The following is a 56,868-nucleotide window of genomic DNA, read 5'->3' as shown; positions in this document are numbered from 1 at the left end:
CACCGGGGGCCGGACGAGAGCGACACGTGGCAGGGCGGTGAGGTCGTCCTCGGCTTCAACCGGCTGTCCATCATCGACCTTGAGCACTCCCACCAGCCGTTGACCTGGGGCCCGCCGGAGAACCCGCGGCGCTACACCATCACGTTCAACGGTGAGATCTACAACTACCTGGAGCTGCGCGCCGAGCTCATCGAGCAGTACGGCGCCCGGTTCGCCACCGACGGGGACACCGAGGTCATCGTCGCCGCCTACCACTACATGGGCCCGCGGTCGGTCGGTCGGCTGCGCGGCATGTTCGCGTTCATGATCTGGGACAGCGAGCGCAGGGTAGTCTACGGCGCGCGCGACCCGTTCGGCATCAAGCCGCTGTTCTACGCCACCGGCCCCGGCGGCACTGCCTTCGCCAGTGAGAAGAAGAGCCTGCTCAGCCTGGCCAACACGCTCAAGATCGGCGAGGAGCTCGATCACAAGGCGCTGCAGCACTACTTCGTCCTCCAGTACGTGCCGGAGCCCGAGTCGCTGCACCGGCAGATCCGCCGGATCGAGTCGGGCACCTCGTTCACCGTCTCGCCCGGCGGGCAGCTGGTGACCGAGCGGTACTTCCAGCCGAACTTCCGGCCGCGCCCGGCCAACACCGACGCCGACGTGCGGCGGCTGCAGAACGAGATCGTCGATGTGATGCGCGACTCGGTCGCCAAGCACATGCGCGCGGACGTGACGGTCGGCTCGTTCCTGTCGGGCGGCATCGACTCCACCGCGATCGCGGCGCTGGCCAAGGAGCACAACCCGAACCTGATCACCTTCACCACCGGTTTCGAGCGGCAGGGCTACTCGGAGGTGGACGTGGCCGCCGAGTCGGCCGCGGCGATCGGCGTCAAGCACGTGGTCCGCACCGTCTCCGCCGAGGAGATGATGGAGGCGCTGCCGCTGATCATCTGGTACCTCGACGACCCGGTGGCCGACCCGGCGCTGGTCCCGCTGTGGTTCATCGCCCGCGAGGCCCGCCAGCACGTGAAGGTGGTGCTCTCCGGTGAGGGCGCCGACGAGCTGTTCGGCGGCTACACGATCTACCGCGAGCCGCTGTCGCTGGCGCCGTTCGAGAAGGTGCCGGGCGCGCTGCGCAAGGCGATGGGCAAGGTCTCCAGCCACATCCCGGAGGGCGTGCGCGGAAAGGACCTGCTGCGCCGCGGTTCGCTGGACCTGGAGGAGCGCTACTACGGCAACGCGCGCATCTTCCGGGACGACCAGCTGCGCAACATCATGCGCGCCTTCGACCCGGGCGTGTCGCACAAGGACGTCACCGGCGGCCCGTACAGCCTGTCGAAGGACTGGGACCCGGTGACCCGGATGCAGCACGTGGACCTGTTCACGTGGCTGCGCGGCGACATCCTCGTCAAGGCCGACAAGGTGACGATGGCCAACTCGCTGGAGCTGCGGGTCCCGTTCCTCGACAACGAGGTCTTCCGGGTGGCCAGCACGGTGCCGCTGGAGCAGAAGATCACCAGCGAGACCACCAAGTACGCACTGCGCCAGGCGCTGTACCAGGTCGTCCCGGCGCACGTGCTCAACCGGCGCAAGCTCGGCTTCCCGGTGCCGATCCGGCTCTGGCTCAAGGACGAGATGCACGACTGGGCGCGCAACATCATCCAGCAGTCCCAGACCGATCACCTGCTGGACCGCCGCGCGATCCTGCAACTGCTGGAGGAGCACCGCTCCGGCGTCCTCGACCACAGCCGCCGCCTCTGGGCCCTGCTGGTCTTCATGCTCTGGCACGCCATCTTCATCGAAGGCCGCCTCTCCCCCGAGGTCCCGGAACCGCACTACCCCGTGCGCCTCTGACCACGAGCCAGCAGAACGGCCGGTCCGCCTCCCTGGAGGTGGACCGGCCGTTTCATATCGCCCGATGGTGAAACAGACCGACTTATACCATCGATGTTATGTCCTGGGGTACGGTAGAGCTCGAGCCGGGAGTTCGAAGGTGGCTGGAAGGGCTCACCACTGCGCACTTCAACACAGCGGCCTTCTACATCGAACTTCTAGCCGAGCACGGACCATTACTCAGCGAGCCATACACAAAACAACTTCACGGCAACCTGCGAGAACTCAGGTTCCACCTGGACGGCGACGCAGTTCGGATCACCTACTGGATCGCATCTGGCAGGCGGATCATTCTGCTCACCGCGTTCCGCAAGACCAGAATGCGGGAGTCACGGGAGATCGAGCGGGCCTGGCGAGCGTTTCGCCAGTGCATGAACGACGTGCACACGGTGGTGGATGAGCATGTTGGGGAGTGAGGGGACAGTGGCCAGGACGGATTGGGAGTCTCTGCGCGAACGCCGCATGAAGGAGCCGGGCGCCGCCGAGGCGTACGAAGCAACCCGAATCGCGTACGAACTCGGCAAGGCCACGCGCGAGCTCCGCGAAGAGCGATCGTGGACGCAGAGCCAACTCGCTGAGGCCGCCGGGATGTCCCAGCCCGCGGTAGCTCGCTTCGAAGCCGGCGGCACGGTCCCGACCATTCCGATTCTTGATCGGCTCGCGCACGCATTGGGCGTCGAACTGGTGGTGCGCTTCGACCAGAGCGATTCAGCCGCAAGCGCCTGAACGAGCCGGTCCACCTCGCTGGGGGCGGACCGGCCGTTCTCGTGGCCCCAGGGGAGGTCAGCAGTTGTTCTTGCTGGTGAACGGGGTGTGGTCGTAGTACGGGACGGCTTTGCCGTTGAGGACGACCTTGCGGTCGGCGCCGTCGAGGATCTGCTCGTAGTGCAGGTGGGGGCCGGTGACTCCGCCGGTGGCGCCGGCCTCGCCGATCTTGCCGCCCGCCGACACCTTCTCGCCGACCGAGACGGCCTGGCTGGACAGGTGGGCGTAGCGGGTGCGCCAGCCGTTGCCGTGGTCGAGTTCGATCCACCGGCCGTAGCTGGTGTCGCCTTCGTTCTCCGACCTGGTCACGGTGCCTCCGGCGGAAGCGAGGACCGCCATGCCGGTGATGCCCTCGCGCTGGAAGTCGACCGAGTTGGCCGGGCTGTGCCCGCTGAAGGTGGCGGCCGTGACCTCGACACCGCACTTGAAGGGCACCTGGAAGTTCGGCGCGGCGGACGCCGGCGCCTGGGAACCGACCACGGCGACGGCGGACAGCGCCGCCGCTGCCATGGTCGTTGCTAATCGTCGCATCATGCGAGTCACCTCCGTGTCGTTGGTGACTCACATGCGACCACGGTCATTCGGGCAGAAATAGACCCACTAGGACGATTCTTGGTTACTTCTTCCCGAACTCCAGCCATGCGGTTGTGTTCGGCGGCAGCTCGCCCGTCCAGACCTCGGCGCCGTCGCTGCGGAGCAGCAGGTCACCGGGGAGGTCGAGGTCGACCGAGGTGTCGCCGAAGTTGGTGGCGCACGCGAAACCCGGCTCGCGGGCGAACGCCAGCACCTGCTCCGGAGCGTCCAGCCAGGTCAGCTCCCCGTCGCCGAGGACGGCCAGTGCGCGGCGCAGCGCCAGCGCCGAGCGGTAGAGCCGCAGCACCGAACCCGGGGCGGCGCGCTGAGCCTCGACCGTGGACGACGCCCACTCCTCCGGTGCGGGGAGCCAGCTCCCGCCGGGGCCGAAGCCGAACGGCGGCTCGCCACCGGACCACGGCAGCGGCACGCGGCAGCCGTCGCGGCCGACGTCGGTGCCGCCGGACCGGGCCCAGATCGGGTCCTGGCGAACCTCGTCGGGCAGGTCCAGCACCTCGGGCAGTCCCAGTTCCTCGCCCTGGTGGACGTAGACGGAGCCGGGCAGGGCGAAGCTGAACAGCGCCGCCGCGCGGGCGCGCGACAGGCCGAGCTCGCCGTCGCCGTAGCGGGTCACCGGGCGCTGGACGTCGTGGTTGCCCAGCACCCACGTGGTGGTCGCACCGACTCGAGCGGTGGTGGCCAGGGATTCGGTGACGACCTTCCCGAAGTCCTCCGCCGACCAGGGCGCCTCCAGCAGCGCGAAGTTGAACGCCTGGTGCAGCTCGTCGGGCCGGACGTAGCGGGCCAGTCGCTCCTGGGTGGACGCCCAGGCTTCGGCGACGCCGATCCGCCCGCCCGAGTAGGAGTCGAGCAGCGCGCGCCAGTCGCGGTAGATCTCGTGCACCTCGTCCTGGTCGAAGTACGGCAGTTCACCCTTCCCCAGCAGGGAGATCTGCTCGCTGCGACCGGTGTCGGGCAGGTCGGGGTGCTTGATCATGCCGTGCGCGACGTCGATGCGGAAACCGTCGACGCCGCGGTCCAGCCAGAACTTGAGCACCTTGCGGAAGTCCGCGCGCACCTGCGGGTTCCGCCAGTTCAGGTCCGGCTGTTCCGGCGCGAACAGGTGCAGGTACCACTGCCCGTCGGGCAACCGGGTCCAGGCCGGCCCGCCGAAGATCGATTCCCAGTCGTTCGGCGGCTCGTCGCCGCGTCCCTCGCGGAACAGGTAGCGGTCGCGTTCGGCCGAACCCGGCTCGGCGGCCAGCGCCTCGGTGAACCACGCGTGCTGGTCGGAGGTGTGGTTCGGGACGACGTCGACCAGCACCCGCAGGCCGGCGTCGTGGGCCTGGGTCAGCAGGGCGTCGAAGTCGTCGAGGTCGCCGAAGAGCGGGTCGACGTCGCAGTGGTCGGCGACGTCGTAGCCGCCGTCGGCCATCGGCGAGGGGTAGAACGGGGTCAGCCAGATCGCGTCGACGCCCAGCTCCACGAGGTGCGGCAGGCGCTCCCGCACTCCGGCGAGGTCGCCGATCCCGTCGCCGTCGCCGTCGCCGTCGGCGAAGCTGCGCACGTAGATCTGGTACACCACGGCGTCACGCCACCAAGACATGCTGCTCCCTTTCCGGAGTGCGGGCTCAACGCTCCCGAGTGGATTCCCGGACGATCAGGCTGGGCCGGAACATGCGGCTGAAGCTGGTCGAACCGCGCTCGTCGCCGTCGGGATCGAGCTGGCGCAAGAGCTCGTCGACGGCCGCGGCGGCCATGTCGCGGATGGGCTGGGCCAGGGTCGTCAGCGCCGGTTGGCAGTAGGCGGCCAGCGGGATGTCGTCGAAGCCGACCACCGAGACGTCCTCCGGCGTGCTCAACCCGCGTCTCTTGGCCTCCCCCATCGCGCCCAGCGCCATCACGTCCGACGAGCACAGCACCGCCGCGGGCTGCGGACCGTCGAGCAGCCGGGACATCGCCTCCGCGCCGCCTTCGGCGGAGAACGAGCCGTGCGCGACGAGTTCAGCCGCCGGTTCGACACCGGCCTCCTCCAGGGCTGTGGCCCAGCCCGCGCGCTTGAGCCGGGAGGGCAGTGCGCGCGACGGGCCGCTGACGAATCCGATGCGGCGATGCCCCAGCTCCAGCAGGTGCCGCGCCGCGGTGTGACCGGCGAGGTGCTCGTCGACGGTGATGTCCGGGACGTCCAGGCTCGGGGCACCGCCGTTGACGAACACCATCCGGATGCCCTCGCGCGCCAGCTTCTCGTAGTAGCCGCGGGTGCGGCGCTCGTCGTTGTCCGGGTTGGCGATCTCCGGCGACACGAAGATCATGCCCTCCACACCGCGCGCCTGGAGCATCTGGACGTACTCCCGCTCGCTCATCGCCGCGCGCGTGTTGCACAGCAGCGAGGCGTAACCCGCTTGCGAGGCACGGCTTTCCAGCGCTTCGGCGAAGGCGGGGAACACCGGGTTGGACAGCTCCGGCACCAGCAGGCCGATCACTCCCGTGCGCCGCAGGGCGCCGACGCCCCGGGCGGTGTGCGGCAGCTGGTTGAGCACGTCGAGCACGCGCTGCCGGGTCTCCTCGGCGATGCCGGACTTGCGGTTGAGCACGCGGCTCACCGTGGACACGCTCACCCCGGCCGCTTCCGCGATCTCGGCCAGACCCGCCAACGCCGGACTCCTCCCACTCGCGATGGTTCCCGACACGATACTGCACGGCGCAGCAATAATTTGCAATGGCATGGCTTTGCCGGTTGCCGGAGCATGTCCATTTCTGCTCGAACATCTTGACGCGATTCACATTCTGGGTATGCAATCTAACGCCAGTCGGTTGCAAATATTTGCACAACGGGAGGTCTGGAAATGAGACCCAAGGCCACGGTCATCGCTGCCCTGGGCCTGGTCGGAGCCCTCACCCTCACCGGGTGCGGCGGCTCGGCAGGCGACGCGAACCAGGTCGTGTACTGGGACACCAGCGGATCAGCGGAAAGCGCGGTGTTCAGCGAAGTCGCCCGGGAGTGCGGCCGCACCGGCGGCTACCAGGTGCGAGTGGAGACGGTGGCCTTCGACCAGGCGCTGAACAACTACAAGACCGCGGCGCAAGGCGGGCAAGGCCCCGACGTGCTGCGCGCCGACGTCGGCTGGGTCTCGCAGCTCGCGCAGGCCGGCCTCATCCAGGACCTCTCCGGCACGCCGCTGGTCACCGACACCGACGACTTCCTGCCGAACACGCTGGAATCGACGAAGTTCGAGGGCAAGACCTACGCCGTCCCGCAGGTCACCGACGCGCTCGCGCTGTTCTACAACAAGCGCAAGCTCGACGCCGCCGGCGTGGAACCACCGCAGAACTGGGACGAGCTCAAGGCCGTCGCCCCGAAGCTGGGCGGCGAGAACGCGCTGTTCCTCAACAACGACGAGTACTACGCGCTGCCGTTCATCTACACCCACGGCGGTGACCTGGTGAACTCCGACGCCCGGATGATCACCGTCAACTCCCCGGAGACCGTGCGCGGCGTGCAGGTCGCCAAGGACCTGCTCGACGCCAAGGCCGCCCGCACCTCGCTCGACCAGCCCAACTCCTACACCAGCATGAAGACCGCCTTCACCACCGGCGAGACGGCCATGGTCATCGACGGCCCGTGGGCGGTCTCGGAGTTCACCGCCTCCCAGGAGTTCGCCGACCCCGCCAACCTGGGCATCGCACCGGTTCCCGGCTCGGCGACCCCGTCGCCGGTGGGCGGCCACGACTACGTGATCCGGCAGGGCAGCGACGCCACCGAGGCCTCGCAGAAGTTCGTCGCCTGCATGAGCAGCACCGCCGGCCAGGCGAAGATCGCCGCGGAGCTGGGTCTGCTGCCCACCCGCAAGTCCGCCTACGACGACCCGGCGGTGGCGGCCAACCCGATCGTCACCGCGTTCCGCCCGCTGGCGGCGACCACGCACAGCCGCGCGTGGATCCCGCAGAACAGCGAACTGCTGGAGCCGCTGCAGACCGCCTACGGCGACGTCCTGTCCGGCCGCAAGCAGACCCAGGCCGCGCTGGACGAGCTGGCGCAGACCTACCAGAGCACGATCCTCACCGACTACGCGAAGCGCTGATCATGCGGAACTTCCTCGCGCGGTACTGGTTCGGCTACGCGATGGTGCTGCCGGTGGTCGCCGTCCTCGCGCTGCTGGTCGTGCTGCCGCTGCTGCAGGGCGTGCACTTCGGGTTCACCGACATCAACGACACCAACATCGCCAACCCGGTCCTGGACCGCGAGGCGCGCTACTCCTTCGTCGGGTGGGACAACTACCTCAACGTGCTGTCCGGCTCGGCGGCGTTCGGCTCGTTCTGGGCGACGCTGGTGCGCACCGTGATCTGGACCTTCGCGTGCGTGGTCTGCCACTACGGCATCGGGCTGGGCCTGGCGATGCTGCTCAACCGGCGGATGCGCGGGCGCGGGCTGTACCGGGTCCTGCTGATCCTGCCGTGGGCGGTGCCGGTGTTCATCAGCGCCTTCGCCTGGCGGTACCTGCTCAACGCCGATTACGGCCTGCTCAACTGGGTGCTGGAGACCTTGGGGCTGCCCGGTCAGGTGTGGCTCGGGCAGTCGGACCTGGCGCTGGTGTCGGTGATCGTGGTCAACGTGTGGCTGGGCGTGCCGTTCATGATGGTCGCCCTGCTCGGCGGGCTGCAGGCCATCCCGTCGGACCTCTACGAGGCCGCCGAGATGGACGGGGCCACGCCCTGGCAGCGGTTCGTCAACGTGACGCTGCCGGGGCTGCGCCCGGTGTCGAGCAGCGTGGTGCTGCTCGGGGTGATCTGGACGTTCAACATGTTCCCGGTCATCTACCTGATCACCGGCAACAACCCGCACACCCGGATTCTGGTGACCTACGCCTTCGAGCGGTTCTTCTCCGGCGCCACCAGGGATTACGCGATCGCCTCCACCTACGGCGTGCTGATCCTGTCGGTGCTGCTGGTCTTCGCCGCGATCTACCGCCGCGCGATGGCGCGGCAGGGACAGGAGCTCTGATGAGCATCGACGCAGCGTCCCTGCGGGCGTCCTCGGCCGCTGCGCAACCGCGCGGTCGGGGCCGCCGCTCGACCCTGGCGAGCATCGGGTTGCACGGCGCGCTGAGCGTGGCCTCGCTGATCGCGGTGTTCCCGGTGTTCTGGGTCGTGGTGGTGTCGTTCAAGCCGGACGCGAAGGCGATCGAGGCGACGCCGTCGCTGTTCAACGACTCCAGCCTGGTCAACTACACCGACGTGCTCACCGGCGCGAAGGGCTCGTTCCTGGCGTGGTTCGGCAACTCGGTGCTGATCGCGGCGCTGACCACCGTGCTCGGCGTGCTGCTGGCGGCGACCACCGCCTACGCGCTGAGCCGGTTCCGGTTCCCCGGCAGGCACTGGCTGCTGCTGTCGTTCCTGGTCGTGCAGATGTTCCCGTTCGCGGTGCTGATTGTGCCGCTGTACAACATCCTGCTCACGCTGGGGTTGCAGGGCAGCGCGCTCGGGCTCGTGCTGGTCTACTGCAGCACCGCGATCCCGTTCTGCACGTTCATGCTCAAGGGCTACTTCGACGGGATCCCGGCCGACATCGACGAGGCCGGCCGGGTCGACGGGCTCTCGCCGCTCGGCGTGTTCTGGCGGCTGGTGCTGCCGCTGGCTCGGCCGGGCCTGGCGGTGACCGGCTTCTACTCGTTCATCGTCGCCTGGAGCGAGGTCGCCTTCGCCTCGGCGTTCCTGTCGGCCGCCGACGAGTCCAAGACGCTCGCGGTGGGGTTGCAGGTCTTCGTCCAGCAGAACCGGGCGGAGTGGGGTCATCTGGCGGCGGCGTCGGTTCTGGTGGCGATTCCGGCGGTGATCGTGTTCTACGCCGTGCAGCGCTTCCTGGTCTCCGGGTTGGCGGCGGGCAGCGTGAAGGGCTGACCGCTCACAATTTCGCGCGAAATTCGAGTCCGAAGTCTCCGCGTCGAATTTCGCGCGAAATTTGGATCTCCCCACGCCGGGTTTCAATGGGGTCCGCCCTCCGGAACACCACTACCCTGGACGGCATGCAGGGATTCAGGGTCGATCGGCCGCTGGTGCTCGACGGCGGGTTGGCCACGGAGCTGGAGGCGATGGGGCACGAGCTCGCCGACGCGCTGTGGTCAGCACGCCTGCTGACCGACGCCCCGGAGGAGATCGTCGCCGCGCACGCCGCGTTCTACCGGGCTGGCGCCGACATCGCCACCACCGCCAGCTACCAGGCGTCGTTCGAGGGCTTCGCCGAGCGCGGTCTCGACCGCGCCGGTGCGGAGCGGCTGCTGCACCGAAGCGTCGAGCTGGCGCGGCTGGCCGGTGAGGTCGAGCCCGGCGAGCACCGGTGGGTCGCCGCCTCCATCGGACCGTACGGCGCGACCCTCGCTGACGGCTCCGAATACCGGGGCGACTACGGGCTGACCAAGCACGAGCTGCGGGAGTTCCACCTGCCGCGCTTGGAGACGCTGGCCGATGCGGCCCCGGACGTCCTCGCGCTGGAGACCATCCCGGACGTCGAGGAAGCCGAGGTCCTGGTCGAAGCCGTCGCCGGCCTGGGTGTGCCCGCGTGGCTCTCGTTCACCGTCGACGGCGACCGCACCCGCGCCGGCCAACCCCTCGCCGACGCCTTCGCCCTGGCCGAATCCGATGCGATCCACGCGATCGGCATCAACTGCTCGACCCCCGAGGACGTCCTGCCCGCGCTCGAAACCGCCCGAGCGGCAACGGAAAAGCCGCTCGTCGCCTACCCGAACAGCGGCGAGGGGTGGGACGCCGAGCACCACGCCTGGACCGGCGATCCCCGCCTGTCCCCGCAACAAGCCCGCCAGTGGCGCGCAGCCGGTGCCATGCTCGTCGGCGGCTGCTGCCGAGTCCGACCCGAGGACATCACCGCGGTCGCGGAGGCCCTGCTCGACCCGGAGAGCTGACCCGGCGGGCAAGCGTTGGCGTTCCAGCCGCGTGACCGCAGCACCGCATGATCACGAACCTCGCCCGGTGACCGCTCGCTTGCCAACATCTATCGTTTTTCGATAGATTCTCATCGTTGTTCGATCGAAGGAGTGGCGATGGGAAAGCTGGCGGTGCTCGCGCTGCGAGTCGTGCTCGTGATGTTGCTGGCCGGGTCGCTGTTCGTGCAGGCCGTGATGGTGCCGCTGCTCAACGCCGACCTGGAGGAGCTGAACCCGCAGTACGCCTACCTGCGGGTGCCACTGCTGGTGATCATCGTGCTCGGACTGGTGGCCTGCCAGGTCGTGGTCGTCTGCGTGTGGCGGCTGGTCACGATGGTGAGGCGCGGAACCGTGTTCTCCCACGCGGCTTTCCGCTACGTGCACGTCATCATCGGTGCGATCGTGGCGGCGGCGCTCGACGTGTTCTCCCTCGCCTGCCTGCTGGCACCCGGCGAGGCCGTCGCCCCGGGCGTCGTGCTGCTGATCTGCGGCGTGGTCGTGGCGATCCTGGGGGTCGCGCTGATCGTGCTGGTGCTGCGCGTGCTGCTGGCGCAGGCGGTCGACCGCGACATCGAGGCGACGCAGATGCAGGCCGAGCTGGACGAGGTGATCTGAGTGCCGATCGCGGTCGACATCGACGTCATGCTGGCCAAGCGCAAGATGTCGGTGGGCGAACTCGCCGAGCGCGTCGGCATCACCCCGGCGAACCTCGCCGTCCTGAAGAACGGCCGAGCCAAGGCGGTCCGCTTCACCACCCTCGAAGCCCTCTGCCAGGCCCTCGACTGCACCCCGGGAGACCTCCTCCGCTGGGAACCCGACGAAGACCCGGACGTCAGCTGAAACATCCACCGATGGTGGAACGCCCCGCAGGACCGCTGGTTTCGCGGGTGGGGGTGGAAGTCAGCCGACACTTCCACCCCCGCTGCGCTCAGCCGTGCAGGACGGAGGTGGGGATCGCGTAGCCGCGGACTCGTTGCGGGTGGTCTCCGACGGGGATGCGGGCCGTCTCCTTCGTGCCGTTGAAGTCGACCACCGAGATGTCGTCGCTGTCGCTGTTGGACAGGAAGCAGTACTGGCCGTTCGGGCTGGTCGCGGCCCAGTACGGCTTCTTGCCGACCGGCACGATGGCATCGGTGGTCAGAGACGGGACCGACACGATGGCCGCGTAGTCCGAGATCGTGCCCGCGTCGCAGAGCTTGGTGCCGTCGGCGTTGGCGCTGAGGCCGTGGTGCGCGGAGTCCAGCGGGTAGTCCTCGCGCTTCATCTGCTGCGCGTCCTCGGACAGCGGCAGGTGCACGGTGCGGGTGACCCGCTTCTCCTCGAGGCTGTACTCGATGAAGCCGTTGTGGAACGACAGCTGCGTGTACATCGTCTTGCCGTCGGGGGTGACCAGGAACGGACGGATGCCGACGCCGAAGTCGATGGTGTCGCGGACCTGCTGGGTCTCGGTGTCCACGATGGTCAGCTGCCGCTTGCCCTTGAGGCCGTCCAGCGCCGGGTCGTCGGGCATGACCACGCGGCCGATGGTGGCGTTGTACAGCGTCTTCCCGTCCGCGGAGTAGCGGTTCTCGTGCGGGAAGTCGCCGGTCGGGAATTCGCCGGTGACCGAGCCGTCGGCGGGGTTGAGCAGCTGCACGATGTTGGCGGTGGTCGCCGAGACCGCCAGTTCGGTGCCGTCCGGGGACAGCGCCATGTGGTCGGACCGGTAGCCCTCGACGGGGGTGCGCCAGACCTGCTCGCCGGTGGCGATCTCGTAGGCGGCCACGTCACCGAGGCTGGGCCGGGAGACGTACATGGTCTTGCCGTCCGGGGAGACCGCGATGTCGTCGACCAGCTGGTCGTGACCCTCGCCCGCGGTTTCGCGGATGATCAGCATGGCCGCGCGTTGGTCCGGGGTCATCTCGCGCAGCCGCTGGTCGAGGTCCGGGACCACGTTGATGCGCTGGTACTTGTCGAAGTCGGCGGCGTCGAGCAGGTCGACGGTGCCGTCCCAGTTGTTGCCGACGAACATCACGTCGCGCCGCTCGTCAGCGGTCGCGGAGGCCGGTACCGCCGCGAGCGCGATGAGCGCGGCCGCGCCTATCGCCCAGATCCTGTGTCGCATCCGAATCGCCCTTCCTGCCCATGTGGGATCAACCCCCCAACGAACATGAGATCAATTCGGATATGCCCGGCACGCAGGAGTTCGGCAAATGCATCCGAACAGCCCACGTGCCGGGCGTCGATCAGCCGAGCTTGGCTCCGGCGTGCAGCGCGACACCGGAGTTCGCGGCCACCGTCGCGGTGAACTTCCCGTCCTCGCCGACCTCGACGGTCTGGCCGGTGCAGGAACCGTTCGAGAGCTCACCGGACATCACGTCGCAGTAGCTGCCCGCGGGCAACGAGGTCTGGAAGCTCTGCGCGAGCTCCCCTCCTTCGCGGTTGATCGCCACGAAGCCCTTGTCCTGGCGGCCGAACGCGATCTGACCGCCGCCGTTGTCCCACCAGTCGGTGAGCGGGGCGCCCTGGACCGCGTTGTGGAACCCGGTCATCCCGGCGATGATCGGCCGCCGGTGCTCGCACACCCACGCCGGGTCGTCGCAGCTCGCGGGCTTGGTCGTGCCGTCGGCCTCCGCGGGCGGGCCCTGCTCGGAGTTGTCGAAGGCGAAGCTCGAGATCAGCTGCGGCGTGCCGTAGGGGTAGGCGAGTTCGAAGCCGACCGCCAGGTCGTACGCGGTGCCGTTCTTGTAGGTCAGCGTCGGCGAACTGCGCTGGGTGTCGTGGTTGTCGATGAACACCACGGCCTGATCGGCAGGCAGCGGCATCTCGTCGGTGAAACCGTCGAGCTGCTCCAGCGAGCCGTTCTTGAACGCGTCGCTGACCTTGCCCTGGTAGGCGAACTCGGTGACGTCACCGTTGCCGGCGTACTCCCCCGCCGTGGTGGTGGAGTCGGCGATGACCTCCTGGAACACGTAGGGCTTCTGGCCGGTTCCGGGAACGGCGTTGAGCCCGCCGAAGATCGCGCCGATGTCCTCCGGCGGCATGTGCTTGACCCCGTCGACCCGGAACCCGGACACGCCCAGGCTGATCAGGTCGTTGAGGTACTTGATCTCTGCCTGGCGGACCCAGTCGCTCTCGGTCTTGAGGTCGGCGAGCCCCACGAGCTCGCAGTTCCGGACCTCCCACTTGTCGTCGTAGTTGGAGATGTCCCTGCGGCAGTCGTGGAAATCCGCGTCCGAATAGGTTCCGGGGTAGTCGTACTTGGTGAACTCCGAACCCCCGCTGCCCGGGTGGTCGCCGTCGGATCCGGCCATGTGGTTGACCACGGCGTCGGCGTAGATCTGCACGCCGGCGTCGTTGCAGGTCTTGACCATGTTGGCGAACTGCTCGCGGTTCCCGCGGCGGGATTCGAGCTGGTAGCTGACCGGCTGGTAGTCCTGGTACCAGGGGTGACCGGCCTCCGGGAGCACGATGTGCTCCTGCGGCGGCGACACCTGGACCGCGCCGAATCCCTTCGGCCCCAGGAAGTTGGTGCACTCATTCGCGACCGAATCCCACGGCCACTGGAACATCTGGATGATCGGCCCGGCCACGGGTGCGGCGGCCGGCGCCGGAGCGCGTTCCTGGCCGAACGCGGCGGGCACCAGGGCGGTGCCGACCACGGTCGCGGCCAGCGCTAGCACCGTTAATCGCATTGACCTTCTCCTTCGCATCGCCTGCGATGAGCGAACGCCTACGATCACATTTTCTTGCGCAGGTAAAGTCAATACGCCAACGGAACCAGCAATTTACCAGCCATAACACTTCGCAATTTTTTGCAAGAAATGCGAAGCGAGAATTGCGGGATGCCTATCCGAGCGGCAGCGCGGCGGCGACCTCGGCCGCGGCGTCCTCCCCGTAGGTCTCGGCGAAGCGCTTGCGGGCGCGGCCGTGATCGAGGGTCCACTCCTGCGTTCCGGTCACCTCGAGCACGTGCACCGCGATCAGCGAGCCGAGCTGCGCGGCCCGCTCCAGCGACAGCCCGGTCTCGACGGCCGCGAGGAAACCGGCGCGGAAACCGTCACCGACTCCCGTCGGGTCGGCCCTGGCGATCTCCGGAACGGCGGGCACCTCCAGCCGCTGACCGTCGCGCTCGACGATCTCCGCCCCGTCGGCGCCGAGCGTGGTGACGCGAACGCCGACCGCGGCTCGCACGTCGTCCTCGCTCCAGCCGGTCTTCTGCAGCAGCAGACCCCACTCGTAGTGGTTGGTGAACAGGTAGTCGGCGCCCTCGACCATCCGCCGGACCTCCTCGCCGCTCAGCCGCGCGAGCTGCTGCGACGGGTCGCTGGCGAAGCGGTAGCCGCGCTGCCTGCACTCGTCGGCGTGGCGCAGCATCGCCTTCGGGTCGTTCGGGCTGATCAGCACCATGTCGACGTCGCGCGCGGCGAGCACCGGAGCCAGTTCGATGTTGCGCGCCTCGGTCATCGCCCCCGCGTAGAAGGAGGCGATCTGGTTGAAGGCCTGGTCGGTGGTGCACACGAACCGCGCGGTGTGGGCGTACTCCGAGACGTGCACTCCCGCGCAGTCGACCCCGTTGCGCTCCAACCACGACCGGTAGTCGGCGAAGTCCTCACCCACGGCTCCCACCAGCACCGGACGCCTGCCGAGCACTCCGAGCGCGAAGGCGATGTTGGCCGCCGCACCGCCCCGCCGCACCACCAGGTCGTCGACGAGGAAGCTCAGCGAGACCTGCTGCAAGTTGTCGGCGACGAGCTGGTCGGTGAACTTCCCGGGGAAGTGCATCAGGTGATCGCTGGCGATGCTTCCGGTCACTGCGACTGACACAGCGCGCCTCCAATTCACTACGGACGGTGACGGAAGAATCGAGAGTAGCGCTCTCGACGACCACCGGCCGTGCCCCCACGCCGCGATCGAGGGCGGCGGCAGACAATGGGGCAATGCGCGAAGTGGAGATCTCCGACGACATGATCCGGCTGGGTCAGCTGCTGAAGCTGTCCGGGCTGGTCGAGCACGGCGCCGAAGCCAAGGACGTGCTGGAAGAGGGCCTGGTCATGGTCAACGGCGCGGTGGAGACCCGCCGCGGCCGCCAGCTCGTCGACGGCGACGAGATCGTGCTCGACGACGAGATCGTCCGCGTCGTCAGCACGGCCTGAACAGCAACGAGGCCGGCACCCGAGCGGGTGCCGGCCTCCTGCCAGAACGGGTTGCTCGTCGTCAGTGGAACGAGTCGCCGCAGGCGCACGATCCGCCGGCGTTGGGGTTGTCGATCGTGAAGCCCTGCTTCTCGATGGAGTCGACGAAGTCGATGACCGCGCCCTCCAGGTACGGGGCGCTCATCCGGTCGACGACCACGCCGAGGCCCTCGAAGTCGCGGCGCGCGTCGCCGTCGAGGCTGCGCTCGTCGAAGAAGAGCTGATAGCGCAGACCGGCGCAGCCACCCGGCTGGACGGCGATGCGCAGGTGCATGTCGTCGCGGCCCTCCTGGTCCAGCAGGGCCTTGGCCTTCTGGGCAGCAGAGTCGGTCAGCTTGACACCGTGGGCAGGCGCCTCGGTCTCGGTAACAGTGTTCGGGGCGGTCATGGACACTCCCTCGTGGTCTCGCTCTCCGATTCCGGCGTGACGTTCAACCACGTCCGGATCCGGGGTATTCCCGCGGGCGAACCCGGGGACGTTGTTGTCTCCTCCCTACATGGTGGCATAACCGCGGCCGGATCAGGTGTGACGTGGTAGGCGCGGGACGAACCGGACGGTCTCCTGCAAGCCCGCTCGACGCGTCGAATAACCTGGAGGGGTGAGGTTCCTTCGCCGCAGCAGCGCTGAGCAGATCGCAAGCACGGACTCCGAGAACGACGCAGAGCAGTCCGCGGAGGAGCGCGCGCAGAATCACACCCCCAAGAAGGGGAAGCCGACGCCCTCGCGGCGCGATTCCGAGGGCAGGCGGCGCGGCCCGGTCCCGCCGCCGCCGATGACGCAGCGCGAGGCGGCCAAGCGCGCCCGGGGCAACAAGGACGAGCGCCGCAAGGCCGCCACCGAGCGCCGCGAGCGCATGATGCAGGGCGACGACCGCTACCTGATGCCGCGCGACAAGGGCCCGGTCCGCGCCCACGTCCGCGACCTGGTCGACACCCGCAGGCACCTGATGGGCCTGTTCATGCCGCTGGTGCTGATCGTCTTCGCCACCACGCTGGCGCAGAACATGGTCATCCAGCAGTACGCGACGCTGTTCTGCCTGGCCCTGCTGATCATGATGGTCGTCGAGGGCTCGCTGCTGGGCCGCTACGTCAACAAGCGGGTCCGCGCCAAGTTCCCGGACCACAAGGACCGGCCGTTCTCGCTGGGCTGGTACGCCTTCACCCGAGCCATGCAGATCCGCAAGCTCCGCGTCCCACGCCCCCGCTACACCCCCAAGGACATCGCCAAGATCGGCTGATCCGCATTGCGCGACGCGCCCTGCTCACCACTGAGCGGGGCGCGTCCGCGTCTGTCTCAAGTTGAGACACGCTCACCTGGCACCCGCGGTACCGGGGTTCTTACGCTCGGCCGACCAATCGCCGCAGCAAGCCCCGAGGGAGCGGACCATGGTCCAGCCGATTCGCACGATGATCAGTCCCGGCCGCTACGTCCAAGGCAGGGGCGCCATCCACCAGCTCGGTCGGTACCTCGCCCAGCTCGGTTCGAAACCGCTCCTGGTCGCCGACGGGGCGGTGTGGGGATTCGTCGGTCACGACGTGGAGGCGTCGCTGGCCGAGGCCGGGCTCCCCGTCGACCGCCGGGACTTCGGCGGGGTGCCGAGCGCGAAGGAGGTGGACCGGCTCGTCGGCGAGATCACCTCGTCCGGCGCCGACGTCGCGGTCGCGATCGGCGGCGGTAGCACCATCGACGCCGTCAAGGCTGCCGGGCACCTCGCCGGGATCCGCTGGGCGAACGCGCCCACGGTGGCGTCGACCGATGCGCCGTGCAGCGCGCTGTCGGTCATCTACACCGAGGACGGCGAGTTCGAGGCGTACCGGTTCTTCCCCCGCAACCCCGACCTGGTCCTGGTCGATTCGCAGGTGGTCGCCAACGCTCCCGCGGAGTTCCTGATCGCCGGTGTCGGCGACGCGCTCGCCACCTGGCTGGAGGCCCGCGCCACAGCCCAGTCGAGCTCCAGGACGATGGCCGGCGGCCTGCCCACCGTCACCGGCACCGCGCTGGCGAAGCTCAGCTGGGACGTCCTCTGGGAGAACGCGCTGCCGGCCATTGACGCGGTGCGCGACAACCAGGTGACCCCGGCGGTCGAGAAGGTGATCGAGGCGAACACGCTGCTCTCCGGCCTGGGCTTCGAGTCGGGCGGGCTCGCCGCGGCGCACGCGATCCACAACGGCCTGACCTCGGTCGCGGCCACCCACGGCCTCGCGCACGGCCAGAAGGTCAACCTCGGCTCGGTCGCCCAGCTCGTCCTGGAGGGCGCCACCCCGGCCGACCTGCGCGAGTTCATCGAGTTCACCACGACCGTCGGCCTGCCAACCACCCTCACCGAGGTCGGCATCAAGCCCGACGACACCGAGTCGGTGCGCGCCGTGGCCACCGCGGCAACCGCCGAAGGCGAAACGATCCACTCGATGCCCTTCGAGGTCACCGCAGCCGACGTGGCCGCAGCCCTCACCTCCATCGACCGCCACGCCACCCGAATCCGAGAAAACGCCAAGCTCCCGGCCCCCGTCAGCTACACCGCGAAGCACTAGCAGCGCCTCCTCCCCCCAGGGGCGGCTGTGGTCCGAACCGTCCATGATCGATGTCCGATACGCCCGGTCAACTCGGACCACAACCGCCTCCGCTCAGCGCGGGCACCACTGGCCGGTCGGCGCAGGTCCTCCTCCGGGTACGGTCTCGGCGGTTGTTGAGCGGGAGGTTTTCGTGCGGACGTTGGTGCTGGGTGGGGCTCGGTCCGGGAAGTCGGCGCACGCCGAGGGGTTGGTGCCCGAGGACGCTGCGGTGACCTACGTGGCCACTGCGCGGCGGGATCCTTCGGACGCCGAGTGGAACGAGCGGATCGCCGCGCACGTGGCGCGGCGGCCCGACTGCTGGCGGACCGTGGAGGCGCCGGACTCCGATTCGCTGCGGCGGGTTCTCGCCGAGGCCGCCGGAGGCGACCCCGTGCTGGTGGATGATCTGGCCACCTGGCTGACCGGAGTGCTCGACGACGCCGGGGCCTGGGAGCGCGACCCGGCCGCGCTGGAGGTCGTCGCCACGCACTGCGACGCGCTGGTCGAGGCCGTGTCGACGAGCTCCGCGCGCGTCGTGCTGGTGTCGGCGGAGGTCGGCCTCGGCGTCGTGCCCGGGACGCGGTCTGGAAGGCTGTTCCGGGACGAGCTCGGCTCGCTCAACGCCCGGTTGGCGGCGGTGTGCGACGAGGTGCTGCTGCTGGTCGCCGGATGTCCGCTGCGGATCCGATGACCGCTCAGGGCCTTGCTGAGCTGCGGTTTTTCAACACGGAGGTTTTCGCTTGCCCACCGAACAGAACGACCCCGGCACGATCGAGTTCCCGCCCGTTCCCGCACCCGACGAGCAGGCATCCCGGGAAGCCGTGGCGCGGCAGGCGCAGTTGACCAAGCCGGCCGGGTCGCTGGGACGGCTGGAAGAGCTCGGCGTGTGGTTCGCCGCGCGGCAGGGCGTGTGCCCGCCGCACCCGCCCGCGCGCGCCCGGGTGGTCGTCTTCGCAGGTGACCACGGCATCGCCCAGCACGGCGTGTCGGCCTACCCGCCCGAGGTGACCGGCCAGATGGTCAGCAACTTCCTCTCCGGTGGCGCGGCGGTCAACGTGCTGGCCTCGCACGCCGGGGCGACCGTGCGCGTGGTGGACATGTCGGTCACCGTCGACACCCCGCCGGTGGTCAGCGCGCACAAGGTGCGCCGCGGCTCCGGGGCGATCGACCGAGAGGACGCGCTGACCGACGAGGAGGTCCGGGCCGCCGTCCAGGCCGGGCGGAGGATCGCCGACGAGGAGGTCGACTCCGGGGCCGACCTGCTCATCGCCGGGGACATGGGCATCGGCAACACCACTCCCGCGGCCGTGCTGATCTCGCTGCTCACCGGCACCGAACCGGTCGCCGTCGTGGGCCGCGGCACCGGCATCGACGACAGCGCGTGGATGCGCAAGACCGCGGCGATCCGCGACGCGCTGCGCCGGGCCCGCAAGGTCCACAACGACCCGATTGCGCTGCTGCGCACCTCCACCGGCGCCGACATCGCCGCTCTCGCGGGCTTCCTCGCGCAGGCCGCCGTGCGCAAGACCCCGGTGATGCTCGACGGAGTCGTCGTCGGGGCGGCGGCGCTGGTCGCCGAAGAGCTCGCGCCCGGGGCGCGGCAGTGGTGGCTGGCCGGGCACCGGTCCGCCGAACCGGGCGGCCCGCTGGTGCTCCAGCACCTCGACCTGGAGCCGGTGCTGGACATGCGGCTGCGGCTCGGCGAAGGTTCCGGCGCGCTCACGGCGCTGCCGGTGTTGACCGCCGCGGTGAAGGTGCTCGGCGAGATGGCCACGTTCGACGAAGCCGGCGTCGCCGGAGAGGCCGAGGCGTGACCGACGGTCTGCGACTGGCGGTGTCCTGGCTGACGGTGCTGCCGGTGCCAGCGAGGCAGGTCGACGACCGCTCGTGCCGGCAGGCGATCTCCTTCGCGCCGCTGGTGGGGGCGCTCGTCGGCGGCGCCGGGGCGCTGGTGCTGTGGGGGCTGAATTCGCTCGGCGCGCCCCCGCTGCTCGCGGGGCTGCTCGTGGTAGCGCTGCTGGTGCTGGTCACCCGGGGCATGCACGTGGACGGGCTGGCCGACACCGTCGACGGCCTCGGCTGCTACGGCCCTCCGGAACGCGCGCTGCAGGTGATGCGCGACGGCGGCGCCGGGCCGTTCGCGGTGGTCGCGCTGATCCTGGTGATCGGCGTGCAGGCCGTCAGCATCGGTGCGATCGCGCAGACCCCGTGGATGCTGGTGCCGGCCTGCGTCGCCGGGCGCGCGGCGTTCGTGCTGTGCTGCCGGCGCGGACTGCCGTCGGCGCGCCCGGAGGGCATGGGCGCGCTGGTCGCCGGGAGCCAGCCGCTGTGGCTGGTGATCGCCTGGTGGCTCGCGGCGACGCTGGCGGCCGCGCTGATCAGCCCGGCCGCGGCGGTGTCCGTTCTCGTCGCCGCTGGGGCGCTGCTGCTGTTCACCCAGCACGTCCGCCGTCGCTTCGGCGGGATCACCGGCGACGTCCTCGGTGCGGCTTCGGAGCTCGCGACGACCGTCGTCCTGGTCGGTGCGACGCTCGGCGTCGGGCAGCTCTAGGCCGGGCAGAACCGGCCGACCGCTTCAGGTCGCGCGCCGGTGGGCGCTCGGCGTGGTGCCGCGGATGCGCTTGAAGGCGGTGCTGAAGGTGAAGGGATCGGCGTAACCGACGGTGCGAGCGATCTCGCCGATGGTCGCCGAGCCGCGCTCGGCCAGGAGATCCGCGGCGAGGGTCATGCGCCAGCGGGTGAGGTAGGTCAGCGGCGGTTCACCGACCAGATCGGTGAACCGCTTGGCCAACGTCGAGCGCGACACCCCGATGCGCCCGGCGAGCGCGGCCACCGTCCACGACGTCGCCGGTTCCGCGTGCAGCAGCCGCAACGCCTCCCCCGCGACCGGGTCCCGCTGGGCCTCCCACCAGGCCGGAGGTTCACCGCCGGGCCGGTCGAACCACTCGCGCAACGTGCAGACGAGCATCCAGTCCAGCAGCCGGTCGAGCACCAGCTGCTGGCCGGGCGCGTCCACCGCCACCTCGGCGGCGAGGTGGTCGAGCACCGGGTCACCCGTGCCACCCGACTCCACGCGCAGCACGACCGGGAGGGCTTCCAGCAGCCGGCGGCTGATCTCGCCGCGCAGCGGGTAGGCGCCGACGATCAACGTCGCTCCGCTCCCCTGGCCCGGGTCGTGCCAGCCGAGCCGGTGCCGCGTGCCGCCGAGCTCGGGAGTCGCGCAGAACTCGCCGCACGCCAGCGGTTCCGCCGAGGTGCCGATCTCGTCGACGAAGGTGAACGTCGCGGGTCCGCGGACAACGACGGTGTCGCGGTCCCGCAGCGGTTCGGGCTCGCCGTGCTCCGGCACGATCCAGCCCTGTCCGTCGAGGACGGTGCACAGGGTCAGCGGTGCTCCGTCCACGAAGTGCAGCGACCACGGCGGGGTCAGCGTCGAGCTGCCGAACAACGAGCCCTGGGCCCGCAGCCCGCGGAACAGGTCACCGAAGGCGTCCACACCACCGACGTTAGACGATGACGCAGGTGATCCGGCTTCTCACCCATGGATCCGTCCAGGACCGGGGGGTTGAATCGTCGGTATGAGCACGCTGAACGCCCGGGACCTCGACTTCCTCCGCCGCCCGCTGCACGGCTTCCTGTCGGTGGCCGCGGGCCCGACCCCGCCGCAACCCCGGCCGGTGTGGTTCGAGGCCACCGCCGAGGGCACGATCGAGATGTTCACCGACCCCGCGTCGCCCAAGGTCGAGCGCCTGCGGCGGGATCCCAGGGCATCGCTCGTGGTCGCCGCACCCGCGACCGAGCGCGAACGCTGGGTGTCCGTCGCCGGCCGCACCTCGGTGGAGACCGGCGGAGCGCCTGAGCTGGTGGAACGCCTCGCCGCCCGCTACTGGGACCTGAACGACCCGACTCGCGCGCACGACCTCGCCGAACTCCGCGCCGGGACCTGGTTCCGGATCGTCCTGCACCCGGAGAAGGTCACCCGCCTCGACTTCTAGGCACGACGACGCCCCCTGCGATCAACCGCAAGGGGCGTCGGTGGACCAGGTGCTCAGCCGAGCTTGGTCATCCAGCCGTGGGTGTCCTCGACCGTGCCGTACTGGATCGCGGTCAGGCGCTCGCGGAGCTTCAAGGTGACCTCACCGGGCAGGCCGTCGGCGATGCCGAACTCGCCGTCGCGGTGCTTGACGTGGCCGACCGGGGTGATCACCGCGGCGGTGCCGCAGGCGAAGACCTCGGTGAGCTCGCCGGTGGTGGCCGCCTTCTCCCACTCCTCGACGGTGATCTTGCGCTCCTCGACCTGCATGCCGAGCTCCTTGCCCAGCTCCAGCAACGAGGACCGGGTCACGCCGGGCAGCAGGCTGCCGCTCAGCGCCGGGGTCACCAGCTTCGCGTCGGCTCCGGAGCCGAACACGAAGAACAGGTTCATGCCGCCCATCTCCTCGACCGTGTGCCGGTCGCAGGCGTCCAGCCAGACCACCTGGTCGCAGCCCTGCTCCACGGCCTGCGCCTGCGCCAGGAACGACGCCGCGTAGTTGCCGGCGAACTTGGCCGCGCCGGTGCCGCCGGGAGCGGCGCGCACGTACTCGTGGCTCAGCCACACCGTCACCGGCTTCACGCCACCGGCGAAGTAGGAACCGGCCGGCGAGGCGATCAGCGAGTACAGGTAGGTCTTCGACGGGTGGTTGACGCCCAGGCCGATCTCGGTGGAGACCATGAAGGGACGCAGGTACAGCGAGCTCTCACCAGTGCTGGGCACCCAGTCGCGGTCCACCGCGACCAGCTCGCGCAGCGATTCGAGGAACAGCACCTCGGGCAACTCCGCCATCGCGATCCGGTTCGCGGAGCTGCGGAAACGGCGGGCGTTGGCGTCCGGGCGGAACGCCGCGATCGAACCATCGGGCTGGCGGTAGGCCTTGAGCCCCTCGAAGATCGCCTGCGCGTAGTGCAGGACCGACGTCGCCGGGTCGAACTCCAGCGTGTGGTAAGCCTCCAGGCGGGCGTCGTGCCAGCCCTGGTCCTCGGACCACTTGATCGTCACCATGTGGTCGGTGAAGAACTTGCCGAACCCGGGATTCTCCAGTACCTCCGCGCGGCGCTCGGCTGAGGCCGGTTGCGGGTTGGGGGTCCGGGTGAAAGACAGTTCTCCGTTCATGCGCGTACGGTATCGCGTGCGCTGGAGCAGTGAAAACCGGCTTGGCGTCAGTTGGTCATCCAAGTATCCGGCCGTTGCCAAACGGACGCGGAGATTCTGCTGATCCCTCCGCCGCGCGCGACATATGATGGGGTCATGACGCAGGCCCAGAACACCCCCGCGCCGCAGCCCACCTCGGTCCCGCAGGACGTCCGCGCAGGTGTGCTGGCCGCCCTGATGCCGTTCGGCGCGGGCATGCTGCTCACCCTCGGCTACGCCTGGATCGGCATCTTCGGGATCGTCCTCGCAGCGATCGGGGCCGCGGGCTGGGCCTTCTGGTGGCGCAACAAGCACCAGCAGTGGTTCCCGCAGCAGGTGACCACCGGCTCGGTGGTCGGAACGACCGTCCTGGTCGCGGTGATCACCCTTCTGCTGTTCATCTCGATCAGCTGACTTCTTCTGGTCCCGCTCATCTTGCTGAGCGGTGCGGGGGGCGAAGAGGAACCGGCTTCGCCGGTTGACTACGCCAGCAGGTGCGCGGGGAGCTTCGGCACGGGCCAGGACGGGTCCGGGCGGGCGTCGCAGTAGGTGCCGTCGAAGGGGAACGCGCCGTCCTTGGCCAGGGAGATCATCTCCTCGCCTTCGGCGCGCAGCTTCGCCAGTTCGGCGTGGCTGAAACGGCCTGCGGCCAGCGCGTCGTCGAGCTCGTCCTCGTCCTTCCAGGACCAACTGCCGTCCGCCATGACCTCCACGTCCAGGACGCCGTCGACCCGCCGCACGCCGCATTCGTCCCGGCCGCGCGGGATTTCGAGATTGACGTACCAGTTCCGGAACTCGCCGCTCGGCTCGAAGAACCACCAGACCGACGACCACCGGTTCTCGTGGACCAAGCGCAACGTCGAGGTACCGCGCCAGGTCGACAGGGCCGGCACGCGCGGTCCGGAGAACCGCTCCGCGAGCGGCAATTCACGCGGATGCCGCCCGTCCGGGGAGGTCGTGGTCCGGACCGGGGTGTCCGGCAGCACCCAGCACAGCAGCTCCTCGCCGTCGTCGGAGACGACGCGAGCCGGGTGCACGTTCCCGAGCGAGCCGTCCAGGCGCCAGAAGCTGTAGAGCACCTCGTCGCCCGAGGACCACTGGTAGCGCTGAGAATTCCAGGTCATCTCGTCCACAATCGAGTTGGGCATGACCGCCTCATTTCCACCGGCGCGAAACGATTCCCGCCAGCAAGGGACCGACAACAACCACTCCGAGCGTTGTCAGCATCGCAGAAACCGGCATGCTCATCGCCAGCACGACCGACAAACCCATCCCAAGGCATGCACCTCGCATGGGCCAAGTGGGCCCATCGGAGAGCAGCAAACGGGCGCCTGCGTTGGCAAGAGCGTAGTGCAGGAGCAGCGCGCAGGCCGCGAAGGACATCAACGCGGTCGGGTCGATCAGCTGGGAGACGATCACCGCAGCGACCCCGGCGATCAGGTCCAGCAGGTACGGCGTTCCGGACGGGCCGGTGCGGCCCAGGACTCGCGGCAGCTCACCGTCGCGCACCATCGCCAGCCCCGTCGAGCGCATCGATTCCAGCGCGCCCAGCAGCACGGGCAGCAGCGCGACGGCCGCCCCGACGCACACCAGCGGCACCAGGTCGGCGGCAGCGGCGGCGGTGAGCACGTCGCGGATCGGCATCGGCGACAGCGCCAGCCGCTCCCATCCGAGCTGGTAGGTCAGGGCCGCGATCATCACCGCCAGCAGCACCGTCACCGCCACCAGCGAGATCGTGATCGCGCGGCGGGTCGCCGCCCAGGGCGCGCGGTCGCCGTCCTCGGCGGGCGCGGCGAGTCGTTCGAAACCGGCGAAGGCGAAGAACAGCACCCCACCTGCACCGATGATGCCCACGGCGCTGTCGTTGGAAGCGCCGGGATCGACGTGACCGGGAACGCCTCCGACCGGGTCGATGGCGAAGCAGATCGCCACCACCAGCACGATCACCGCCAGGCTCAGCGCCACCCACGACCAGGCCGCGGCACCGCGGATGCGCAGCCCCGTGGTCGCCGAGAGCACCACGAGCAGGATCACCGCCCCGGCCACCAGCGCGCTGGCCGAAGGCAGGAAGAACTCGCCGATCACGCGGGCGATGGCGGCGATCGCGGCGACCTGCGCGGCCAGGTGGGCCGAGGCGCCGATGCGGGCGGGCAGCAGGCCCATCCGCTCGCGCACGCACGCGTAGGTCGCGCCGGGCCCGCTGCGGGCTCGGGACTGGTAGGCGACGGCCGAGGCCGCGCACACCGCCGCCAGCAGCGCGACCAGCAGTCCCAGCGGCGCCCACGGTCCGGCCGCCGCCGCTGCGGGCGCGGGCCCGAGCAGCACACCGATGCCGACCATGCCGCTGAGCGCGAGCGGTAACGCGTCGCGGCCGGTCCTCGACCTGCTGTCCGCTTCCACCTGTTGGGTCACCGAACCACCCTTGCAGACGAGTGCGGGCACTTCAGCCTCCTGTCGGCTGAGTCATGGCGGGAGACCGCCGGTGAGCGTATGACGGATGTGACCACTGCTCTCCCGCCACGCCCACGGTGAACACGCCGATCACCGGTGGCCCCGGCGTTCTAGAGTGCGGGAAGGCTCTGGGAGAACCAAGGCACCGATCCGGAGGATGACCACGTGACGACCCCGAAACTCGCCCTCACCGACACCGCGGTGGCCAAGCTGAGCGTGGACGCGCTCGTCATCGGCACCGTCGCCGGCGCCGACGGCCTGCAGCTCGCACCGGGTGCCGAGCCGGTCGCCACCGCCTTCGACGGCGACCTGGTCAAGGTGCTGACGTCGCTGGGCGCGAGCGGGAAGGCCGATGAGGTCGTCAAGCTGCCCGCCCACGGCTTGGCCGCGACCGTGCTGCTGGCCGTCGGTCTGGGCAAGACCGGCGAGGACGGCCCGAGCGCCGAGGCCGTCCGCCGCGCCTCCGGTGCCGCCGCCCGCGCGCTGTCCGGTGTGGAGCACGCCGCGACCACGCTGCCCGCCGCCGACCTGCCCGCCGCGGTGCAGGGCACGGTCATGGGCGCCTACGGCTTCACCGAGTACAAGTCGAGCAACGGTGACGGCCCGGTGGCCGCGGTGGACTTCGTTGTCGCCGACGCCAAGGCCGACACCGCCACCCACGCGCTCAAGGGCGGCTCCGCGATCGGCGAGGCGGTCAACACCGCCCGCGACCTGATCAACACCCCGCCGAACGACCTGTTCCCGGCCTCCTTCGCCGAGCGCGCCACCGAGCTGACCAAGGCCGCCGGCCTGGAGGTCGAGGTGCTCGACGAGGCGGCGCTGCGCAAGCAGGGCTTCGGCGGCATCCTCGGCGTCGGCGCGGGCTCGTCGCGCCCGCCGCGCCTGGTGCGCCTCCGGCACAAGGGCCCGAAGGCGGCGAAGAAGGTCGCGCTGGTCGGCAAGGGCGTCACCTTCGACACCGGCGGCATCTCGCTGAAGCCGGGCGGCGGCATGGAGAACATGACCTCGGACATGTCCGGGGCCGCTTCGGTGATCGCGACGATGGTGCTGGCGGCGAAGCTGAACTACCCGCTGGAGATCACCGCGAACGTGCCGATGGCCGAGAACATGCCGTCGGGCACCGCCTACCGCCCCGGTGACGTGCTGAAGATGTACGGCGGCAAGACCGTCGAGGTGCTCAACACCGACGCCGAGGGCCGGCTGATCCTTGTCGACGCGATGGTCCGCGCCTGCGAGGACGAGCCCGACTACCTGATCGAGACCTCCACGCTGACCGGCGCGCAGGTCGTCGCGCTGGGCAACCGCACCCCTGGCGTGATGGGTGAGGACGGCTTCCGCGACCGGGTCGCCAGGCTGTCGCAGGCCGTGGGCGAGGGCGGCTGGCCGATGCCGCTGCCGGACGAGCTGCGCGCGGACCTGGACTCCAAGCTCGCCGACCTGGCCAACGTCACCAACCACCGCTGGGGCGGCATGCTCGCGGCGGGCATCTTCCTCCGGGAGTTCGTGGCCGAGGGCGTGCAGTGGGCGCACATCGACATCGCGGGCCCGGCCTACAACACCAACTCGCCGTGGGGCTACACGCCCAAGGGCGGCACCGGTGTCCCGGTCCGGACCCTCGCGGCGGTGCTCGCCGACATCGCCGAGAACGGCTGAGCCCGCGCGTCGCCGGTCCGCTCGGAGCCCCGGTCGGCTCCGGGCGGAACCGGCGAATCGCCCACGATGCGGAACCAGAAGTTCAACCCGGGGTGACCCGGACTCCGTCTTTGTGATCCGAGTCACGAAAAGGTCACCACTGCGGGGTGTGCCGATGTCACGATGGGTTTATGACCGAATCGCAACCGGCCACGCTGAACGCGACCAGGCACGGCTATCAGGTCGACGTGGTGTGGACCGGCAACACCGGCGAGGGCACCAGCTCCTACCACAGCTACGAGCGCACCCACGAGGTGCGAGCCGTCGGCAAGGACTCCATCGACGCTTCCGCCGACCCGGTGTTCCTGGGGGACGCTGACCGCTACAACCCGGAAGAACTCCTGGTCGCATCGCTGTCGCAGTGCCACATGCTCTGGTTCCTGCACCTCGCCGCCGACTCCGGTGTCGTGGTCACCGGCTACCACGACCACGCGCGCGGCATCCTGGCCGAGAACTCCGACGGCACCGGCCAGTTCGAGGCGATCGAGCTGGCACCGGAGGTCACCGTCTGCGACCTGGCGACCGTCGACGTCGCCGAGGCGCTCCACGAGCGCGCCCACGAGCTCTGCTACATCGCCAAGTCCGTGACGTTCCCGGTGCGGTGCACGCCGACGACGCGCGTCGCGAACTGATCCACCGACGAATCGATTCAGCCATCAGCGCGGCCGTGCACGCAGCGAATCGGCGAGAAGTGCGACTCGCGCGTTCACGGCCGTTCGTCGGCGGCGCGCTGCGCGCGCCTGCGGAGAATGCGCTGCCGGGCCTGGTGATCACGCATCCGCTGCGGATATCCGACCTTGGCGACTTCGTAGAGCGGGATGCCGAGCCGCCTGGTGAAGCGCCCTGCCGCCGAAGGCGACTCGATCCGTCGACGCGTCCATTCCCCGTCGTGCGCGATGAGCAGCAGCGTCGTCTCGGTGACCAACGTCTGCGGTTCGAGGTAGCCCTCGACACCGCGGCGCTGCGCCGCCCAGTTCCGGAGGTGGTCGGTGTCCGCGGACGTGGCGCGTCGTCCGGTGCCGGGACGGCGGTTGCGGAACCGGTCGAATAAGCCCACCGAACTCCCCTCCCCAATCCCGATTCAGGCCGGTTGCATTCGATTTTGCCACCGCGAACATGTGCGGAGTGTGAAAACGAGCTGAGAATGCGCGGCGCCCGGGTCGTGAGTGCAGTACAGATCACCCAGCCCACCGCGCAACGGCCGCTCGGGTGGTGACAAGATGGCTGGTGGTGTGCATGACCACCAGGTCACGCGACCAACCGCAAGTCAATGACGCCCTGTCGAGGAGTGCGAAGTGACCGACACGTCCGCCGATCTGGTCATTCTCGGCGGCGGTTCGGGCGGCTACGCCTGCGCTTTCCGCGCGGCCGAGCTCGGCCTGTCCGTCGTCCTCATTGAAAAGGACAAGCTCGGTGGGACCTGCCTTCACCGAGGTTGCATCCCGACCAAGGCCCTGCTGCACGCGGCCGAGGTCGCCGATTCCACCCGAGACGCCGACCAGTTCGGGGTGCGCGCCGCCCTCGAAGGCATCGACATCGACGGTGTCAACAAGTACAAGGACGACATCGTCTCGGGCCTGTACAAGGGCCTGCAGGGCCTGGCCAAGGCCCACAAGGTGACGATGGTCGAGGGTGCGGGCACCCTCGTCGACGCCAACACCGTCGAGGTCGACGGCACCCGCTACACGGGCAAGAACGTCGTTCTGGCCACCGGTTCCTACTCCAAGACGCTGCCCGGCCTGGAGCTCGGCGGGCGCGTCATCGCCAGCGAGCAGGCGCTGAACCTGGACTTCATCCCGAACAAGGTCGTCGTGCTCGGCGGCGGCGTGATCGGCGTGGAGTTCGCCAGCGTCTGGGCCTCCTTCGGTGCCGAGGTCACCGTCGTGGAAGCGCTGCCGCACCTGGTGCCCAACGAGGACGAGTTCGCCTCCAAGCGCCTGGAGCGCGCCTTCCGCAAGCGCGGCATCAAGTTCAAGACCGGCGTGAAGTTCACCGGCGCCACCCAGAACGACGACGGCGTGTCGGTCAGCCTGGAAAACGGCGAGACCTACGACGCCGACCTGCTGCTGGTCGCCGTCGGCCGCGGCCCGAACACCGCCGGACACGGCTTCGAGCAGGTCGGCGTCACCATGGAGCGCGGCTTCGTGCGCACCGACGAGCGGCTGCGCACCAACGTCCCCGGCGTGTTCGCCGTCGGCGACATCGTGCCCGGCTTGCAGCTGGCGCACCGCGGCTTCCAGCAGGGGATCTTCATCGCCGAGGAGATCGCCGGCCTCAACCCGCAGCCGATCGACGAAGCCGGCATCCCCCGCGTCACCTACTCCCACCCCGAGGTCGCCTCGGTCGGCCTGACCGAAACCGCCGCCAAGGAGCAGTACGGCTCGGTGGAGACCTTCACCTACGACCTGGCCGGCAACGGCAAGAGCCAGATCCTCAAGACCCAGGGCGCGGTCAAGCTGATCCGCGCGACCGACGGCCCCGTCGTCGGCCTGCACATGGTCGGCGACCGCGTCGGTGAACTCATCGGCGAGGCGCAGCTGATCTACAACTGGGAGGCGCTGCCGGAGGACGTCGCTCCGCTGGTCCACGCCCACCCCACCCAGACCGAAGCCCTGGGCGAGGCCCACCTCGCCCTGGCCGGCAAGCCGCTGCACGTGCACGGCTGACACCCGCACGCAGCAGCAGCGAAAAGACAGCCGCACCCCGCCACACCCACGAGGAGTCAGCAACCGATGGCCTTCTCCGTTCAGATGCCGGCGCTCGGCGAGAGCGTCGCCGAGGGCACGATCACCCGGTGGCTCAAGCAGGAGGGCGAGACCGTCGAGGTCGACGAACCCCTGCTGGAGGTCTCCACCGACAAGGTCGACACCGAAATCCCGTCCCCGGCCGCCGGTGTGCTGCAGCGCATCGTCGCCCAGGAGGACGACACCGTTGAGATCGGCGGCGAGCTCGCCGTCATCGGCGACGGCGGCGAGGCGTCCGCCGCCCCGGCCGCGGCTCCGGCCGCCGAGCCGGAGCCCGAGCCTGAGCCCGCTCCCGCCGCCGAGGCTCCCGCCGCTCCGGCGGCCGAGTCCGCTCCGGCCCCGGCCGCGCCGGCCGCCCCGGCCGGTGGTGGGCAGGGCACCGACGTCACCATGCCCGCGCTGGGCGAGAGCGTCTCCGAAGGCACGATCACCCGGTGGCTCAAGCAGATCGGCGAGTCGGTCGAGGTCGACGAGCCGCTGCTGGAGGTCTCCACCGACAAGGTCGACACCGAGATCCCGTCGCCGGTGGCCGGCACGCTGCTGGAGATCAGCGCCGGCGAGGACGACACCGTCGAGGTCGGCGCCAAGCTGGCCGTGATCGGCGCCGCCGGTGCCGCCGCGCCCGCCGCCTCGGCTCCCGAGCCCGCGCCGGAACCCCCGACCGCTCCCGCCGCTCCGGCCGCCGCTGCTCCGGCTCCGGCCGCCCCGGCGCCTGCGGCCCCGGCGGCTCCCGCTGCGGCCCCGGCCGCTCCGGCGCAGGAGGAAGAGGCGCCAGCGAACAACGGTGGCGCTCCGTACGTGACCCCGCTGGTGCGCAAGCTGGCCAACGAGCACGGCATCGACCTGACCTCGATCAAGGGCAGCGGCGTCGGCGGTCGCATCCGCAAGCAGGACGTCCAGGCCGCGATCGACGCCAAGCAGGCCCCGGCCCAGACCGCTCCGGCCGCCCCGGCTGCTCCGGCCGCCGCGGCGACGAGCTCCGCCCCGGTCACCGCGGTCGAGCCGTCGGACGAGGCCAAGGCGCTGCGCGGCACCACGCAGAAGATGTCGCGCCTGCGGCAGCTGCTGGCCCGCCGCATGGTCGAGTCGCTGCAGACCGCGGCTCAGCTGACCACGGTGATCGAGGTCGACGTCACGCGGATCGCCCGGCTGCGCGACCGCGCCAAGGGCGGCTTCGAGGCGTCCGAGGGCGTCAAGCTCTCGTTCCTGCCGTTCTTCGCCAAGGCCGCGGCCGAGGCGCTGAAGCTGCACCCGAAGCTCAACGCCTCGATCGACGAGGAGAACTCCTCGGTGACCTACCACGGCGCCGAGCACCTCGCGATCGCCGTGGACACCGAGCGCGGCCTGGTCTCGCCGGTGATCCACGACGCCGGGGACCTCAACCTCGGCGGGCTGGCCCGCAAGATCGCCGACCTGGCGGCGCGGACCCGCAACAACAAGATCAAGCCCGACGAGCTCTCCGGTGGCACCTTCACCATCACCAACACCGGCAGCCGGGGCGCGCTGTTCGACACGCCGATCCTCAACCCGCCGCAGGTGGGCATGCTGGGCACCGGCACCGTCGTCAAGCGCCCGGTCGTGGTGGCCGACGAGAACGGCGGCGACACGATCGCCATCCGCTCGATGGTCTACCTGGCGCTGTCCTACGACCACCGCCTGGTCGACGGCGCCGACGCCGCCCGGTTCCTCACCACGCTCAAGCAGCGTCTCGAAGAGGGAGCTTTCGAGGCCGACCTCGGCCTCTGACGAGGGTTGGTGCTCACCTCGCTCAACGGTGCGGGCTGAGCCCCACACCTGAAACGAGCAGAAGCGACCGCTCACCGGTTCCGGTGGGCGGTCGCTTCTTTCGCACCGGAAAGGTTCGCGCGGGGACCACCGGTGCGAGACGATGCCGGGCATGCGCGTCGTCGTCGCCGGATCGTCAGGGCTGATCGGTACGTCATTGGTGGCCGGGCTCCGCCAAGCTGAGCACGAGGTGGTGCGGCTGGTCCGCCGAACGCCCGCCGCTCCGGACGAGCGGAGTTGGGACCCCGACTCCGGGAAGCTGGACGCCGAGGCGTTGGAGGGCGCGGACGCGGTGGTGAACCTGAGCGGTCCGGGCATCGGCGACAAGCGCTGGAGCCCGGAGCGCAAGCGCCACCTGCTGCAGGCCAGGGTGCGCTCCACCGAGGTGATCGCGGAGGCGGTCGCGGCGGCCGGCGTCCCGGTCCTGGCCAACGCTTCGGCGGTCGGTTTCTACGGCGACACCGGTTCGCACCCGGTCACCGAGACCTCCCCGCCGGGCACGGACTTCCTGGCCTCGCTGTGCCGCAGGTGGGAGGCGGCGACGGCGCCCGCCGCCGATGCCGGTGCCCGGGTGGTGCTGCTGCGCAGCGGACTGGTGATCTCGCCCTCCGGCGGTCTGCTCGGGCAGCTCCGGCCGCTGTTCTCGCTGATGCTCGGTGGCAGGCTCGGTTCGGGAACCCAGTACATGCCCTGGATCTCGCTGGACGACGAGATCGCCGCGATCCGGTTCGTGCTGGAGAACCCGGACGTCTCGGGGCCGGTGAACCTCACCGGCCCGGCACCGGTGACCAACGCCCAGTTCACCCGCTCGCTCGGCGAGGCGCTGGGCCGTCCGGCTCCGTGGATCGTGCCCGGCTTCGCCCTGCGGATCGCCATGGGCGAGCTCGCCGACACCGCGCTGACCGGGCAGCGGGCGATGCCGACGGTGTTGGAGGCCCACGGCTTCACCTTCCAGCACCCGACGCTCGGAGCGGCGCTGGCCGCGGCTACCGGGAGGTAACCGACCTTCGGCTGCCGACCTGTTCAGAGGGCGTAGCCTGGCGCCGTGAGTCGTGCCAATTCTTCGTGTCGCGAGTCGTCCGAGCCGATGGCCGTGCGGCACCTGGGAACCATCGATTACCTGGACGCCTGGGATCTGCAGCGCGAGCTGGCCAGCGGCCGGGTCGAGGGCCAGAACCCCGACACCCTGCTGTTGCTGGAACATCCGTCGGTCTACACCGCGGGCAAGCGGACGCAGCCGGAGGACCGCCCCTCGGACGGCACGCCGGTCATCGACGTGGACCGCGGCGGCAAGATCACCTGGCACGGCCCGGGCCAGATCGTCGGCTATCCGATCGTGCTGCTGTCCGACCCGATCGACGTCGTGGACTACGTGCGCCGCCTGGAGCAGGCGCTGATCCACGTGTGCGACCAGTTCGGCCTCGACGCCGGTCGGGTGGAGGGCCGCAGCGGCGTGTGGCTGCCCGCGGTCGACGGACGCCCGGAGCGCAAGATCGCCGCCATCGGCATCCGCGTGCAGCGCGGTGTGACGATGCACGGCCTGGAGCTCAACTGCAACGCCGACCTGCGCGAGTTCGACCGCATCGTGCCCTGCGGCATCGCCGATGCGGGGACGACGTCGCTGTCGGACGAGCTCGGCCGCGACGTCCCGGTCGACGAGGCGTATCCGCTGGTCGAGCAGGCGGTGCAGGACGCGCTGGACGGCCGGTTGGAACTCGCCGAGCGCAACATCCCCCGCCACCAGCCCGCTGCTGCGGGCGTCACGCTGGCGCTGGATCCCAGCCTCCGCTGACAACGACGACTCCACTCCTCTAGTATTCCGGAAATACGGAATACTAGAGGAGTGGCATGTCGCTGTCCCGTCGGAGCCTGCTCGTCGCGGCCGGAGCCACGGCTCCCCTGCTGCTGACCCGCCCCGCCCTCGCGGCCCCGCCCGACCTGGCCACGCCCGAAGGCTGGTTGAGCTGGATCGCCGCCCACCGGAACGGCCTGGGCCTCGTGCTCGACGACGGCCGCGGAACCCACCTGGCCCACCGCGCCGATTCCGCGCAGCCGCTGGCCTCGGCCGTCAAGGTCCTGCACCTGGCCGCCTACGCCGACGCCGTCGAGACCGGCAGGCTGGACCCTCGCGAGCTCGTGCGGGTCGGTGACTGGGAGCGCTACTACGTGCCCACCGACGGAGGCGCGCACGCGGCGAGCCTGCGCCACCTCGGCGTTCCCACCGGCGAAACCGGGCTCCACGCGGCCGATCCCGAGCACCGGGTGGCGCTGGACGACGTGGTCGCGGTGATGATCCTCTTCAGCGACAGCGCCGCGCCGGACCTGCTGCGCGACCGCCTCGGCGCGGACGCGGTCATCCGAGCCGCCGCGGTGCGCGGCTGGCCGGACGCGGACGTGCGATCGCTGTGCGCGGAGTACCTGTTCCTCGTCCTGCCGGAAACCGCACCACCCGCCGGACTTCCGGTCGCCGCACGCCGGACCTGGGGTTTCGCGCTGGAGCGGCGGCACCGCGACGATCCGGCGCTGCGTCAGGAAGTGCTGCGACGCCTGCAGTCCGGCCTTCCCCGATACCCGGAGCAGGTCTCGTGGGCCTCGACCACGGCGGCGGGTTCCGCGGCGAGGCTGGCCGCCGTGCACAGCGCGCTCAGCTCCGGAGGCGGTCTGGCGCGCGAGCACCTGGAACGCCCGCTGGCGGGCTCGCCACCACCGGGCGTGGCCGGTGTCGGACTCAAGGGCGGCAGCCTTCCCGGCGTGCTGACCAGCGGAATCTCGGTGCGCAGGACGGACGGATCGCTGGGCTGGGGTGCGCTGCTGGCGCACGGCGACATCAGCGCCGAGCAGCTGAGCACCGGAAACCCAGGACTGCCGCTGCTGCTGGCCGTCGAGGACCCGCGTTGGCGGGACCGGCTGATGGCGGCGCTGGGCGGCTGAGGCAAGCTCGTCGCGTGGACTTGCAACAGCGCGTCGAAGCCCTCGAAGCCCGCGTGGCCGCCCTGGAGTCCGAGCGCTCCACCGGTTCGGAACCGGCCGCCGCCGAGCCCAGCGGCGGCCACCTGCGCTACGAGGGCCACCTGGCCGAGCCCGCCGAGCTGGACTGGAGCGTCCAGGTCGATCCCGCTCGGGTGCTCGAACTGCCCGACGGGCCGCGCACCGACGTCCTCGCGGCCCTCGGCCACCCGGCCCGCGCGGCGATCGTCCGGTTGCTGGCCACCCAGGGCCCGCAGCCCGCCACCGCCCTCCAGGAAGCCGCCGAGCTGGGTTCGACCGGTCGGCTCTACCACCACCTCAAGTCCCTTACCGCGACGAACCTCGTGGAGCAGGACAAGCGCGGCTCCTACCGGCTCCGGCCGAAGGCCGCGATCCCGGCGCTCGTCATGCTCGCGGCGGCCTCCGACGTCGCCGGCCAGCTCCGCTGATCCCGTCGAACCGCGGTCAGCCGCTCCGGAGAGCCCCGCGCAGCACCTCGGCGAGGTGGGTCGCCCGGCGGGAAGTCCCCTGGTCGATCTGGGTGCGGCAGGAGAAGCCGTCGGCCAGCACGAGCACGTCCGCACCGGCCTCGCGGACCTTGGGGTAGAGCTCGCGCTCCGCGCAAGCCTGGGAGACCTCCCAGTGCCCGGGTTCGAAACCGAAGTTGCCCGCGAGGCCGCAGCATCCGGCGGAGATGACGTCGGGTTCGACACCGAGGCGTTCGAGCAGTTCCCGGTCCGGTTCCCAGCTCCCCTTCGCCTCCTGGTGGCAGTGGACCTGGGCGATCGCCTCGACGTCGAGCCGCCCGAACGGCAGCGGACCGTCGTGCGCGGCGACGAACTCGCCGAACGTCCTGGTCTGAGCGGCCAGGCGCTTCGCCCGGGGGTCTCCGGGCAGCAGCTCGGTGGCCTCGTCGCGCAGCATCACGGTGCAGGACGGTTCGAGCCCGATCACCGCGCGCCCTGCCGCCAAGTGGGGCGCGAGGGTCTTCAGCGAGCGGGCCAGGACCTTCCGAGCCGTGCCAAGCTGCCCGGTGGAGTGCCAGGTCAGGCCGCAGCACACGAATCCCTCCGGCAGCACGACCCGGTATCCCAGCGCCTCCAGCACCTCCACCGCCGCTTCGCCGACCTCGGGGCTGAGGTGGTTGGTGAAGGTGTCCGGCCACAGCACCACGGTCTCGCCGCCGCGAGGTTCGCGCCGCCGCAGGCGCCGGACCAGCGATCGCGGTGCGAAGCGGATCATCTTCCGCCGCCGCTCGATCCCGCCCAGCCGTGCGACCAGCTGCGACACCGGCCGCGCGGCCAGCAGCCGGTTCACCGCGCCCGCCGTGCCGGGCACCGCCGACATCAGCCGGGTCCACACCGGCAGCCAGCCCATCGAGTAGTGCGCCCTCGGTCGCGGCCGGCCCCGGTAGTGGTGGTGCAGGAACTCGGCCTTGTAGGTGGCCATGTCGACGTTGACCGGGCAGTCGCTCGCGCACGCCTTGCAGGACAAGCACAGGTCCAGCGCCTCCAGCGCTTCGGCGGACCGCCATCCGTCCACAACGGACTCACCACGCAGCATCTCGGCCAGCACCCTGGCCCTCCCCCGGGTCGAGTGCACCTCGTCGCGGGTCACCTTGAACGACGGGCACATGCTCCCGGTGTCGAGGTTGCGGCAGGCGCCGACCCCGACGCAGCGGTCGACGGCGGCGGCGAACGAACCCCGATCGCGGCTGAACGCGTGCACCGGAGTGAGCTCCAGCGCGCGATGCCCCGGTCCGGGCCGCACACCGGCGTCGAGGGGCGCCGGATCCACCAGGACCTCGGGGTTGAGGACCCCGCCGGGGTCGAAGATCCGCTTGAACTCCGCGAAGCGGTCCCGGGCTCGGCGGGAGTACATGTGCCGCAGCAGTTCCGAGCGCGCACGCCCGTCGCCGTGCTCCCCGGACACCGAACCGCCGTGCGAGACGACCAGGCGAGCGGCTTCGGTGATGAACGACCTGTAGGCGGCCAGACCGTCCTCGGTGCCCAGCTGGAAGTCGACCCGCAGGTGCAGGCAGCCTTCGCCGAAGTGCCCGAACGGAACACCGCGCAGGCCGTGGGAATCCAGCAGCGCGTACAGATCTCGCAGGTAGGAGGCCAGGCTCTCGGGCGGGACGGCGGAGTCCTCCCAGCCCGGCCACGCCTCGCCGCCGTCGGACAGGCGCGTGACGATGCCCGCCCCGGACTCCCGGATCCGCCACAGCTCCCGGCTCCGGCCCGGATCGGTCACGACCACCGAGTTCGCCCCCGGGATCCGCGACGTCGCCAACCGCGCGAGCTCACCGGCCCGCCGCTCGGCCTCGCCGGGCGTGTCTGCCCCGGCTTCGCAGTAGAGCCAGGCATGACCGTCCGGCAGCGCCTGGCCCGCGCTCTCGCGGCCCGGCCGGGAACGCAGCGCCGCGAGCAGGTCCGCGCCCATCCCCTCGACCGTCATCGCTCCGGCCGCAGCGAGCTCCGGCGCGACTTCGGCGGCCAGGTAGACGTCCGGGAAGCCGATCACCGCGAGCGCCCGTGCGGTCGGCGTCGGCACCAGCCGCACGGTCGCCTCGGTGACGATCCCGCAGGTGCTCTCGCTGCCGACCAGGGCCTTGGCCAGGTCGAACCCCCGCTCCGGGAGCAGGTGCTGAAGGCCGTAGCCGGAGACCTGCCGGTTGAACCGGCCGAGCTCGGTGCGCAGCAGTGCGAGGTCCTCGCCCACCAGCTCGCGCAATCTCGCGTCCAGCTCCGGGTCGTCGCTGCCGGTCGAGGTGGCGGTGAGCGCGCTGCCGTCGGCGCGGATCAGCCGCAGCTCGACGACGTTGTCGGCCGTGGTGCCCCAGACGACGGAGTGCGCGCCGCAGGCGTTGTTGCCGATCATCCCGCCGATCGTGCAGCGGGAGTGGGTGGACGGGTCGGGCGCGAAGGTCAGCCCGTGCACCGCCGCGGCCGCGCGCAGGTCGTCGAGCACGACGCCCGGTTGCACCCGCGCGGTGTGCGCCCGCGGATCGATCTCCAGGATCCGGTCCATCCGCCGCGAGAAGTCCAGCACCACACCGGTTCCGATGGCGTTGCCCGCCACCGAGGTCCCGCCGCCCCGCGCCGTCACCGCGACCCCGGCCTCGGCCGCCGCCCGCACCACCAGGGCGACGTCGGCGTCGTCCTCCGGCTCGACGATCGCCAGCGGCACCCGCCGGTAGATCGACGCATCGGAGGCGTAGGCCGCGCAGGCGGTCCGGTCCGTCCGCACCTTCCCGGGCAACGCGGCGCCGAGCTCTCGCTCCAACGAGCCCGTTCCCACCTGCGACAACACGACCTCCCACGGGTTTCCACTGAAAAGGCCAACAGAGGCCGGAGAACCGGGCGACCCCGATCGTCCGGTTGGGACGGCCGCGGGTGACCGGGTCGACCGGCCACCCGCGACGGAGTCACAGCTGCGGGGCGACCTGGTCGGCGACGACGTCGAGGTGATCGAGGTCGGCGAGGTCGAGGACCTGCAGGTAGAGACGGGTGATGCCGGTGCGCTCGCGCCAGGAGCCGATCGTGTCGACGACCTCGTCCGGCGTGCCCGCCAGGCCGTTGTCGCGCAGCTCGGCGACCTCGCGGCCGATGGACTCGGCGCGTTGGGCGAGTTCGCCCTCGTTCTTGCCGACGCACAGCACCATCGCCGCGGACCGCACGATCTCACCGCTGTCCCGGCCGATCGCCTGGCAGGCGGCGTCGACGCGCTCGAACTGCGCGGCGGCGGTCTCGACGTCGACGAACGGCAGGTTGAACTCGTCGGCGAACCGGGCCGCCAGCGCCGGGGTGCGCTTCTTGCCCGCACCGCCGATCAGCACCGGCGGACGCGGTCGCTGAGCGGGCTTGGGCAGCGCCGGGGAGTTGGTGAGCTGGTAGTGCTCGCCGTCGAAGGAGTACGTCTCACCGTCCGGCGTCTCCCACAGACCGGTGATGATCTCCAGCTGTTCGGCGTAGCGGTCGAACCGCTCCTTCAGCGACGGGAACGGGATGCCGTAGGCGGTGTGCTCCTCCTCGTACCAGCCGCTGCCCAGACCGAACTCGACGCGTCCGCCGGACATCTGGTCGACCTGCGCGACCGAGATCGCCAGCGGGCCGGGGAGTCGGAAGGTCCCGGCCGTCATGAGGGTGCCCAGCCGCAACCTGCTGGTCTCGCGCGCGAGGCCGCCCAGGGTCACCCAGGCGTCGGTCGGGCCGGGCTCGCCGGTGACCGGCCCCATCTTCAAGTAGTGGTCGGAGCGGAAGAACGCGTCGTAGCCGGTGTCCTCGGCGTGCTTGGCGACGCGCAGCAGATCGTCGTAACTGGCGCCCTGCTGGGGTTCGGTGAAGATCCGCAACTGGAATTTCTCTGTCACGATCTCCGAGGCTAGTTGCCCGAACCACCAGGCGCCGTGGCGGTCAGCCCACGCGCAGACCGTTGAGCACCCGCTCGATGCACACCGCGATGTCGGCGCGCTCCTGCATCGGCGAGGAGGACGCGGCGATCGCGATCGCACCGGCCGACAGCGCGCCGAACATGATCCGCGCCAGCGCGTCGACCGGCAGCTCGTCACCGATCTCACCGGAGGCGATCAGGTTGGACACGACGGTGCGCAGCACGCCGAAGGTGTAGGCCTCCTCCGCGTCCCGCCAGCGGCCCCAGCCCATCACCGCGGGCCCGTCCTGCACGACGATGCGCTGGTAGGAGGGCTCTAAGCAGACCTCCAGGAACGCCCGCAGCCCGGACCGAGTGGCCTCCCACGGGTCGCCCGGATCCGAGACGACCTCCGACAACCGCGCCACGACACCGGACTCCACCGCGCTGAAGGCGGCTTCGAACAGCGCCTGCTTGCCGCCGAAGTGGTGGTACAGCGCGCCTTTGGTGACCCGCGCCCGCTTGGCGATCTCTTCGAGCGAGGTCTGCGAGTAGCCGTGCTCGGTGAACAGGTCCACGGCCGAATCCACCAGCGCCTGCCTGGTGGCTTCGGAGTACTCGACGCGCCGCGGACGTGCTGTAGCCATGCTCACAAGCCTATGGCATACCGACGGTACGACGCCGTGCTACCGTGATCCTGCGACATACCGAGGGTATGTCGCTGCACCTCGGGTATCCCCGACCCCTGGAGAGCGCCATGAGCTGGAACGACTTCCACCAGAGGCAACAGGCGTTGGCCGAGGTACTCGACAGCGCTCGTCGAGACCTCACAGCGGCCTTCGACACCGTGCCCAGCCCCTTCCGCGACACCGACGAGCTGCTCACCGCGCTGCACCACAAGTGGATGCAGCAGCTGACCGGCCGCGTCGAGGTCGCGCTGATCGACACCGAGAACGGACCGCACGACGACCGCGTCAAGGCGGTCACCATGGCGTGGCGCCGCACCGCGAGCGCGAACCCGGGCCTGCGCGCCGCGCTGGACCTCCACGCCGCCAGTCCCGCGCTGTCGGAGGCCACCGCGCGCGAGCACCGGCTGCTGGCGATCGCCGCCGGCCTCGCGGAGGAGCACGAGCCACCGCGCGAGATCGCCCGCGTCGGCCGCACCTTCGTCCAACTCCTGCGCGCGACCCCGATCACGAACCGGGACGAGCGGCAGCGCCCGCTCCGCAAGCTCATCCCGAGCCTCTGAAGCGAGCCCGGTGCCGGCCCGAACTGTGCAGCGTGCCCGGTTCGGGACCGGCGCTCGCAGCATTCCGCACAGCTTCCGAGCCCGGGGTGACAGCCATCACCACCTGCGGAAATCTTCCCAGCTCAGCCTGACTCCCTTGACCAACACCGGGGGTGGAGGGCGTAGCCTGGGCGCGTGACTGTGGCGCCTGAGGGTCGCAAGCTGCTGCGGTTGGAGGCCCGCAACAGCCAGACTCCGATCGAGAAGAAGCCGTCGTGGATCAAGACCCGCGCGCGGATGGGTCCCGAGTACAAGGAGCTCAAGGGACTCGTCAAGCGCGAGGGTTTGCACACCGTCTGCGAGGAGGCGGGCTGCCCGAACATCTTCGAGTGCTGGGAAGACCGCGAGGCCACCTTCCTCATCGGTGGTGACCAGTGCACCCGTCGCTGCGACTTCTGCCAGATCGACACCGGTAAGCCTGCCGCGCTGGACACCTCCGAACCGCGCAAGGTCGCCGAGTCCGTGCAGGCCATGGGCCTGCGCTACTCCACGGTCACCGGTGTCGCCCGAGACGACCTGGACGACGGCGGGGCCTGGCTGTACGCCGAGACCGTCCGCCAGATCCACGACCTCAACCCGGGCACCGGCGTGGAGCTGCTCATCCCGGACTTCAACGCCGAGCCCGACCAGCTCGAAGAGGTCTTCGGCTCCCGTCCGGAGGTGCTCGCGCACAACCTGGAGACCGTGCCCAGCGTGTTCCGCCGGATCCGTCCCGGCTTCCGCTACGAGCGGTCGCTGGAGGTGATCACCAAGGCGCGCGAGGCCGGCCTGGTCACCAAGTCGAACCTGATCCTCGGCATGGGCGAGACCCCCGACGAGGTCCGTCCCGCGCTGCAGGACCTGCGCGACGCGGGCTGCGACATCATCACGATCACCCAGTACCTGCGGCCGAGCCCCCGGCACCACCCGGTGGACCGCTGGGTCAAGCCCGAGGAGTTCGTCGAGCACACCCAGGCCGCCGAGGAGATCGGCTTCCCGGGCGTCATGGCCGGCCCGCTGGTCCGCTCCAGCTACCGAGCAGGCCGCCTGTTCGCCAAGGCCACCGTCCACCGAGGCATGCCGCTGCCGGACAACATGGCCCACCTGGCCGAGGCAGGTACAGCAGCCCAAGAAGCCAGCAGCCTCCTCAACCGCTGAAACGAAAGAAGGGGCGCTTCCGACAGGAAGCGCCCCTTCTTCAGTAAATGCCCACGTCAGGCAAGCACCGAAGGTGCTTTCTCCTCACCCCACCCAAGACACCGGCGCCGCCGAGCAGAAGACCACAGGGTATTTGATCTTTACGGCCCACCCACCGGACACATCTCGATCACGCCACCAGGGACGCGCCTACAGAGAACGAGAAGAGAGCCGTATCCTGAGGGGCATGGCCAAGCAGGACAAGGCCGCTAAGAAAGAGGCGGCCAAACAGCGACGTCAGGCTTCGGTAGGCCGCGTCAAGCAGATCTTCGAGGCGTTCAAGATGCAGCGCCGGGAGGACAAGCTCCTCCTGCCGCTCATGCTCGGGGCGTTCCTCGGTGTGACCGTCGTGGTCTTCCTGCTGGGCATGATCTGGGGTCTGCACTGGGTGTTCCTGCCCGTGGGCCTCGCGTTCGGCCTGCTCGCAGCCGTGATCATCTTCGGCCGCCGGGTGCAGGCGACGGTGTTCCGCAAGGCGGAGGGGCAGCCCGGGGCTGCCGGTTGGGCGCTGGACAACCTGCGGGGACGCTGGGTCGTCTCCCAGGCGGTGGCCGGCACCCAGCAGCTCGACGCGGTGCACCGGATCATCGGCCGGCCGGGCATCGTGCTCGTCGGCGAAGGCTCGCCGGGCAGGGTCAAGAGCCTGGTCTCGCAGGAGAAGAAGCGCGTCTCGCGCCTGGTCGGCGAGACCCCGATCTACGAGCTGATCGTGGGCAACGAGGAGGGCCAGGTCCCGTTGCCGAAGTTGCAGCAGCGGATCATGAAGCTGCCGCGCAACATCGGTCCTGCCCAGATCGACAACATCGAGAACCGCCTGTCGGCGCTGGCCAGCCGCGGCAGTGCGATGCCCAAGGGCCCGGTTCCGCAGGGCGCCAAGATGCGCAACGTGTCGCGAGCGATGCGCCGCGCCAAGTAACGCGAAGCGAACGAGAGCGGGCCCGGGGACGCGTCCCCGGGCCCGCTCTCGTCGTCGGGCGTCAGCGGCGCAGGACGATGGTGCCGCTGATCCGGTCGTGCCACGAGCGACCGTCGAAGTTCCAGATCACGGCCGGGATGATCAGCACGGTGAGCAGACCGCGCAGCACGGCGCGCAGCGGGCCGACCATCTTGGGCGCGTCCACGCGTGCCACCCAGATCTTGGTCAGGGCCATGCCGGGCGTCGCGCCGAAGAACGACACCGGCACCACGGTGATGATCAGCCAGGTCAGCAGGCTCCAGTCGCCCGGGTAGGCCGGTGCGGTGAAGGCGGCGGTGATCAGCGCGGCGAGCACCAGGTCGACCACGAAGGCCAGCAGCCGCTTGCGCAGCGGTGCCGCCGAGCCTGGCCCGGATTCGGGCAGCCCGAGCTTCTCACCGCGGAACGCGGGCCGGTTCTCGGTAGCCTGTTCACGCGCCTGGTTCATTGCGCTCTTCGGGCCGTCCAGCCACGAGCCGAGGACGTTTCGCACGTCATCCAGGGTACGCACCTGCTCCCTCCAGCCGCTCGGAGCATCGGCTTCCACCGCGATGTGTAACTGCCGTCACCCGTTCAGGTGGTCGTTAACGCCCACGAAACATTCAGGAGACGCCGGGGCAACACCGGTGACATACCGTCATGGACGAGCCGGCGGCGACCAATCGACGTGGCACCGGTGAGCTGTACGACTGCGTGAAGGAGCCACCGAGCTTGTTCAAGAATCCAGACGAGGTCCTCCGCTTCATCGCCGATGAGGACGTGAAGTTCGTCGATGTCCGGTTCTGCGACCTGCCGGGCATCATGCAGCACTTCACTGTGCCCGCCAGTGCGTTCGACGAGGACGCGTTCACCAACGGTCTCGCCTTCGACGGCTCGTCGGTGCGCGGTTTCCAGTCGATCCACGAGTCCGACATGCTGCTGCTGCCGGACCCGTACACCGCGCGGCTGGACCCGTTCCGCGAAGCCAAGACGCTGATCCTGAACTTCTTCGTGCACGACCCGTTCACGCTGGAGCCCTACAGCCGCGACCCGCGCAACATCGCGCGCAAGGCCGAGCAGTACCTGGCCGAGTCGGGCGTTGCGGACACCGCGTTCTTCGGTGCCGAGGCCGAGTTCTACATCTTCGACTCGGTGAAGTTCGGTGAGGCCCCCAACAAGACCTTCGCCGAGGTCGACTCCATCGAGGGCTGGTGGAACACCGGCCGCGACGAGGAGGGCGGCAACCGGGGTTACAAGACCCGGATGAAGGGCGGCTACTTCCCCGTCTCGCCGTACGACCACTTCGCGGACCTGCGCGACAAGATGGTGTCCGAGCTGCAGGATTCGGGCTTCACCATCGAGCGCGCGCACCACGAGGTCGGCACGGGCGGCCAGGCCGAGATCAACTACAAGTTCAACACGCTGCTGCACGCGGCGGACGACTTGCAGCTGTTCAAGTACGTCATCAAGAACACCGCCTGGGCCAACGGCAAGACCGTGACGTTCATGCCGAAGCCGCTGTTCGAGGACAACGGTTCGGGCATGCACACCCACCAGTCGCTGTGGAAGGACGGCAGCCCGCTGTTCTACGACGAGGCCGGTTACGCCGGTCTGTCGGACACCGCGCGCTACTACATCGGCGGCATCCTGCACCACGCCCCGAAGCTGCTGGCCTTCACCAACCCGTCGGTGAACTCCTACCACCGTCTGGTCCCGGGCTTCGAGGCCCCGGTGAACCTGGTGTACTCGCAGCGGAACCGCTCCGCCTGCATGCGCATCCCGATCACCGGCTCGAACCCGAAGGCCAAGCGCGTCGAGTTCCGCTGCCCCGACCCGTCCGGCAACCCGTACCTGGCGTTCGCCGCGATGATGATGGCCGGCCTGGACGGCATCAAGAACAAGATCGAGCCGGCCGAGCCGATCGACAAGGACCTCTACGAGCTCCCGCCGGAAGAGGCCAAGAACGTGCCGACCGTCCCGAGCTCGCTGGCCGAGGCGATCGACAACCTGGAAGCCGACCACGACTTCCTGCTCGAGGGTGGCGTCTTCACCCCGGACCTGATCGAGACCTGGATCCGGTTGAAGCGCGAAGAGGAGATCGACCCGATCCGCCTCCGCCCGCACCCGCACGAGTTCTCGCTGTACTTCGACGTGTGAGTCGATGACCAGCTGAAAGCGGCCCCGCCGGTCCACGACCGGCGGGGCCGCTTCATGTCCAGGGGTGGAGGAGGACATCTCTCGGCTTGTGGGACCGTAGGAGAACGCCGTTCGGCAGGGGGCCCGAGTAGAGATGGACTTCGAGCAGTTGGAGTCGCTGCGGCGCAACGATCCCGCTTGGCGGTTGCTGCGCGCGGACAACGCCGCGCTGATGCTGAGCTTCATGGGCCGGGTGTTCGTCGAGGACAATGTGCGCTCGATCTCCGCCGCGGAGCTCATCGGCCGACTCGACGACGAGCTCTACGCGCTCAATGAGCGCCTCGGTGAACAAGCCTTCCCGAAAAGCGCCAAGCAATACCTCGACGACTGGTCGGCACCGGAACGCGGCTGGCTGCGAAAGTTTTACCCACCGGACTCCGACGAAGTCCACTTCGACGCCACCCCCGCGGCGGAGAAAGCGCTGTCATGGGCCGAGTCCCTGCGACATCGTCCCTTCGTAGGAACCGAGTCGCGTCTCAACACCGTCTTCGATCTGCTCCGACAGATGGTCTTCGGGGCGGAGACGGATCCGCACGCCCGGTTGGAAGACCTGCACCGCAGGCGCGCCGCCCTGGACGAGGAAATCCAGCAGGTGGAGCGCGGCGACTTCGCCGTGCTCGACGACTCGGCGCAGCGTGACCGCTACCAACAGTTCTCTGCCACCGCCCGAGAGCTGTTGGCCGACTTCCGCGAGGTCGAAGCAAACTTCCGCGACTTGGACCGAGGACTGCGCGAGCAGATCGCCGGCTGGGAAGGCGGCAAGGGCGAACTCCTCGACGAGGTGGTGGGGAGCCGGTCCTCGATCGCCGAGTCCGACCAAGGCCGCAGTTTCCAGGCTTTCTACGACCTCCTCCTCTCGCACGAACGGCAAGAGGAGCTGAACGAGCTGCTGGAGAAGGTCGCCGAGCTGGAGGCGGTCGAGGACTCCGACGCGCGGATGCGCTACATCCACCACGACTGGCTCGACGCCGCCGAACGGACCCAGTCCACGGTTCGCCTGCTGTCTGAACAGCTGCGGCGATTCCTCGACGACCAGACGTGGCTGGAGAACCGCCGCGTGATGGACGTGCTGCGGAGCATCGAGGCCGCGGCTTTGAAACTGCGGGAGCAACGGGGACCGGCGGTGACCACCGAGCTCGACGGCACCGCCCCGACCGTCGCCCTTCCGATGGAGCGCCCGTTGTACGCACCACGGGAAAAAGCGGCATTGACCAGCACTGACATCACCGAAGGCGACGCCGATTCCGATGCCTCGGTTCTGTTCGAGCAGGTCCACGTCGACCGCGAAGTGCTCGGCGACGCCGTGAGGGCGCGGTTGCGCGGTCGCGACCAGGTAGGCCTCGGTGAGCTGCTGCGACACCGGCCTCTGGAACAGGGACTGGCCGAGCTGGTCGGCTACTTCTCCCTGTCGGACCCGACCTTCGAGGTGGTCTTCGACGAGGCCGTTCGGGAGGAAGTGCACTGGACCGACGAAACCGGCGCACCGCGCCGAGCCGCCATTCCGCAGGTGACTTTCACGCGAAACCGGACCGTCGTGGAGGACAGCTAGCATGCCGATGATGTCGACTCCGCGCCGTGACGAACTGGATCTTCCGCTCGTGGTCACGCACCTGATGAAGGGTGTCGTCTACGCCGACGCGCAGGAGAAGGTCTGGCGGCACCTGCTGCAGCTTCAGTCGCAGGTCCGCGACCACGTGGGCGTCATGGGGCTGACGGTCGTCATCGATGAGTCCGAGGGTTACGCCTTCCTCCGCTCCAAACCCGACGACGAGGACGCGGACCGGCAGGTGCCGCGCCTGGTCCCCCGCCGCGCGCTGTCGTTCCACGTCAGCTTGCTGCTGGCGCTGTTGCGCAAGAAGCTCGCCGAGGCGGACACCTCCGGTGCCGACACCCGCGTGATCCTGACCCGCGAGCAGGTCGTGGAGATGATCCGGGTGTTCCTACCGGAGAGCAGCAACGAGGCACGACTGGTCGACACGATCGACACGCAGCTGAACAAGGTCATCGAGCTCGGCTTCGTGCGTCGGGTCACCGGTCAGGACAACACCTTCGAGGTGCGTCGGATCCTCAAGGCCTTCGTCGACGGGCAGTGGTTACACGAGTTCGACGAGCGCCTGGCCGCCTACGCCGCCCAGCTGTCGGCGCCCGAAAGCGAGGAACGTTGACCGACCACGAGCTTCCCGGATTTCGGCTTCACAAACTGGAGGTCCTCAACTGGGGAACCTTCGACCAGAGGGTGTGGGCGTTCCGACCGGACAACCGCAACGCCCTGCTCACCGGTGACATCGGCTCGGGCAAATCGACGTTGGTCGACGCGGTGACGACGTTGCTCATGCCCGCTCACCGCGTCGCCTACAACAAGGCCGCCGGGGCGGAGACCAAGGAACGCAACCTCCGCTCCTACGTCATGGGCTACTACAAGTCCGAGCGCAACGAGCAGACCGGCACCTCACGACCGATCGGCCTGCGCGATCGCCACTCCTACTCGGTCCTGCTGGCGACGTTCACCAGTCCGCAGCAGAACGCCGCTGTGACGCTGGCCCAGGTCTTCTGGTTCCGCGACGGGAGCCAGACGCAACCTGACAGGTTCTTCGCCACCGCCGAGATGGAGCTCGGCATCGTCGGGGACTTCACCGACTTCGGCAACGACATGACCAAGCTCAAGGCGCGACTGCGCAAGCAGGACGTCCGGATCCACGACAGCTTCCCCGGATACGGCAAGGACTTCCGCCGCAAGCTCGGCATCGACTCCGAGCAGGCGATGGAACTGTTCCACCAGACCGTCTCGATGAAGTCGGTGGGCAACCTCAACGACTTCGTCCGCTCGCACATGCTCGAACCATTCGACGCCGAGGAGTGGACGAAGCGCCTGGTCGACCACTTCGAGGACCTGACCAAGGCGCACGACGCCGTCACCAGGGCCCGCGACCAGCTCGCGCAGCTGGACCCGCTGCTGGAGCTCTGCGACCGCTACGACGATCAAGAACGACGCATCGTCGCCGGTCGGACACAGCGCGACGGCCTGAAGTACTACTTCGCCAGCCTCAAGGCAACCCTGCTTGAGAAGCGCATCGGCGAGCTCACCCTCTCGGTGCAATCAGAGCAGCTACGGCTGGAGCACCAGGAACAGCAGCTTTCACGGCTGCGGGACAGCAAGACGTCCCTGGAGCTGCAGCGCGCCGGTTCCGGCGGAAACCGGATCTCCACGATCGAGAACGAGATCCGCGAGCTTGAGGCCAAACGCGATGACCAACGTCGCCGGTTCGACCGCTACCGCGAACTCCTCTCTGGCGCTGGACTGCCCAGCGTCGACACCGCCGAGCAGTTCGCGGCCCGGAAGCAGCAGGTCGGCGATGCCGCAGACGAGCTCGACGCCAGCACCGCAGATCTGCAGAACCGGATCACCGAAACCTCGGTCGAGCTTCGGGATGTGAACCGGCAGGTCACCGAACTCCAGGAAGAGCTGCGCAGCCTGCAGGAGCGCCGCAACAACATCCCCTCCCGCAGCCTGCGCGTCCGGGACGAGTTGTGCGAGCAGCTCGGGGTTGGCAGCGACGAACTTCCGTTCGCCGGCGAGCTCATCCGGGTTCGCGACGACTGCCCGGAATGGGAAGGCGCCGCAGAACGACTGCTGCGCGGTTTCGGCCTGTCGCTGCTGGTCGCCGACGAACACTACGCCGCCGTGTCGAGCTGGATCGACCACGAGCACCTCGGAACGCGCCTGGTCTACTACCGGGTTCCCGCCAGGATCCAGTCGGGTCCACCGGCAGCAGCTCAGCGCTCGTTGTACGCGAAGCTGGAGATCAAGGACTCGCCGTTCGCCGACTGGCTGGACAAAGAACTGGCCCACCGCGCCGACCTCGAATGCGTCGAGGACATGACCGAATTCCGGCGAGCCCCCAAAGCCATCACCCGCGCCGGCCAGATCAAGGGCGCGCGCGGTAGGCACGAGAAGGACGACCGGCACCGCATCGAGGATCGCGCCAACTACGTGCTCGGCTGGGACAACGAAGCCAAGATCCAAGCGCTGCTCGGCGAAGCCACCGGACTGCAGCGCGAGCAGATGGGGTTACGCGAGCGCGACGAAGACCTCAACAAGGAGTTCGCGAGCCGTCAGTACCTGCGCAGCGCCTTGAGCAAGCTCGCCGAGTTCTCACACTTCAGCGAGCTGGACTGGAGGTCAACCGCCGGGCACATCACCGAGCTCACCGAAGAGCGTCGGCAGCTGGAGACCCAGTCCGACGAACTTCAACGGCTCACCGCAGTGCTGGAGACGACGAACGACCAGATCGCCGAGGTGGAGGAAGTCAGATCGGCGGCGATCTCGGCACAGGGCCGGTTGGAAGGTCAGCGAGACGACGCCGAGAAGCAACTCGCCACGGCACACGCCGTGCTGGCCGAGCCCGACTACCAGCGGGACCACGAAGCCTTCGCGGGGATCGCCGAGCGTATCGGCTCGAAACCACCTGCCACGCCCGAAGAGTGCGACAAGATCCGTGACGGCCTGGCGGACAAGCTCGCCAAGGAGATCGACACGCTGTCCGGCGCGCAACGGACGATCAGCAACCAGGTCACCTCACGGATGGAGTCGTTCCGCAACGCCTATCCGCTGGAGACCAGCGAGTTCGACACCTCCACCCGGTCCGCCGGCGAGTACCGTGCCCTGCGTAACCGCATCGCAGGCGACGACCTCCCCCGATTCGAGAGCGACTTCAAGACCTACCTCAACACCAACACGATCCGCGACATCGCGGGCTTCCACTCGCAGCTGAACAAGCAGGCCGACCTGATCAAGCAGCGGGTGGAGACGATCAACCGTTCACTGGTCGACATCGACTACAACCCCGGCCGGTTCATCCGCCTGGAACCGCACAACACGATCAACACGGAGATCCGCGACTTCCGCCGCGATCTGCGCGAATGCACCACGGGTGTGCTCGGTGAGGATTCCGAGCAGTACTCGGAGAAGAAGTTTCTTCAGGTCAAGGCCATCATCGAACGCTTCCGCGGACGGGACGGACACACCGACGCCGACCGGAACTGGACGAGACGCGTCACCGACGTGCGCAACTGGTTCACCTTCGCCGCCTCCGAAAGGTGGCGGGACGACGACACCGAGCACGAGAACTACACCGACTCGGGTGGGAAGTCTGGCGGTCAGAAGGAGAAGCTCGCCTACACCATCCTGGCAGCGTCCCTCGCCTACCAGTTCAAGCTGGACTGGAACGGACAGAAGCACAAGACCTTCCGCTTCGTGGTGATCGACGAGGCGTTCGGTCGGGGTTCTGACGAGTCCACTCGGTTCGCGCTCGACCTCTTCGGCAGGCTCGGGCTCCAGTTGCTGATCGTCACCCCGCTGCAGAAGATCCACGTCATCGAGCCGTACGTGGCGGCGGTCGGTTTCGTCGACAACCAGGATGGCGCCAGCTCCCGCCTGCAGACGCTGACCATCGAGGAATACCGTCAACGCCGACTCACCCACGCCATCCCGGCGGCGAGCTGAGATGTCCTGGACCACCCCGAACGACGTCGTGAACAAGCTGCGCAAACGCTGGGATCGCGGCGAATTCCTCGGGATCCTCAGCACTGGAACCTGGGACACGCTAAGAATCGGGTTGCGCACGCCGACCGCCCGCGACGTTTCCGAACGCTTCGACGAGACGAGGACGTGGTCGGAGCAGTGGATCCGCGACCGCCGGTTTCGGATCGAGAAGAAGGAGATCGGCGGCAAGCTGGTCGGCGCCAACGAGATTCCAGCCAGAGCCTGTGTCGATACCTTCGACCAGCTGCGGTCGATTCTCGACGTGCGCGCGGAGACCGATCGGTACACCGCGCTGCTGGCAGATACCGCATCCCGCGCACCGGAACTAGCGGAGTGGATGCGGGAGCGGCCGATGGACGTGCTGCGGCACGCCGAGGCCTGGCGCCGACTGGTCGACACCGCGCTGTGGATCGACGAGCACGCGCGGCGGCCCATGTACCTGCGGGAGGTCGATGTCCCCGGCGTGGACACCAAGTTCGTCGAGGGCAACCGCAAGATCCTTGCCGAGCTGCTGGACCGGCTGCTCCCCAGAGACCGGATCAGCCAGGAGCATCCGGTCTCGGACTTCGCTCGCCGCTACCGCTTCCGGGACAAGCCGACCTACGTCCGCTTCCGCCACCTCGGCCCGGTCAGGGGATTCAGCGAGATGAGTGTCCGGCTCGACGAACTGGCCGAGAACCCACCCGCGGCGCGGACCGTGTTCATCGTCGAGAACGAGGTCAGCTACCTCGCTTTACCACCCACCGAGGATGCGATCGCGATCTTCGGCGGCGGCTACTCCTCGTCCGCCCTTCGTCGATTGCACTGGCTCTCCGATCGCGCCCTCGTCTATTGGGGCGACGTAGACACGCACGGTTACGCAATCCTCAACCGCGTGCGGAGCTCGTTCGCCCACACCCGCTCGGTGCTGATGAATCGCGACACCCTCCTCTCCCACCGAGCACACTGGGTCCACGAACCCAGCCCGACCCAGGAAGCCCTCGACCACCTGACCCCGGCCGAGGCCGAGGTCTATGCCGACCTCGTCGAGAACAGCCTGGGCAAAGCGGTGCGCTTGGAACAGGAGCGCATCTCCTTCGCAGCCGTCACAGCAGCGATCCGAAGTGCTATTAACACTCACTGATCAACATCAATGATGGCCACCGGACCTGCGGCGCTACTTCATCGACCTCAGATCTGCCGGTCAGGGGCTGATTCATGCCGCTCGATCAGATCCCCTGCCAGGGAGGCAGCGGGGCGCCCGTCGCGCCGGGGCGGAAGCGCAGGAGGGAGCCCGCGTAGGGGTCCGCGTTGAAGGCCGGTTCGTCGTAACCGAAGCAGGCCGAGGTCACGTAGAGCTCCTCCAGGCGGGAACCGCCGAAGGCCAGGCCGCTGACGCGCCTCGTCGGCGCCCACAAGATCGTCTCCAGGTCACCGGAAGGCGCGTAGCGATGGATCCGGCCCGTCCAGTGCATCGCCACCCACACGCAGCCCTCCGAATCGACCGCCAGCCCCTCCGGACTGCCGTCGGACTCCGCGCACACCACCCACTTGCGGCCGGCGTACGCGCGGGCGCGATGCGGGTCGTAGTCGTAGATCCAGATGGTGCGCACGTCCACCACGTACATCCGGGTGCCGTCCGGGCTCCACGCCACACCGCCCGGCCCGGTCAGCCCGTCGATCAGCAGCCGCGCCCGGTTGCTCTCCAGGACGTAGCAACCGCTGGCCCGCAGGTCCGCCGCGTGGGTCAGCGTGCAGGCCACGAACCGGCCCGCCGGATCGCAACCACCGGTGCTCATCCGATCCCCGTTGCGCACCTGCACCACCGGCTCCAACCCGGAACGGCCGAGATGAACCCGGGAGAACCCGCCGTTGGCCGCGGCGATGAGCTGCCCCTGCCGCGTGGCCCCCAGCGCGGTGACCTTGCCCGGCAGCACTCGGACCTCGTCGACGCCGGTATCGCGGTAGTAGGCGTGCAATTCTCTGCGCAGCAGATCCACCCAATACACGCAATTCTGGGCGGACATCCACAGCGGAGCGCTTCCACATAAGGCCTGTCGGTCGACGAGCAGCTCGAAGTCCTCGGACATTTTCCAGTCCCCTTATCCCAGACCGCGGTGCATTGATCAGATTAGGGATCCATTCACCCCCGAAGCGACCGCCGACCGGCGGGTTCCGGCGTTCGCCTGGTCTAACCCAGTTCAAGGGCGAAACGGACGCGAGCGCCACCACGACCGTCGTAATTGCAGAGCACGGAGATGCCATCGATTTCGCCGTCACCGTCCAGGACGCGGAAGCCCATGCGCCGTTGGAATTCGATCGACCCCGTGTTCTCGGCTGAGGTGATCGCGTGGACCTCTGTTCGTCCGGCGAACGAAATGGCGTCGAAGAATTCGCCGCAAAACCGGCGGGCGAGCCCGTTCCTGCGCTGCGCCGGATCGACACCGACGAAGCGCAGGTAGCCGACCTGCGGCTGATCAGCGGAGAGGAATCCGATCAGGAACCCCACCGTCCGCTCGTCGTCCTGGGCGACGAAGCAGGTGCTCGCGAAGTGCTGCAGGAACAGTCTCGGCACCAGCGCCGAGACCGCTGGTCCGCCTGATCGTGGTCATGCCTCGTAGAAGATCCGCTCCACGATCGCCCTGGCGTGACGGGTGACCCGGAGGTAGTCGTCGACGACCTCACCGGTGTCGACCTCGGCCGAATAGCCCAGGGCGGCCGCCACCGCGACCCGTTCCTGCACGTGCTTGGGCAGTTGATCGCCCGGCTTCCCGCGAACCAGCATGACCGCGTTGCGGAAGCGGGTCGCCAGCATCCACGCGTCGATGAGCTCCTGCGCGTCGGACTCGGTGAGCAGTCCGGCCTCTGCCGCCGCGCGCAGGCCGTCCAGCGTCGAGGTCGTGCGCAGCTGCGGTGTCTCGTGGGCGTGCTGGAGCTGCAACAGCTGCACCGTCCACTCGACGTCGGCCAGCCCTCCCCGGCCGAGCTTGGTGTGCGTCGCCGGGTCCGCACCGCGCGGGAGGCGTTCGGCGTCCACGCGAGCCTTGATCCGCCGGATCTCGCGCACCTTGGTCTCGTCGAGACCGCCCTCGGGGTAGCGGATCGGATCGATGGCGCGGCAGAACCGCTCCCCCAGGTCCGGGTCACCGGCCACCGCGCGGGCCCGCAGCAGCGCCTGGAACTCCCAGGCCTCGCCCCACCGCTGGTAGTAGGAGATGTAGGACTCCAGCGTGCGCACCAGAGGCCCCTGCTTGCCCTCCGGCCTCAGGTCGATGTCGACCTCCAGCGGCGGGTCCTGGCTCGGTGCGCCCAGCAACGTGCGCACCCGCTCCACCACGGTGCTCGCGAACTTCAACGCCGTCGCCTCATCGGCCTGACCGATCGCCTCGCACACGAACAGGACGTCGGCGTCCGAGCCGTAACCGAGCTCCGCGCCGCCGAGCCTGCCCATCCCGATCACCGCGATCCTCGCCGGGACCTCGCCGTCCCACTTCGACGCGGTGTCCCGGACCGACACGTCCAGCGCCGACTCCAGCACCGCGACCCAGATGTTCGACAACCCCCGGCACACCGTGTCGAGCTCCACCAGCCCCAGCAGGTCCGCGCAAGCTATGCGCAGCAGCTCGTGCCTGCGCAGCGAACGCGCAGCGGCCGCCGCCCGCTGCGGATCCGCGTAGCGACCGACCGTGCTGCGCAGGGAGATCGCCGCCTCGTGCGAGCCGCGCTCCGCCAGCGCCGGCGTGTCGGCCAGCAGCCGCAGCACCTCCGGAGCGCGGATCAACAGCTCCGGCACCAGCTTCGACGTGCCCAGCAGCTGAGCGAGCCGCTCGGCCACCACTCCCTCGTCCCGCAACAGCCTCAGGTACCAGGGGGTTTCGGCGAGCGCCTCGGAAACCTTGCGATAGGAGAGCAGACCACCATCGGGATCCGGCGTGTTGCCCAGCAGGTCCAGCAGCACCGGCAGCAGTGCGCCCTGGATGCTCGCCCGGCGCGACACACCCGAGGTCAACGCGCCGATGTGCCGCAACGCCCCCTGCGGCGAGGTGTAGCCCAGCGCGGCGAGCCGTTCGGCCGCGGCCGAGGTCGTCAACCGCATCGCCTCGGTCGGCACCTTCGCCACCGCCTCCAGCAGCGGGCGGTAGAACAGCTTCTCGTGCAGTCGCCGGACCCGCTTGGCATGCCTGCGGAACTCGGCCACCAGCGCCTGCGCGGCCGTGTTGCGGCCGCTCGACCGGAACCCGACCGCTCGCCCCAGCACGGCCAGCGCATCGGCGTCGTCGAACTCCGGGAACAAGTGGGTGCGCCGCAGCTGGCGCAGCTGCAACCGGTGCTCCACGGTCCGCAGGAACCGGTAGGAGTCGATCAGGTCAGCGGCGTCGGCCCTGCCCACGTAACCGCCGTCACCCAGGGCTCGCAGCGCCTCCAAAGTGGACGAAGACCGCAACGATTCGTCGCTGCGGCCGTGCACCATCTGCAGCAGCTGCACCGCGAACTCCACGTCGCGCAGACCGCCGCGCCCCAGCTTCAACTCCCGCTCGGCCAGGTCCAGCGGAACGTGGTCCTCGACCCGCCTGCGCATCGAGCGCACATCGGGCACGAAGTCATCGCGCTCGGCGGCCGTCCACACCATCGGTCGCACCGCCTCGAGGTACCGCAGCCCCAGCTCCGCGTCACCGGCGACCGGACGCGCCTTCAGCAGTGCCTGGAACTCCCAGGTCCTGGCCCAGCGCCGGTAGTAGCTGAGATGCCCGTCGAGGGTGCGGACCAACGCACCCGCCTTGCCCTCCGGGCGGAGGTTCGCGTCGATCTCGAAGAACGCCGGGCCCACGATGCGCATCATCAGGCTCGCCAAGCGGGTTCCGACCGCGACATCCGCTTCGCTGTCGGCGACGAACACGACGTCGACGTCGCTGACGTAGTTCAGCTCGCGGCCGCCGCACTTGCCCATCGCGATGACCGACAGCCGCGGGACCTCGTCGATGCCGGCCTCGGCGACCGCCACCGCGAGCGCCGCCTTGAGCGCCGAGACCGCCAGGTCCGAGAGCATGTCCGCGACCTCGTCGTAGGACAGCGGCGAGAGACCGGGCTCGGCGATGTTGCCCAGGTCGCGAGCCGCGACGTCCAGCAGCAGCGCCCGGTAGGTCGCGCGGAGCTCGCGGACCGCCTCCTGGCCTTGAAGCTTGGCGACGGGTCCGCCCTCGGTTCCCGGTTCCCCATCCCCTTCGGCCCCCACAGCGGTCAGCAGCGCGGCGGTCCACTCGTCGACCGTTTCCGGCGGAGTCGCATCCGAGGCCAGCCGAGCCCAGTCACCCGGGTGAGCGGCGAGGTGATCGGCGAAGGCGGTGGACTCGCCCAGCACGCCGAACAACCGCCCCCGAAGCCCCACGTCCTGCGCCAAGGCCGTGGCCAGCGCGTCCCACTCGTCCGGAGACGCTTCCCGCATCCTCTCCAGCGAGTGCAGCGCCAGATCCGGATCAGGAGTGCGCGACAACGCGGCCAGAATCGGTTCGGCCTCACCAGGACCGCGTTCCGACCACCACCCGGCACGCCTCAACTGGTCCGCGGCTCGTTCGGCGTCGCTGAACCCGTACCGGGCCGTCGACGGGACCGAACCAGACCTGGACGAGCTGCTGTTGGCCATATCCGAACCGTAGTCGGCAGCGGGCCCCTCTGTGGACCCGCCTGCACGAGGTCACGCGAGAGGGAGGAACCTGCTCGCCTTGCGCTCTTCCGGTGGCGTGCCGACGATGCGAACGAATCGCTCGGCGACCGGCTGCCAGGTCTCGGCGAGATCGGCGTGGAACTCAACGAGGTGTTCGGGATCGAGGTCGCCGGGGCGCGCGGTCTCCGCCATCTCCGGCGAATTCCGAGCCCATTCCAGGACGACTTCCGGCGTGGTCTCGATGTGGAACTGCAGGCCGTAGGCGCACTCGCCGAGGCGGAACGCCTGGTTGTCGCACTTCGGAGATGAAGCCAGCAGCTGCGCGGACGGCGGGAGGCTGAACTCGTCGTTGTGGAACTGCACGACGTCCGGCGTCAGCGGAAGCGGACCGAGCAGCGGATCCTCCGCGGCGACATCGCGCTTGGCCACCAGCAGGGTGCCGACCTCCGGTCCCTTCCGGATCGGCCGCACCTGACCACCGGTCGCCGCCGCCAGCAGCTGCGCTCCGAGGCAGATCGCGAGCACCGGCAGCCGCTTGGCCACAGCACCGCTGAGCATCAGGCGGACGTCCGACAACCACGGGTGGTCGATGTCGTCGTAGGCGCCCATCTCGCCGCCGAGAACGACGAGCGCGTCGTAATCATCGAGGCTCGGCAGATCCCGTTCCGCCGGCTGCACGACGTCCAGTTCGGCTCCGGCATTCCTCAACCAATCACCGAGACGCCCCAGAGGGTCAACAGGCGACGGTTGCACGACCAAGATCCGAACACCGCTCATGGCACCGAGGTTACGGGCGCCGGGTCCACTTCCTCAACAACGACTCCCGCCAAAACCGGTGTTCGTCGGTCGATTAGCCCGGAACTGGATTTCCCCACGAGGTTTTTCGGGCATGAAAAATGGGGTAGGCAGAAGAATTTCTTCTCCTGCCCACCCCACATAAGGATTGTGTCGGCGGTGTCTTACTCTCCCACACCCTAGCGAGTGCAGTACCATCAGCGCTGGGGAGCTTAGCTACCGGGTTCGGAATGGG

The 56,868-nt window shown here is 69.4% G+C and carries 52 protein-coding genes and 1 pseudogene (1 of these 53 only partly in view); 33 read left to right on the top strand and 20 right to left on the bottom strand.

Annotation, left to right across the window (positions count from 1 at the left end; genetic code table 11):
- The 3 genes from asnB to AB0J78_RS18680 form a co-directional block, all read left to right on the top strand.
- On the top strand, positions 1–1,839 hold the 3' portion of the coding sequence (gene asnB / locus AB0J78_RS18690) for an asparagine synthase (glutamine-hydrolyzing) (RefSeq protein WP_363790580.1). 90 nt of this gene lie to the left of the window's left edge; 1,839 of the gene's 1,929 nt are visible here — the last part of the coding sequence; the start codon falls outside the window, past its left edge; it ends in the stop codon at positions 1,837–1,839.
- A gap of 98 nt (positions 1,840–1,937) precedes the next feature.
- Positions 1,938–2,294: a type II toxin-antitoxin system RelE/ParE family toxin gene (locus AB0J78_RS18685; RefSeq protein ID WP_363790578.1), complete on the top strand. Its 357-nt coding sequence runs from the start codon at positions 1,938–1,940 to the stop codon at positions 2,292–2,294.
- 7 nt (positions 2,295–2,301) lie between these two features.
- On the top strand, positions 2,302–2,604 hold the full coding sequence (locus AB0J78_RS18680) for a helix-turn-helix transcriptional regulator (protein WP_363790576.1): 303 nt from the start codon (positions 2,302–2,304) through the stop codon (positions 2,602–2,604).
- Positions 2,605–2,664: 60 nt separating this feature from the next.
- On the opposite strand, the pseudogene AB0J78_RS18675 reads toward AB0J78_RS18680, so the two are convergent.
- The 3 genes and pseudogenes from AB0J78_RS18675 to AB0J78_RS18665 form a co-directional block, all read right to left on the bottom strand.
- Positions 2,665–3,153: pseudogene (locus AB0J78_RS18675) on the bottom strand (M23 family metallopeptidase); the annotation flags it as partial.
- Positions 3,154–3,259: 106 nt separating this feature from the next.
- On the bottom strand, positions 3,260–4,822 hold the full coding sequence (locus AB0J78_RS18670; protein ID WP_363790574.1) for a glycoside hydrolase family 13 protein: 1,563 nt from the start codon (positions 4,820–4,822) through the stop codon (positions 3,260–3,262).
- A gap of 25 nt (positions 4,823–4,847) precedes the next feature.
- Complete coding sequence (locus tag AB0J78_RS18665; protein WP_363790572.1) at positions 4,848–5,870, bottom strand: LacI family DNA-binding transcriptional regulator; 1,023 nt, start codon at positions 5,868–5,870, stop codon at positions 4,848–4,850.
- Between the two features lie 192 nt (positions 5,871–6,062).
- Here AB0J78_RS18665 and AB0J78_RS18660 point away from each other — a divergent pair, with 192 nt between their 5' ends.
- From AB0J78_RS18660 to AB0J78_RS18635, 6 genes are all read left to right on the top strand, one after another.
- Entirely contained in the window at positions 6,063–7,298 is a 1,236-nt protein-coding gene (locus AB0J78_RS18660; protein ID WP_363790570.1) for an extracellular solute-binding protein, read from the top strand.
- A gap of 2 nt (positions 7,299–7,300) precedes the next feature.
- Positions 7,301–8,218 carry a sugar ABC transporter permease gene (locus AB0J78_RS18655; protein WP_363790568.1) on the top strand — a complete coding sequence of 306 codons (918 nt, stop codon included), beginning with the start codon at positions 7,301–7,303 and terminating at the stop codon, positions 8,216–8,218.
- A complete protein-coding gene (locus tag AB0J78_RS18650) occupies positions 8,218–9,114 on the top strand; it encodes a carbohydrate ABC transporter permease (protein ID WP_363790566.1) in 897 nt (298 codons plus the stop codon). Before AB0J78_RS18655 ends, AB0J78_RS18650 begins: the two co-directional genes overlap by 1 nt.
- Before the next feature lie 125 nt (positions 9,115–9,239).
- Complete coding sequence (mmuM, locus tag AB0J78_RS18645; RefSeq protein ID WP_363790564.1) at positions 9,240–10,133, top strand: homocysteine S-methyltransferase; 894 nt, start codon at positions 9,240–9,242, stop codon at positions 10,131–10,133.
- 138 nt (positions 10,134–10,271) lie between these two features.
- Complete coding sequence (locus AB0J78_RS18640; RefSeq protein WP_363790562.1) at positions 10,272–10,769, top strand: DUF2975 domain-containing protein; 498 nt, start codon at positions 10,272–10,274, stop codon at positions 10,767–10,769.
- The gene (locus AB0J78_RS18635) at positions 10,770–10,994 is read left to right on the top strand and encodes a helix-turn-helix transcriptional regulator (protein ID WP_363790560.1); all 225 of its coding nucleotides are present in this window, start codon (positions 10,770–10,772) and stop codon (positions 10,992–10,994) included.
- Positions 10,995–11,082: 88 nt separating this feature from the next.
- Here AB0J78_RS18635 and AB0J78_RS18630 read toward each other — a convergent pair whose 3' ends face one another.
- The 3 genes from AB0J78_RS18630 to AB0J78_RS18620 form a co-directional block, all read right to left on the bottom strand.
- A complete protein-coding gene (locus AB0J78_RS18630) occupies positions 11,083–12,258 on the bottom strand; it encodes a serine/threonine protein kinase (RefSeq protein WP_363790558.1) in 1,176 nt (391 codons plus the stop codon).
- 121 nt (positions 12,259–12,379) lie between these two features.
- Positions 12,380–13,828, bottom strand: a complete 1,449-nt coding sequence (locus tag AB0J78_RS18625) for an alpha-amylase family protein (RefSeq protein ID WP_363790556.1) — start codon at positions 13,826–13,828, stop codon at positions 12,380–12,382.
- 154 nt (positions 13,829–13,982) lie between these two features.
- Complete coding sequence (locus tag AB0J78_RS18620) at positions 13,983–14,918, bottom strand: carbohydrate kinase family protein (protein ID WP_363791101.1); 936 nt, start codon at positions 14,916–14,918, stop codon at positions 13,983–13,985.
- A gap of 155 nt (positions 14,919–15,073) precedes the next feature.
- Here AB0J78_RS18620 and AB0J78_RS18615 point away from each other — a divergent pair, with 155 nt between their 5' ends.
- Positions 15,074–15,289: an RNA-binding S4 domain-containing protein gene (locus AB0J78_RS18615; protein ID WP_132672535.1), complete on the top strand. Its 216-nt coding sequence runs from the start codon at positions 15,074–15,076 to the stop codon at positions 15,287–15,289.
- 61 nt (positions 15,290–15,350) lie between these two features.
- Here the strand turns inward: AB0J78_RS18615 and AB0J78_RS18610 are convergent, their stop codons facing one another.
- Complete coding sequence (locus AB0J78_RS18610; protein ID WP_363790553.1) at positions 15,351–15,716, bottom strand: iron-sulfur cluster assembly accessory protein; 366 nt, start codon at positions 15,714–15,716, stop codon at positions 15,351–15,353.
- A 211-nt stretch (positions 15,717–15,927) separates the two neighbouring features.
- Here AB0J78_RS18610 and AB0J78_RS18605 point away from each other — a divergent pair, with 211 nt between their 5' ends.
- From AB0J78_RS18605 to cobS, 5 genes are all read left to right on the top strand, one after another.
- On the top strand, positions 15,928–16,566 hold the full coding sequence (locus AB0J78_RS18605; protein ID WP_363790551.1) for a DUF3043 domain-containing protein: 639 nt from the start codon (positions 15,928–15,930) through the stop codon (positions 16,564–16,566).
- A 148-nt stretch (positions 16,567–16,714) separates the two neighbouring features.
- Positions 16,715–17,860, top strand: a complete 1,146-nt coding sequence (locus tag AB0J78_RS18600) for a glycerol dehydrogenase (RefSeq protein ID WP_363790549.1) — start codon at positions 16,715–16,717, stop codon at positions 17,858–17,860.
- A gap of 172 nt (positions 17,861–18,032) precedes the next feature.
- Positions 18,033–18,572: a bifunctional adenosylcobinamide kinase/adenosylcobinamide-phosphate guanylyltransferase gene (gene cobU, locus AB0J78_RS18595; RefSeq protein WP_363790547.1), complete on the top strand. Its 540-nt coding sequence runs from the start codon at positions 18,033–18,035 to the stop codon at positions 18,570–18,572.
- A gap of 49 nt (positions 18,573–18,621) precedes the next feature.
- Positions 18,622–19,695 (top strand): nicotinate-nucleotide--dimethylbenzimidazole phosphoribosyltransferase, encoded by a 1,074-nt coding sequence (gene cobT / locus AB0J78_RS18590; protein ID WP_363790545.1) that lies wholly within the window; start codon positions 18,622–18,624, stop codon positions 19,693–19,695.
- On the top strand, positions 19,692–20,432 hold the full coding sequence (gene cobS / locus AB0J78_RS18585) for an adenosylcobinamide-GDP ribazoletransferase (protein WP_363790543.1): 741 nt from the start codon (positions 19,692–19,694) through the stop codon (positions 20,430–20,432). The genes cobT and cobS overlap by 4 nt, the downstream gene beginning before the upstream one ends.
- A 24-nt stretch (positions 20,433–20,456) precedes the next feature.
- On the opposite strand, the gene AB0J78_RS18580 is transcribed toward cobS, so the two are convergent.
- Entirely contained in the window at positions 20,457–21,377 is a 921-nt protein-coding gene (locus AB0J78_RS18580; RefSeq protein WP_363790541.1) for an AraC family transcriptional regulator, read from the bottom strand.
- A gap of 82 nt (positions 21,378–21,459) precedes the next feature.
- Here AB0J78_RS18580 and AB0J78_RS18575 point away from each other — a divergent pair, with 82 nt between their 5' ends.
- Positions 21,460–21,876, top strand: coding sequence for a pyridoxamine 5'-phosphate oxidase family protein (locus tag AB0J78_RS18575; protein WP_363790539.1), 417 nt, complete (start codon positions 21,460–21,462; stop codon positions 21,874–21,876).
- Positions 21,877–21,929: 53 nt separating this feature from the next.
- Here the strand turns inward: AB0J78_RS18575 and AB0J78_RS18570 are convergent, their stop codons facing one another.
- Complete coding sequence (locus tag AB0J78_RS18570; RefSeq protein ID WP_363790536.1) at positions 21,930–23,033, bottom strand: branched-chain amino acid aminotransferase; 1,104 nt, start codon at positions 23,031–23,033, stop codon at positions 21,930–21,932.
- Between the two features lie 135 nt (positions 23,034–23,168).
- On the opposite strand from AB0J78_RS18570, the gene AB0J78_RS18565 reads away from it, so the two are divergent.
- Positions 23,169–23,465 carry a hypothetical protein gene (locus AB0J78_RS18565; RefSeq protein WP_363790534.1) on the top strand — a complete coding sequence of 99 codons (297 nt, stop codon included), beginning with the start codon at positions 23,169–23,171 and terminating at the stop codon, positions 23,463–23,465.
- 68 nt (positions 23,466–23,533) lie between these two features.
- Here AB0J78_RS18565 and AB0J78_RS18560 read toward each other — a convergent pair whose 3' ends face one another.
- Together AB0J78_RS18560 and AB0J78_RS18555 are read right to left on the bottom strand one after the other, a co-directional pair.
- Complete coding sequence (locus AB0J78_RS18560; RefSeq protein WP_363790532.1) at positions 23,534–24,199, bottom strand: DUF402 domain-containing protein; 666 nt, start codon at positions 24,197–24,199, stop codon at positions 23,534–23,536.
- Positions 24,200–24,206: 7 nt separating this feature from the next.
- Positions 24,207–25,463 (bottom strand): amino acid permease, encoded by a 1,257-nt coding sequence (locus AB0J78_RS18555; protein ID WP_363790530.1) that lies wholly within the window; start codon positions 25,461–25,463, stop codon positions 24,207–24,209.
- 204 nt (positions 25,464–25,667) lie between these two features.
- Between AB0J78_RS18555 and AB0J78_RS18550 the strand changes: the two genes are divergently transcribed.
- Both AB0J78_RS18550 and AB0J78_RS18545 read left to right on the top strand, forming a co-directional pair.
- Positions 25,668–27,155, top strand: a complete 1,488-nt coding sequence (locus AB0J78_RS18550) for a leucyl aminopeptidase (protein WP_363790528.1) — start codon at positions 25,668–25,670, stop codon at positions 27,153–27,155.
- Positions 27,156–27,325: 170 nt separating this feature from the next.
- Positions 27,326–27,826, top strand: coding sequence for an OsmC family protein (locus AB0J78_RS18545; RefSeq protein WP_363790525.1), 501 nt, complete (start codon positions 27,326–27,328; stop codon positions 27,824–27,826).
- Positions 27,827–27,900: 74 nt separating this feature from the next.
- On the opposite strand, the gene AB0J78_RS18540 is transcribed toward AB0J78_RS18545, so the two are convergent.
- A complete protein-coding gene (locus AB0J78_RS18540; RefSeq protein ID WP_363790523.1) occupies positions 27,901–28,251 on the bottom strand; it encodes an oxidoreductase in 351 nt (116 codons plus the stop codon).
- 238 nt (positions 28,252–28,489) lie between these two features.
- On the opposite strand from AB0J78_RS18540, the gene lpdA reads away from it, so the two are divergent.
- From lpdA to AB0J78_RS18510, 6 genes are all read left to right on the top strand, one after another.
- Entirely contained in the window at positions 28,490–29,860 is a 1,371-nt protein-coding gene (lpdA, locus tag AB0J78_RS18535) for a dihydrolipoyl dehydrogenase (RefSeq protein WP_363790521.1), read from the top strand.
- A 66-nt stretch (positions 29,861–29,926) separates the two neighbouring features.
- Entirely contained in the window at positions 29,927–31,684 is a 1,758-nt protein-coding gene (gene sucB / locus AB0J78_RS18530) for a 2-oxoglutarate dehydrogenase, E2 component, dihydrolipoamide succinyltransferase (RefSeq protein ID WP_363790519.1), read from the top strand.
- 151 nt (positions 31,685–31,835) lie between these two features.
- Positions 31,836–32,723, top strand: coding sequence for a TIGR01777 family oxidoreductase (locus AB0J78_RS18525; RefSeq protein WP_363790517.1), 888 nt, complete (start codon positions 31,836–31,838; stop codon positions 32,721–32,723).
- 45 nt (positions 32,724–32,768) lie between these two features.
- The gene (gene lipB, locus AB0J78_RS18520; protein WP_363790515.1) at positions 32,769–33,515 is read left to right on the top strand and encodes a lipoyl(octanoyl) transferase LipB; all 747 of its coding nucleotides are present in this window, start codon (positions 32,769–32,771) and stop codon (positions 33,513–33,515) included.
- A 56-nt stretch (positions 33,516–33,571) separates the two neighbouring features.
- Complete coding sequence (locus AB0J78_RS18515) at positions 33,572–34,654, top strand: serine hydrolase (RefSeq protein ID WP_363790513.1); 1,083 nt, start codon at positions 33,572–33,574, stop codon at positions 34,652–34,654.
- Between the two features lie 14 nt (positions 34,655–34,668).
- A complete protein-coding gene (locus AB0J78_RS18510; RefSeq protein ID WP_363790511.1) occupies positions 34,669–35,139 on the top strand; it encodes a winged helix-turn-helix domain-containing protein in 471 nt (156 codons plus the stop codon).
- A gap of 16 nt (positions 35,140–35,155) precedes the next feature.
- Here the strand turns inward: AB0J78_RS18510 and AB0J78_RS18505 are convergent, their stop codons facing one another.
- The 3 genes from AB0J78_RS18505 to AB0J78_RS18495 form a co-directional block, all read right to left on the bottom strand.
- The gene (locus tag AB0J78_RS18505; RefSeq protein WP_363791099.1) at positions 35,156–37,990 is read right to left on the bottom strand and encodes an FAD-binding and (Fe-S)-binding domain-containing protein; all 2,835 of its coding nucleotides are present in this window, start codon (positions 37,988–37,990) and stop codon (positions 35,156–35,158) included.
- 127 nt (positions 37,991–38,117) lie between these two features.
- Complete coding sequence (locus AB0J78_RS18500; RefSeq protein WP_363790509.1) at positions 38,118–39,062, bottom strand: LLM class F420-dependent oxidoreductase; 945 nt, start codon at positions 39,060–39,062, stop codon at positions 38,118–38,120.
- 43 nt (positions 39,063–39,105) lie between these two features.
- A complete protein-coding gene (locus AB0J78_RS18495) occupies positions 39,106–39,708 on the bottom strand; it encodes a TetR/AcrR family transcriptional regulator (RefSeq protein ID WP_363790507.1) in 603 nt (200 codons plus the stop codon).
- Positions 39,709–39,818: 110 nt separating this feature from the next.
- Here AB0J78_RS18495 and AB0J78_RS18490 point away from each other — a divergent pair, with 110 nt between their 5' ends.
- The 3 genes from AB0J78_RS18490 to AB0J78_RS18480 all read left to right on the top strand — a co-directional run bounded on the left by AB0J78_RS18490 (position 39,819) and on the right by AB0J78_RS18480 (position 42,441).
- Positions 39,819–40,310 carry a hypothetical protein gene (locus AB0J78_RS18490; RefSeq protein ID WP_363790505.1) on the top strand — a complete coding sequence of 164 codons (492 nt, stop codon included), beginning with the start codon at positions 39,819–39,821 and terminating at the stop codon, positions 40,308–40,310.
- A 174-nt stretch (positions 40,311–40,484) separates the two neighbouring features.
- Positions 40,485–41,486, top strand: a complete 1,002-nt coding sequence (gene lipA, locus AB0J78_RS18485) for a lipoyl synthase (protein WP_363790503.1) — start codon at positions 40,485–40,487, stop codon at positions 41,484–41,486.
- A 226-nt stretch (positions 41,487–41,712) separates the two neighbouring features.
- Positions 41,713–42,441 (top strand): DUF4191 domain-containing protein, encoded by a 729-nt coding sequence (locus tag AB0J78_RS18480; protein ID WP_363790501.1) that lies wholly within the window; start codon positions 41,713–41,715, stop codon positions 42,439–42,441.
- 61 nt (positions 42,442–42,502) lie between these two features.
- On the opposite strand, the gene AB0J78_RS18475 is transcribed toward AB0J78_RS18480, so the two are convergent.
- Entirely contained in the window at positions 42,503–42,973 is a 471-nt protein-coding gene (locus AB0J78_RS18475) for an RDD family protein (RefSeq protein WP_363790499.1), read from the bottom strand.
- A gap of 218 nt (positions 42,974–43,191) precedes the next feature.
- Between AB0J78_RS18475 and glnA the strand changes: the two genes are divergently transcribed.
- From glnA to AB0J78_RS18450, 5 genes are all read left to right on the top strand, one after another.
- Positions 43,192–44,616 (top strand): type I glutamate--ammonia ligase, encoded by a 1,425-nt coding sequence (gene glnA / locus AB0J78_RS18470; protein WP_363790497.1) that lies wholly within the window; start codon positions 43,192–43,194, stop codon positions 44,614–44,616.
- A 133-nt stretch (positions 44,617–44,749) separates the two neighbouring features.
- Positions 44,750–46,204, top strand: coding sequence for a DUF3375 domain-containing protein (locus tag AB0J78_RS18465; RefSeq protein ID WP_363790495.1), 1,455 nt, complete (start codon positions 44,750–44,752; stop codon positions 46,202–46,204).
- 10 nt (positions 46,205–46,214) lie between these two features.
- Positions 46,215–46,820, top strand: a complete 606-nt coding sequence (locus AB0J78_RS18460) for a DUF4194 domain-containing protein (protein WP_363790493.1) — start codon at positions 46,215–46,217, stop codon at positions 46,818–46,820.
- On the top strand, positions 46,817–50,158 hold the full coding sequence (locus AB0J78_RS18455) for an SbcC/MukB-like Walker B domain-containing protein (RefSeq protein ID WP_363790491.1): 3,342 nt from the start codon (positions 46,817–46,819) through the stop codon (positions 50,156–50,158). The genes AB0J78_RS18460 and AB0J78_RS18455 overlap by 4 nt, the downstream gene beginning before the upstream one ends.
- Position 50,159: 1 nt before the next feature.
- Positions 50,160–51,320, top strand: coding sequence for a Wadjet anti-phage system protein JetD domain-containing protein (locus AB0J78_RS18450; protein WP_363790489.1), 1,161 nt, complete (start codon positions 50,160–50,162; stop codon positions 51,318–51,320).
- 85 nt (positions 51,321–51,405) lie between these two features.
- On the opposite strand, the gene AB0J78_RS18445 is transcribed toward AB0J78_RS18450, so the two are convergent.
- The 4 genes from AB0J78_RS18445 to AB0J78_RS18430 all read right to left on the bottom strand — a co-directional run bounded on the left by AB0J78_RS18445 (position 51,406) and on the right by AB0J78_RS18430 (position 56,615).
- Positions 51,406–52,266 (bottom strand): SMP-30/gluconolactonase/LRE family protein, encoded by an 861-nt coding sequence (locus AB0J78_RS18445; RefSeq protein ID WP_363790487.1) that lies wholly within the window; start codon positions 52,264–52,266, stop codon positions 51,406–51,408.
- A gap of 101 nt (positions 52,267–52,367) precedes the next feature.
- Entirely contained in the window at positions 52,368–52,751 is a 384-nt protein-coding gene (locus AB0J78_RS18440; protein WP_363790485.1) for a GNAT family N-acetyltransferase, read from the bottom strand.
- Between the two features lie 33 nt (positions 52,752–52,784).
- Positions 52,785–55,817, bottom strand: a complete 3,033-nt coding sequence (locus AB0J78_RS18435; protein ID WP_363790483.1) for a bifunctional [glutamine synthetase] adenylyltransferase/[glutamine synthetase]-adenylyl-L-tyrosine phosphorylase — start codon at positions 55,815–55,817, stop codon at positions 52,785–52,787.
- A gap of 51 nt (positions 55,818–55,868) precedes the next feature.
- On the bottom strand, positions 55,869–56,615 hold the full coding sequence (locus AB0J78_RS18430) for a type 1 glutamine amidotransferase (protein WP_363790481.1): 747 nt from the start codon (positions 56,613–56,615) through the stop codon (positions 55,869–55,871).
- Between the last annotated feature and the right edge of the window lie 253 nt (positions 56,616–56,868).

Origin of the sequence: Saccharopolyspora sp. NPDC049426 (assembly GCF_040676935.1) — a bacterium.
Classification (GTDB): Bacteria; Actinomycetota; Actinomycetes; order Mycobacteriales; family Pseudonocardiaceae; genus Saccharopolyspora.
This window is presented reverse-complemented; position numbering and strand designations above follow the sequence as displayed.

Coding starts and splice junctions, on each gene's coding strand:
- AB0J78_RS18560 (WP_363790532.1), bottom strand. CDS start 24,199: ATGCCCAACTCGATTGTGGACGAGATGACCTGGAATTCTCAGCGCTAC.
- AB0J78_RS18430 (WP_363790481.1), bottom strand. CDS start 56,615: ATGAGCGGTGTTCGGATCTTGGTCGTGCAACCGTCGCCTGTTGACCCT.
- AB0J78_RS18655 (WP_363790568.1), top strand. CDS start 7,301: ATGCGGAACTTCCTCGCGCGGTACTGGTTCGGCTACGCGATGGTGCTG.
- AB0J78_RS18450 (WP_363790489.1), top strand. CDS start 50,160: ATGTCCTGGACCACCCCGAACGACGTCGTGAACAAGCTGCGCAAACGC.
- AB0J78_RS18435 (WP_363790483.1), bottom strand. CDS start 55,817: ATGGCCAACAGCAGCTCGTCCAGGTCTGGTTCGGTCCCGTCGACGGCC.
- AB0J78_RS18630 (WP_363790558.1), bottom strand. CDS start 12,258: ATGCGACACAGGATCTGGGCGATAGGCGCGGCCGCGCTCATCGCGCTC.
- AB0J78_RS18570 (WP_363790536.1), bottom strand. CDS start 23,033: ATGAACGGAGAACTGTCTTTCACCCGGACCCCCAACCCGCAACCGGCC.
- AB0J78_RS18495 (WP_363790507.1), bottom strand. CDS start 39,708: ATGGCTACAGCACGTCCGCGGCGCGTCGAGTACTCCGAAGCCACCAGG.
- AB0J78_RS18615 (WP_132672535.1), top strand. CDS start 15,074: ATGCGCGAAGTGGAGATCTCCGACGACATGATCCGGCTGGGTCAGCTG.
- AB0J78_RS18465 (WP_363790495.1), top strand. CDS start 44,750: ATGGACTTCGAGCAGTTGGAGTCGCTGCGGCGCAACGATCCCGCTTGG.
- AB0J78_RS18650 (WP_363790566.1), top strand. CDS start 8,218: ATGAGCATCGACGCAGCGTCCCTGCGGGCGTCCTCGGCCGCTGCGCAA.
- AB0J78_RS18640 (WP_363790562.1), top strand. CDS start 10,272: ATGGGAAAGCTGGCGGTGCTCGCGCTGCGAGTCGTGCTCGTGATGTTG.
- AB0J78_RS18625 (WP_363790556.1), bottom strand. CDS start 13,828: ATGCGATTAACGGTGCTAGCGCTGGCCGCGACCGTGGTCGGCACCGCC.
- AB0J78_RS18660 (WP_363790570.1), top strand. CDS start 6,063: ATGAGACCCAAGGCCACGGTCATCGCTGCCCTGGGCCTGGTCGGAGCC.
- AB0J78_RS18600 (WP_363790549.1), top strand. CDS start 16,715: ATGGTCCAGCCGATTCGCACGATGATCAGTCCCGGCCGCTACGTCCAA.
- AB0J78_RS18525 (WP_363790517.1), top strand. CDS start 31,836: ATGCGCGTCGTCGTCGCCGGATCGTCAGGGCTGATCGGTACGTCATTG.
- AB0J78_RS18480 (WP_363790501.1), top strand. CDS start 41,713: ATGGCCAAGCAGGACAAGGCCGCTAAGAAAGAGGCGGCCAAACAGCGA.
- sucB (WP_363790519.1), top strand. CDS start 29,927: ATGGCCTTCTCCGTTCAGATGCCGGCGCTCGGCGAGAGCGTCGCCGAG.
- AB0J78_RS18685 (WP_363790578.1), top strand. CDS start 1,938: ATGTCCTGGGGTACGGTAGAGCTCGAGCCGGGAGTTCGAAGGTGGCTG.
- AB0J78_RS18610 (WP_363790553.1), bottom strand. CDS start 15,716: ATGACCGCCCCGAACACTGTTACCGAGACCGAGGCGCCTGCCCACGGT.
- AB0J78_RS18445 (WP_363790487.1), bottom strand. CDS start 52,266: ATGTCCGAGGACTTCGAGCTGCTCGTCGACCGACAGGCCTTATGTGGA.
- mmuM (WP_363790564.1), top strand. CDS start 9,240: ATGCAGGGATTCAGGGTCGATCGGCCGCTGGTGCTCGACGGCGGGTTG.
- AB0J78_RS18490 (WP_363790505.1), top strand. CDS start 39,819: ATGAGCTGGAACGACTTCCACCAGAGGCAACAGGCGTTGGCCGAGGTA.
- AB0J78_RS18460 (WP_363790493.1), top strand. CDS start 46,215: ATGTCGACTCCGCGCCGTGACGAACTGGATCTTCCGCTCGTGGTCACG.
- AB0J78_RS18620 (WP_363791101.1), bottom strand. CDS start 14,918: ATGCACTTCCCCGGGAAGTTCACCGACCAGCTCGTCGCCGACAACTTG.
- AB0J78_RS18670 (WP_363790574.1), bottom strand. CDS start 4,822: ATGTCTTGGTGGCGTGACGCCGTGGTGTACCAGATCTACGTGCGCAGC.
- AB0J78_RS18565 (WP_363790534.1), top strand. CDS start 23,169: ATGACGCAGGCCCAGAACACCCCCGCGCCGCAGCCCACCTCGGTCCCG.
- AB0J78_RS18515 (WP_363790513.1), top strand. CDS start 33,572: ATGTCGCTGTCCCGTCGGAGCCTGCTCGTCGCGGCCGGAGCCACGGCT.
- AB0J78_RS18575 (WP_363790539.1), top strand. CDS start 21,460: ATGAGCACGCTGAACGCCCGGGACCTCGACTTCCTCCGCCGCCCGCTG.
- AB0J78_RS18545 (WP_363790525.1), top strand. CDS start 27,326: ATGACCGAATCGCAACCGGCCACGCTGAACGCGACCAGGCACGGCTAT.